The organism is Nocardiopsis akebiae, assembly GCF_018316795.1.
GTDB classification, from domain to species: Bacteria; Actinomycetota; Actinomycetes; order Streptosporangiales; family Streptosporangiaceae; genus Nocardiopsis; species Nocardiopsis dassonvillei.
In genome coordinates this window covers 2,178,506-2,235,912 of record NZ_CP074132.1, presented here as the reverse complement: position 1 = coordinate 2,235,912, position 57,407 = coordinate 2,178,506, and the positions used below count along the sequence as shown (strand labels likewise).

51 protein-coding genes (2 of these 51 running past the window's edge) are annotated in these 57,407 nt (G+C 72.9%); 22 read left to right on the top strand and 29 right to left on the bottom strand.

Going from position 1 to position 57,407, the window contains the following annotated elements; translation table 11 throughout:
• The 9 genes from KGD83_RS09670 to hisD all read right to left on the bottom strand — a co-directional run.
• A protein-coding gene (locus KGD83_RS09670; protein ID WP_212643474.1) for an ABC transporter ATP-binding protein crosses the window boundary here: on the bottom strand, positions 1-916 show its beginning. 1,100 nt of this gene lie to the left of the window's left edge; 916 of the gene's 2,016 nt are visible here — the first part of the coding sequence; it begins with the start codon at positions 914-916; the stop codon falls past the left edge of the window.
• A gap of 329 nt (positions 917-1,245) precedes the next feature.
• Positions 1,246-1,827, bottom strand: a complete 582-nt coding sequence (locus KGD83_RS09665) for a peptidoglycan-binding domain-containing protein (protein ID WP_212643473.1) — start codon at positions 1,825-1,827, stop codon at positions 1,246-1,248.
• Between the two features lie 359 nt (positions 1,828-2,186).
• Positions 2,187-2,960: an imidazole glycerol phosphate synthase subunit HisF gene (gene hisF / locus KGD83_RS09660; RefSeq protein ID WP_212643472.1), complete on the bottom strand. Its 774-nt coding sequence runs from the start codon at positions 2,958-2,960 to the stop codon at positions 2,187-2,189.
• Positions 2,957-3,718 (bottom strand): bifunctional 1-(5-phosphoribosyl)-5-((5-phosphoribosylamino)methylideneamino)imidazole-4-carboxamide isomerase/phosphoribosylanthranilate isomerase PriA, encoded by a 762-nt coding sequence (priA, locus tag KGD83_RS09655; RefSeq protein WP_212643471.1) that lies wholly within the window; start codon positions 3,716-3,718, stop codon positions 2,957-2,959. The genes hisF and priA overlap by 4 nt, the downstream gene beginning before the upstream one ends.
• Before the next feature lie 76 nt (positions 3,719-3,794).
• Positions 3,795-4,454 (bottom strand): imidazole glycerol phosphate synthase subunit HisH, encoded by a 660-nt coding sequence (hisH, locus tag KGD83_RS09650; RefSeq protein WP_212643470.1) that lies wholly within the window; start codon positions 4,452-4,454, stop codon positions 3,795-3,797.
• 17 nt (positions 4,455-4,471) lie between these two features.
• The gene (locus KGD83_RS09645; protein WP_013154204.1) at positions 4,472-4,633 is read right to left on the bottom strand and encodes a hypothetical protein; all 162 of its coding nucleotides are present in this window, start codon (positions 4,631-4,633) and stop codon (positions 4,472-4,474) included.
• Entirely contained in the window at positions 4,634-5,227 is a 594-nt protein-coding gene (gene hisB, locus KGD83_RS09640) for an imidazoleglycerol-phosphate dehydratase HisB (RefSeq protein ID WP_026338663.1), read from the bottom strand. It lies immediately after the preceding gene.
• Between the two features lie 87 nt (positions 5,228-5,314).
• Positions 5,315-6,397, bottom strand: a complete 1,083-nt coding sequence (locus tag KGD83_RS09635; RefSeq protein ID WP_212643469.1) for a histidinol-phosphate transaminase — start codon at positions 6,395-6,397, stop codon at positions 5,315-5,317.
• Positions 6,398-6,505: 108 nt separating this feature from the next.
• Positions 6,506-7,801 (bottom strand): histidinol dehydrogenase, encoded by a 1,296-nt coding sequence (gene hisD / locus KGD83_RS09630; protein WP_249352255.1) that lies wholly within the window; start codon positions 7,799-7,801, stop codon positions 6,506-6,508.
• Positions 7,802-8,051: 250 nt separating this feature from the next.
• On the opposite strand from hisD, the gene KGD83_RS09625 reads away from it, so the two are divergent.
• The 4 genes from KGD83_RS09625 (at position 8,052) to KGD83_RS09610 (ending at position 12,141) form a co-directional block, all read left to right on the top strand.
• On the top strand, positions 8,052-8,612 hold the full coding sequence (locus tag KGD83_RS09625; protein ID WP_212643468.1) for a ferritin: 561 nt from the start codon (positions 8,052-8,054) through the stop codon (positions 8,610-8,612).
• Between the two features lie 103 nt (positions 8,613-8,715).
• Positions 8,716-9,492, top strand: coding sequence for an LON peptidase substrate-binding domain-containing protein (locus KGD83_RS09620; protein ID WP_212643467.1), 777 nt, complete (start codon positions 8,716-8,718; stop codon positions 9,490-9,492).
• A gap of 220 nt (positions 9,493-9,712) precedes the next feature.
• Entirely contained in the window at positions 9,713-10,198 is a 486-nt protein-coding gene (gene ybaK / locus KGD83_RS09615) for a Cys-tRNA(Pro) deacylase (protein WP_212643466.1), read from the top strand.
• 74 nt (positions 10,199-10,272) lie between these two features.
• The gene (locus KGD83_RS09610) at positions 10,273-12,141 is read left to right on the top strand and encodes an AMP-dependent synthetase/ligase (protein ID WP_212643465.1); all 1,869 of its coding nucleotides are present in this window, start codon (positions 10,273-10,275) and stop codon (positions 12,139-12,141) included.
• A 28-nt stretch (positions 12,142-12,169) separates the two neighbouring features.
• Here the strand turns inward: KGD83_RS09610 and KGD83_RS09605 are convergent, their stop codons facing one another.
• Positions 12,170-12,877, bottom strand: coding sequence for a hypothetical protein (locus KGD83_RS09605; protein ID WP_212643464.1), 708 nt, complete (start codon positions 12,875-12,877; stop codon positions 12,170-12,172).
• A gap of 80 nt (positions 12,878-12,957) precedes the next feature.
• Here KGD83_RS09605 and KGD83_RS09600 point away from each other — a divergent pair, with 80 nt between their 5' ends.
• Positions 12,958-13,497 (top strand): DinB family protein, encoded by a 540-nt coding sequence (locus KGD83_RS09600; protein ID WP_212643463.1) that lies wholly within the window; start codon positions 12,958-12,960, stop codon positions 13,495-13,497.
• Positions 13,498-13,671: 174 nt separating this feature from the next.
• Here KGD83_RS09600 and KGD83_RS09595 read toward each other — a convergent pair whose 3' ends face one another.
• On the bottom strand, positions 13,672-14,505 hold the full coding sequence (locus KGD83_RS09595; RefSeq protein ID WP_212643462.1) for a PadR family transcriptional regulator: 834 nt from the start codon (positions 14,503-14,505) through the stop codon (positions 13,672-13,674).
• Positions 14,506-14,682: 177 nt separating this feature from the next.
• Positions 14,683-18,243 carry a DNA polymerase III subunit alpha gene (gene dnaE, locus KGD83_RS09590; protein WP_212643461.1) on the bottom strand — a complete coding sequence of 1,187 codons (3,561 nt, stop codon included), beginning with the start codon at positions 18,241-18,243 and terminating at the stop codon, positions 14,683-14,685.
• Positions 18,244-19,026: 783 nt separating this feature from the next.
• Between dnaE and KGD83_RS09585 the strand changes: the two genes are divergently transcribed.
• Entirely contained in the window at positions 19,027-20,313 is a 1,287-nt protein-coding gene (locus tag KGD83_RS09585; protein WP_212644351.1) for an HNH endonuclease signature motif containing protein, read from the top strand.
• 354 nt (positions 20,314-20,667) lie between these two features.
• On the opposite strand, the gene KGD83_RS09580 is transcribed toward KGD83_RS09585, so the two are convergent.
• Both KGD83_RS09580 and KGD83_RS09575 read right to left on the bottom strand, forming a co-directional pair.
• Entirely contained in the window at positions 20,668-21,099 is a 432-nt protein-coding gene (locus KGD83_RS09580; RefSeq protein WP_212643460.1) for an RrF2 family transcriptional regulator, read from the bottom strand.
• A gap of 27 nt (positions 21,100-21,126) precedes the next feature.
• Positions 21,127-22,743 carry an MFS transporter gene (locus KGD83_RS09575; protein ID WP_212643459.1) on the bottom strand — a complete coding sequence of 539 codons (1,617 nt, stop codon included), beginning with the start codon at positions 22,741-22,743 and terminating at the stop codon, positions 21,127-21,129.
• 457 nt (positions 22,744-23,200) lie between these two features.
• Here KGD83_RS09575 and panB point away from each other — a divergent pair, with 457 nt between their 5' ends.
• The 5 genes from panB to KGD83_RS09550 all read left to right on the top strand — a co-directional run bounded on the left by panB (position 23,201) and on the right by KGD83_RS09550 (position 27,793).
• Positions 23,201-24,070, top strand: coding sequence for a 3-methyl-2-oxobutanoate hydroxymethyltransferase (gene panB, locus KGD83_RS09570; protein ID WP_212643458.1), 870 nt, complete (start codon positions 23,201-23,203; stop codon positions 24,068-24,070).
• Between the two features lie 197 nt (positions 24,071-24,267).
• A complete protein-coding gene (locus tag KGD83_RS09565) occupies positions 24,268-25,308 on the top strand; it encodes an LLM class F420-dependent oxidoreductase (protein WP_212643457.1) in 1,041 nt (346 codons plus the stop codon).
• Positions 25,309-25,939: 631 nt separating this feature from the next.
• Positions 25,940-26,485 carry a hypothetical protein gene (locus tag KGD83_RS09560; RefSeq protein ID WP_212643456.1) on the top strand — a complete coding sequence of 182 codons (546 nt, stop codon included), beginning with the start codon at positions 25,940-25,942 and terminating at the stop codon, positions 26,483-26,485.
• A gap of 44 nt (positions 26,486-26,529) precedes the next feature.
• Positions 26,530-27,147: a hypothetical protein gene (locus KGD83_RS09555; RefSeq protein ID WP_212643455.1), complete on the top strand. Its 618-nt coding sequence runs from the start codon at positions 26,530-26,532 to the stop codon at positions 27,145-27,147.
• Between the two features lie 43 nt (positions 27,148-27,190).
• Positions 27,191-27,793 carry a hypothetical protein gene (locus KGD83_RS09550; protein WP_212643454.1) on the top strand — a complete coding sequence of 201 codons (603 nt, stop codon included), beginning with the start codon at positions 27,191-27,193 and terminating at the stop codon, positions 27,791-27,793.
• Between the two features lie 76 nt (positions 27,794-27,869).
• Here the strand turns inward: KGD83_RS09550 and npdG are convergent, their stop codons facing one another.
• Together npdG and KGD83_RS09540 are read right to left on the bottom strand one after the other, a co-directional pair.
• Entirely contained in the window at positions 27,870-28,565 is a 696-nt protein-coding gene (npdG, locus tag KGD83_RS09545; RefSeq protein WP_212643453.1) for an NADPH-dependent F420 reductase, read from the bottom strand.
• Positions 28,566-28,647: 82 nt separating this feature from the next.
• Entirely contained in the window at positions 28,648-28,839 is a 192-nt protein-coding gene (locus KGD83_RS09540; RefSeq protein WP_212643452.1) for a hypothetical protein, read from the bottom strand.
• A 144-nt stretch (positions 28,840-28,983) separates the two neighbouring features.
• On the opposite strand from KGD83_RS09540, the gene map reads away from it, so the two are divergent.
• The 7 genes from map to KGD83_RS09505 all read left to right on the top strand — a co-directional run bounded on the left by map (position 28,984) and on the right by KGD83_RS09505 (position 36,776).
• Entirely contained in the window at positions 28,984-29,835 is an 852-nt protein-coding gene (map, locus tag KGD83_RS09535; protein ID WP_212643451.1) for a type I methionyl aminopeptidase, read from the top strand.
• A gap of 90 nt (positions 29,836-29,925) precedes the next feature.
• Entirely contained in the window at positions 29,926-30,759 is an 834-nt protein-coding gene (locus tag KGD83_RS09530; RefSeq protein ID WP_212643450.1) for a M55 family metallopeptidase, read from the top strand.
• Between the two features lie 153 nt (positions 30,760-30,912).
• Entirely contained in the window at positions 30,913-32,319 is a 1,407-nt protein-coding gene (locus tag KGD83_RS09525; protein ID WP_212643449.1) for a M20/M25/M40 family metallo-hydrolase, read from the top strand.
• A gap of 167 nt (positions 32,320-32,486) precedes the next feature.
• Positions 32,487-33,464 (top strand): S66 peptidase family protein, encoded by a 978-nt coding sequence (locus KGD83_RS09520; RefSeq protein ID WP_212643448.1) that lies wholly within the window; start codon positions 32,487-32,489, stop codon positions 33,462-33,464.
• Between the two features lie 188 nt (positions 33,465-33,652).
• Positions 33,653-33,940: a helix-turn-helix domain-containing protein gene (locus tag KGD83_RS09515; RefSeq protein ID WP_019609735.1), complete on the top strand. Its 288-nt coding sequence runs from the start codon at positions 33,653-33,655 to the stop codon at positions 33,938-33,940.
• A 108-nt stretch (positions 33,941-34,048) separates the two neighbouring features.
• Entirely contained in the window at positions 34,049-36,019 is a 1,971-nt protein-coding gene (locus KGD83_RS09510) for an acyl-CoA dehydrogenase family protein (RefSeq protein WP_212643447.1), read from the top strand.
• A 136-nt stretch (positions 36,020-36,155) separates the two neighbouring features.
• On the top strand, positions 36,156-36,776 hold the full coding sequence (locus KGD83_RS09505) for a PadR family transcriptional regulator (RefSeq protein ID WP_212643446.1): 621 nt from the start codon (positions 36,156-36,158) through the stop codon (positions 36,774-36,776).
• Here the strand turns inward: KGD83_RS09505 and KGD83_RS09500 are convergent.
• The gene (locus KGD83_RS09500; protein WP_212643445.1) at positions 36,739-37,608 is read right to left on the bottom strand and encodes a VOC family protein; all 870 of its coding nucleotides are present in this window, start codon (positions 37,606-37,608) and stop codon (positions 36,739-36,741) included. The two genes, KGD83_RS09505 and KGD83_RS09500, sit on opposite strands and share 38 nt — an antisense overlap.
• Positions 37,609-37,824: 216 nt before the next feature.
• Here KGD83_RS09500 and KGD83_RS09495 point away from each other — a divergent pair, with 216 nt between their 5' ends.
• The gene (locus KGD83_RS09495; RefSeq protein WP_212643444.1) at positions 37,825-39,123 is read left to right on the top strand and encodes an MFS transporter; all 1,299 of its coding nucleotides are present in this window, start codon (positions 37,825-37,827) and stop codon (positions 39,121-39,123) included.
• Between the two features lie 171 nt (positions 39,124-39,294).
• Positions 39,295-40,629 (top strand): GH1 family beta-glucosidase, encoded by a 1,335-nt coding sequence (locus tag KGD83_RS09490; RefSeq protein WP_212643443.1) that lies wholly within the window; start codon positions 39,295-39,297, stop codon positions 40,627-40,629.
• 65 nt (positions 40,630-40,694) lie between these two features.
• Here the strand turns inward: KGD83_RS09490 and KGD83_RS09485 are convergent, their stop codons facing one another.
• The 6 genes from KGD83_RS09485 to KGD83_RS09460 all read right to left on the bottom strand — a co-directional run bounded on the left by KGD83_RS09485 (position 40,695) and on the right by KGD83_RS09460 (position 48,669).
• A complete protein-coding gene (locus tag KGD83_RS09485; RefSeq protein ID WP_212643442.1) occupies positions 40,695-41,264 on the bottom strand; it encodes a hypothetical protein in 570 nt (189 codons plus the stop codon).
• A 94-nt stretch (positions 41,265-41,358) separates the two neighbouring features.
• The gene (locus tag KGD83_RS09480; RefSeq protein WP_212643441.1) at positions 41,359-41,973 is read right to left on the bottom strand and encodes a TetR/AcrR family transcriptional regulator; all 615 of its coding nucleotides are present in this window, start codon (positions 41,971-41,973) and stop codon (positions 41,359-41,361) included.
• Between the two features lie 59 nt (positions 41,974-42,032).
• A complete protein-coding gene (locus KGD83_RS09475) occupies positions 42,033-43,205 on the bottom strand; it encodes an acyl-CoA dehydrogenase family protein (RefSeq protein ID WP_212643440.1) in 1,173 nt (390 codons plus the stop codon).
• Complete coding sequence (locus KGD83_RS09470) at positions 43,202-45,223, bottom strand: ATP-binding protein (protein ID WP_212643439.1); 2,022 nt, start codon at positions 45,221-45,223, stop codon at positions 43,202-43,204. Before KGD83_RS09470 ends, KGD83_RS09475 begins: the two co-directional genes overlap by 4 nt.
• 13 nt (positions 45,224-45,236) lie before the next feature.
• A complete protein-coding gene (locus KGD83_RS09465; RefSeq protein WP_212643438.1) occupies positions 45,237-46,835 on the bottom strand; it encodes an acyl-CoA carboxylase subunit beta in 1,599 nt (532 codons plus the stop codon).
• Between the two features lie 61 nt (positions 46,836-46,896).
• Positions 46,897-48,669 (bottom strand): acyclic terpene utilization AtuA family protein, encoded by a 1,773-nt coding sequence (locus tag KGD83_RS09460; RefSeq protein WP_212643437.1) that lies wholly within the window; start codon positions 48,667-48,669, stop codon positions 46,897-46,899.
• A gap of 149 nt (positions 48,670-48,818) precedes the next feature.
• Between KGD83_RS09460 and KGD83_RS09455 the strand changes: the two genes are divergently transcribed.
• Positions 48,819-49,421 carry a hypothetical protein gene (locus tag KGD83_RS09455; RefSeq protein WP_212643436.1) on the top strand — a complete coding sequence of 201 codons (603 nt, stop codon included), beginning with the start codon at positions 48,819-48,821 and terminating at the stop codon, positions 49,419-49,421.
• Between the two features lie 51 nt (positions 49,422-49,472).
• Positions 49,473-50,030 carry a hypothetical protein gene (locus KGD83_RS09450; protein ID WP_249352253.1) on the top strand — a complete coding sequence of 186 codons (558 nt, stop codon included), beginning with the start codon at positions 49,473-49,475 and terminating at the stop codon, positions 50,028-50,030.
• Between the two features lie 92 nt (positions 50,031-50,122).
• Here the strand turns inward: KGD83_RS09450 and KGD83_RS09445 are convergent, their stop codons facing one another.
• The 6 genes from KGD83_RS09445 to KGD83_RS09420 all read right to left on the bottom strand — a co-directional run.
• Positions 50,123-51,418: a thymidine phosphorylase gene (locus tag KGD83_RS09445; RefSeq protein WP_212643435.1), complete on the bottom strand. Its 1,296-nt coding sequence runs from the start codon at positions 51,416-51,418 to the stop codon at positions 50,123-50,125.
• A 94-nt stretch (positions 51,419-51,512) separates the two neighbouring features.
• Positions 51,513-51,941, bottom strand: a complete 429-nt coding sequence (locus KGD83_RS09440) for a cytidine deaminase (RefSeq protein ID WP_212643434.1) — start codon at positions 51,939-51,941, stop codon at positions 51,513-51,515.
• Entirely contained in the window at positions 51,920-53,182 is a 1,263-nt protein-coding gene (locus tag KGD83_RS09435) for an ABC transporter permease (protein WP_212643433.1), read from the bottom strand. The genes KGD83_RS09440 and KGD83_RS09435 overlap by 22 nt, the downstream gene beginning before the upstream one ends.
• Entirely contained in the window at positions 53,179-54,765 is a 1,587-nt protein-coding gene (locus KGD83_RS09430; protein WP_212643432.1) for an ABC transporter permease, read from the bottom strand. The genes KGD83_RS09435 and KGD83_RS09430 overlap by 4 nt, the downstream gene beginning before the upstream one ends.
• Positions 54,762-56,360, bottom strand: coding sequence for an ABC transporter ATP-binding protein (locus KGD83_RS09425; RefSeq protein ID WP_212643431.1), 1,599 nt, complete (start codon positions 56,358-56,360; stop codon positions 54,762-54,764). The genes KGD83_RS09430 and KGD83_RS09425 overlap by 4 nt, the downstream gene beginning before the upstream one ends.
• 183 nt (positions 56,361-56,543) lie before the next feature.
• Positions 56,544-57,407: the 3' portion of a BMP family lipoprotein gene (locus KGD83_RS09420; RefSeq protein ID WP_212643430.1), read on the bottom strand. Its footprint extends 192 nt past the window's final position; only the last 864 of its 1,056 coding nucleotides appear in the window; its start codon lies beyond the right edge, outside the window; the stop codon is at positions 56,544-56,546.

Genomic DNA, 57,407 nt, shown 5'->3' with positions numbered 1-57,407 from the left:
CCAGGAGCAGGACGGCGAGCACGCCGAAGTTGGGCAGGGCCTCCATGACCGGGTCGAACATCGAGCGCATCCGGCCGACCTGGATGAGCGCGTCGCGCAGGCGGTGGGCGGCGGAGGTGAAGCGCTCGGTCTCGGTGTCCTCGCGACCCAGGGTCTTGACGACGAGGGCGCCGTCGAAGGACTCGTGCGCGACGCCGCTGACCTCGGCGCGCAGCGCCTGGGCGCGCGAGGCCATGGGTGAGACGCGCCGTTGGAAGACGACGTTGGCGGCGGCCAGGACCGGGAAGACGACGAAGGCGACCAGGGCCAGGACCGGATCGGTGGTGATCATGGCGATGGCCGCGATGACCAGCATGAACACGCTGCCGACGGCCATGGGTAGCGGGGCGAGCGGCTGCCAGGCGGCCTCGACGTCGGCGTTGGCGTTGGAGAGCAGCTGTCCGGTGGGGTGGCGGTGGTGCCAGGACAGGGGCAGTTCGAGGTACTTGCGGGCGACGGCGCGGCGGTAGCGGGCCTGCATGCGGAACTGCATGAGCGCGGCGAGCATGCGGCGCATGGCGATGCCGGTGGCCTTGCCCAGTCCCACGCCCATGAGGAGCGCGGCGGCGCCGACGAGGGCGGCGGTCGTGGTGCTGCCCTGTTGGAAGGCGGGCAGGATGGTCGCGTCGGTGAGGTGGCCCAGGACCGAGGCGGAGCCGACGTTGACGGCGGCGTGCAGCATGGCGCCGATGACGGCGGCGAGGAAGACCCACGGTTCGGTGCGGGCGGCCACCCACAGCACCCGCATGCCGCGGGTGAAGACCCCGGTGTGCTCGGCGGCGTCGGTTCCCCGGCGTGTTCCCGGTCCGTCGGCGGCTCCGGGCGGTGCCGATCCCTCCTCGTTCTCCGGTTCCCTGGTGCTCGTACCCCGCGCCATACGCCCCCCGTTCTCCTCCGTGGCCGGGCAGGCCCGGCGCAGCCCGACACGCGCGCGGCGGCCCCCGGGCATGCCGGAGGGCGTGGACGTGCGCGTGTCGTGTCAACCTATCCAGCGGCACCGACAAGGTTCCACCGGATTGTTTCAGCGCGCGGCGCGACGGGGCTATTCCGTCCGGTTCGGGGCGTGGCTCGGACGGTTCCCGCCGCGGGCGGGAACGGGGGTGCGGGGCGGCCGCGCGCGGCGGCGCCCGGGCCCCGAGGGGTGGGCCCGGGCACCGCCGGGAGGGGCGCGTCCCGGTCACGGTCGCCGGGGCCGCGCGGGCCAGGTCAGCGGGCGTAGTCCTGGTAGCTGATCACGGCGTGGAAGGAGACGGGTCCGAAGATCCCGTCGACGCCGATGCCGAAGTACTCCTGGGCGGCGCGGACGGCCCGCTCGGTGGCGGGCCCGTAGACGCCGTCGGTGGCCAGGTGGGCGTTGAACTTGGCGTTGAGCTCGCGCTGGATCATGGTGACGACCGGGCCGGTGTCGCCGCGGCGGAACTGGTGCTGGCCGAAGACCAGCTCCTGGAAGTGCTCCCAGGTGTCGGGGTTGAGGTCGCCGTCGTTGTGCAGGCCGAAGGCCTCCTGGTAGGTGACCAGGGTGTCCTGGAGGTCCTGGTCGAACTCCAGGTTCAGCTCGCCGGGGTTGATCTCTCCGGAGGAGAGCAGCATCTTGGCGGCGTAGACGTCGATGCTGGAGTCGCCGAGGGTGTACTCGGGCCAGACCTGGGACTCGATGGCGGCGAGGACCTCGGGGGAGGTCTGGTCGAGGTCGTCGGCCAGGGCGGCGGGCGCGGTGGCGAGGGCGGTCGTCGCGGCGAGGGCGGCGGCCGCTAGGAGGGAGGCGGCCCGCCCGGTGGTGGTGGACATGGAGAGGTTCCTTTCCCCTGTGGTCCCTGTGGTCGGTGCTGCGCGGTGGTTCGGTGTTACACACTGTTCGATGTGTGAGACCCGCATCACGTTCACAAAATGCACGCCAATACCACTAAAAGGACACAGTTCTCTGTCCTTGTCCCGTTTTCTCAGCACATGCGACAACCGATTCGACGGTGTGCGCGTGTACCGGGCCACGGGGGCGCGGTCGGGTTCCGGCCGGAGGCGGAGCCGAGGGACACGGGGGCTCGGACCGGCAGGGCCGGACGTGCAGGGACCGGACACGCGGAGGGCCTCCGCGCGCTCGTGCGCGGAGGCCCTGTGCCCGGAGCGGGGCGGGGAGGAGCCCGCCCCGCTCAGCGGACGGGGTAGCCCGCCTCGCGCAGGCTCTTCTTGACGTCGGCGATGGTGAACTGCCCGAAGTGGAAGACCGTCGCGGCCAGCACGGCGTCCGCGCCCGCCGCCACGGCCGGGGCGAAGTGCTCCACCGCGCCCGCGCCGCCGGAGGCGATCAGCGGCACCTCCACCCGGGAGCGCACCGCCCGGATCAGCTCCAGGTCGAAGCCGGACCGGGTGCCGTCGGCGTCCATCGAGTTGAGCAGGATCTCCCCCGCCCCCAGCTCGGCGGCGCGCTCGCACCACTCCAGGGCGTCGAGCCCGGCGCCGCGGCGTCCGCCGTGCGTGGTGACCTCGAACCCGCTCGGCGTCGGCCGTCCGTCCCCGCGCACCCGGCGCACGTCGGCGGAGAGCACCAGGACCTGGCGGCCGAAGCGCTCGGCGATCTCCCCGATGAGTTCGGGGCGGGCGATGGCGGCGGTGTTGACGCCCACCTTGTCCGCGCCAGCGCGCAGCAGCCGGTCCACGTCGTCGGGGGTGCGCACCCCGCCGCCCACGGTCAGCGGGATGAACACCTGGTCGGCGGTGCGGCGCACCACGTCGTAGGTGGTCTCGCGGTCGCCGCTGGAGGCGGTGACGTCGAGGAAGGTGAGCTCGTCGGCGCCGCCCGCGTCGTAGGTGCCGGCCAGTTCGACCGGGTCGCCCGCGTCGCGCAGGTTCTCGAAGTTGACGCCCTTGACCACCCGCCCGGCGTCCACGTCCAGACAGGGGATGACGCGCACCGACACGCTCACGGCCGCACGCTCCCGGCCTCGCGCACCGTGGTCAGGGCGTCCTCCAGGGTGAAGGCGCCCTCGTACAGCGCGGTGCCCATGATGGCGCCCTCCACGCCCAGCGGCACCAGCGTGGCGATCGCCCGCAGGTCCTCCAGGCTGGAGACTCCGCCGCTGGCCACCACCGGCTTGTCGGTGCGCTCGCACACGGTGCGCAGCAGGTCCAGGTTGGGCCCCTTCAGGGTGCCGTCCTTCTGGACGTCGGTGACGACGTAACGGGCGCAGCCCTCCGACTCCAGGCGCTCCAGGGTCTGCATGAGGTCGCCGCCGTCGCGGGTCCAGCCGCGCGCGGCCAGGGTGGTGCCGCGCACGTCCAGGCCGATCGCGATCCGGTCGCCGTGCTCGGCGATGATCCTGGCGCACCACTCGGGGTTCTCCAGGGCGGCGGTACCGATGTTGACCCGCCTGCACCCGGTGGACAGGGCGGCCGCCAGCGACTCGTCGTCGCGGATGCCGCCGGACATCTCGACCTTGACGTCGAGGCGGCCCACGATGTCGCGCAGCAGGTCGCGGTTGTGGCCGCGGCCGAACGCGGCGTCCAGGTCCACCAGGTGGATCCACTCGGCGCCGGCGGACTGCCAGGCCATGGCCGCCTCGAAGGGGTCGCCGTACTGCCCGCCGGAGCCCGCCTTGCCCTGGACGAGCTGGACGGCCTGGCCGCCCGCCACGTCCACGGCGGGCAGCAGTTCGAGTACGGGGGTGGTGGTCTCGCCGGTCATGGACTCATCTCGTTCTCGTCGGTCGGAAGGTCTTGGACAGCGGTGGCGGGCCGGGCGCGGCCCCGGCGGACACCGGTCAGAGGGTGTCCACCCAGTTGGCCAGGATGCGGGCGCCCGCGTCCCCGGACTTCTCCGGGTGGAACTGGGTGGCCCACAGGGGTCCGTTCTCGACGGCGGCCACGAACGGCTCGCCGTGCTCGGCCCAGGTCACCCCGGGCGCGGGGATGCGCTCGTTGGTGGGCGTGAACTCCCACTCGCGCACGGCGTAGGAGTGCACGAAGTAGAAGCGGTCCTCGGGTCCGATCCCGGCGAAGAGCCGGGTGTCCTCGGGCGGGCGGACGGTGTTCCAGCCCATGTGCGGAACGACGGGCGCGCGCAGGCGGTCCACCGTGCCGGGCCACTCGCCGCAGCCCTCGGTGACCTCCTCCCCCGCTCCGGCGTCGGAGCCGGCGCGCTCCACACCCCGGTCGAAGAGGACCTGCATGCCCACGCAGATGCCCAGGACCGGGCGCCCCCCGGCCACGCGCCTGCCGATGATCCGGTCGCCGCCCGCGGCCCGGAGGCTGGACATGCACGCGCTGAACGCGCCCACGCCCGGGACCACGAGGCCGTCCGCGTCGAGGGCGGCGTGCGGGTCGGAGGTGACGGTGACGTCGGCTCCGGTGCGCTCCATCGCGCGCTGCGCCGAGCGCAGGTTGCCGGAGCCGTAGTCGAAGACGACCACTCGTGACGGCATGGTGCTGCCCTTCCCCTTCAGAAGTAGTCCAGGCGCAGTACGCCGGAGGCCAGCGCGAGCGCCGTGCATCCGGCCAGGACGACGGCGAGGGGCCGGTTGACCCTCCACAGGGCGTACGCGCCCCCGGCGAGGAAGCCCCCGAGCACGATGAGGGCGATCCCCCACAGGTATCCGTCCATCTACAGGGCGCCCTTGGTGGACGGGATGCCGCTGACGCGCGGGTCGTCCTCGGTGGCCGCGCGCAGGGCGCGGGCCAGCGCCTTGAACTGGCACTCGACGATGTGGTGGGCGTTGCGTCCGTAGGGCACGCGCACGTGCAGGGCGACGCGGGCCTGGGCCACGAACGACTCCAGGATGTGGCGGGTCATGGTGGTGTCGTAGTCGCGGCCGATCAGCGGAGCCATGCCCTCGGGCTCGCTGTGCACCAGGTAGGGGCGGCCGGAGACGTCGACGGTGACCTCGGCCAGGGCCTCGTCCAGGGGCACCTTGGCGTCGGCGAAGCGGCGGATGCCCCGCTTGTCGCCCAGGGCCTCGCGGAAGGCCGCGCCCAGGGCCAGGGCGGTGTCCTCCATGGTGTGGTGGGAGTCGATGTGCAGGTCGCCCTCGGTGCGCACGGTCAGGTCGAACAGGCCGTGCTTGGCGAGCTGGTCGAGCATGTGGTCGAAGAAGCCGACGCCGGTGGAGACGTCGGCTACGCCGGTGCCGTCCAGGTCGATCTCGACCAGGACCTTGGTTTCCTTGGTGGTGCGCTCGACGCGTCCGGTGCGGCTCATGGTGGTGGGACTTCCTCGCTCGGTGCGGTGGGTGCGGGGCCCGGCCGGGTCGGGCCGGGCGGCGGTCTCGGGGTCGGCGGGCACGGCTCAGCGTCCGGTGGCGCGGAGCAGGGCCCCGCGGAAGGCGGCCATCTCCTGCGGGGTTCCGACGCTGACGCGCAGCCACCCGGGCGGGCCGGTCTCGCGGATGAGGACCTGCTGGTCGAGCATGTCCTGCCAGACGCGGGTGCGGTCCTCGAACTCGCCGAACAGGACGAAGTTGGCGTCGGACTCGGCGACGGAGAAGCCCTGCCCGCGCAGCCAGGCGACCAGGGAGTCGCGTTCGGCGCGCAGGTCGGCGACGGCGGCGAGGAGTTCGTCGGCGTGGTCGAGCGCGGTGAGCGCGACCGTCTGGGTCACGGCGGACAGGTGGTAGGGCAGGCGGACCAGCTGGAGGGCGTCGACCACGGCCGGGTGGGCGGCCAGGTAGCCCACGCGCGCGCCCGCCAGGGCGAAGGCCTTGGACATGGTGCGCGAGACGAGGAGCCTGGGGTGGTCGGGCAGCAGGCTCAGCGCGCTGGGCGTGCCCTCGCGGCGGAACTCGGCGTAGGCCTCGTCCACGACCACGACGCCGGGGGCCGCCGCGAGGACGCGCTCAGTGTCGGCGAGGTCCAGGGCGGTGCCGGTGGGGTTGTTGGGCGAGGTGAGGAAGACGACGCTGGGCTGGTGCTCGGCGATGGCGGCCAGGGCGGCGTCCACGTCGACGCGGAAGTCGGCTCCGCGCGGCACGGACACCCAGGCGGTGCCGGTGCCCCGGGAGATGATCGGGTGCATGGAGTAGGACGGCTCGAAGCCCATGGCGGCCCGGCCGGGGCCGCCGAAGGCCTGGAGGATCTGCTGGAGGACCTCGTTGGAGCCGTTGGCCGCCCACACCTGGTCGGCGGTCAGGCCGTGGCCGAGGTAGGCGGCCAGGCCCTCGCGCAGGCGGACCGCGTCCCGGTCGGGGTAGCGGTTGAGGCCCAGGGCGGTGTCGGCGACCGCCTCGGCCAGCGCCTTGGCCAGACGCGCCGAGGGCGGGTGCGGGTTCTCGTTGGTGTTGAGCACCACGGGCACGTCCAGCTGCGGCGCGCCGTAGGGCGAGCGGCCGCGCAGGTCGTCGCGCAGGGGCAGGTCGTTCAGGGTGAAGCTCACGATTGCACGCTCATGGTCGGTCGGAGGCGGGCGGGGCGTGCGGGTCGCGGCCGGTGCGGCCGCGGGGCCCGCGCGCCCGGGTTCCCGCCGGGCGGGTGGTCTTCGGGCTCAGGCCTGGTCCGTGCGCGCGGCGACGGCCTCGCCGTGCGCGGGCAGGTCCTCGGCGTTGGCCAGGGCGATGACGTGGTGGGCGACGTCGGTCAGCGCCTCGCGGTCGTACTCGACCACGTGCACGCCGCGCAGGAAGGTCTGCACGCTCAGGCCGCCGCTGTGGCAGGCGCAGCCGCCGGTGGGCAGCACGTGGTTGGACCCGGCCGCGTAGTCGCCCAGGGAGACCGGCGAGAAGTCGCCGACGAAGATCGCGCCCGCGTTGCGCACGCGCGCGGCCCACGCGGCGGCGTCGGCGGTCATGACCTCCAGGTGCTCGGCGGCGTAGGCGTTGACGACGGCGAGGCCGTGGTCGAGGTCGTCGACCAGGACGATGCCGGACTGCGGGCCGGACAGGGCCTCGCGGACGCGGTCGCCGTGCTTGGTGGCGGCCACGCGTGCGGCGAGGCGGTCGGTGACCGCCTCGGCGAGCGCCTCGTCCGGGGTGACCAGGACGGAGGCGGCGACGACGTCGTGCTCGGCCTGGCTGACCAGGTCGGCGGCGACGTAGTCGGGGTTGGCGGTGGCGTCGGCGAGGATCGCGATCTCGGTGGGACCGGCCTCGGCGTCGATGCCGATGACGCCCTTGAGCAGGCGCTTGGCCGCGGCCACCCAGATGTTGCCGGGGCCGGTGACCATGTCGGCGCGCTCGCAGGGGCCCGCGCCGTAGGCGAACATGGCCACGGCCTGGGCGCCGCCGACGGCGTAGACCTCGTCGACTCCGAGCAGGGCGCAGGCGGCGAGGATGGTCGGGTGGGGCAGTCCGCCGAAGGCGCTCTGGGGCGGTGAGGTGACCGCCAGGGAGCGCACCCCAGCCTCCTGGGCGGGGACGACGTTCATGACGACGCTGGAGGGGTAGACGGCCCGGCCGCCCGGCACGTAGAGGCCGACGCGGTCGACCGGGATCCACTTCTCGGTGACGGTGCCCCCGGGCACGACACGGGTGCTGTGGTCGGTGCGGCGCTGGTCGCGGTGGACCGCGCGGGCGCGGCGGATGGACTCCTCCAGCGCGGCGCGCACGGCGGGGTCGAGGCCGTCCAGGGCGGCCTCGATCGCGTCCTTGGGCACGCGGATGTCGGTCAGTCTGACGCCGTCGAAGCGCTCGGTGAGTTCGACCAGGGCCTCGACACCGCGATGGCGCACGTCCTCGCACAGGGGGCGTACGCGCTCGGCGGCGGCCGCCACGTCCAGTTCCGCGCGCGGAAGGGCCTGACGCGGGTCGCCTTGGGTGCCTCGGAGGTCGATTCGACTGATCACGGTCCCAGTCTAGGGGGAAGCGCCCATTCGGTGGGCGGCACCGTCCGGATGATGGACGCCACACGCGCGCCACCGGCGGGTACGCGTCGGCGCGGGAGGGGGTCGGCGGGATGGAACGCGTTACGCCGGAATAAGTGCGCCCTAAGTTTGGGACACCTAACCTTATTAAGCTTCAGAAAGGCTTGCCTAAGAAATTCGAGTCACACCGATAAACGTCGCGAAATGATTTTCCATGCGTTATCGTGTACTCATGACTTCGAACAAGAGCAGCGATATCGGCCTTTCCAAGTTCCACCGGCTCCTCGTCGACCAGGTTCGGCACGAGTTCACGGCCTCGCACCAGTACGTGGCCATCGCCGCCTGGTTCGACGACCACGACCTGCCCCAGCTGGCGCGGGTCTTCTACGAGCAGTCCCTGGAGGAGCGCGACCACGCGATGATGATCGTGCGGTTCCTCCTGGACACCGACGTCCAGTTCTCCCTTCCGGGCGTGGACGAGATCGAGACCGATTTCGCCGCGCCCCGGGACCTGGTCGCCCTGGCCCTTCGCCAGGAGCGCGAGGTGACCGACCAGTTCCAGCGCCTGGCCAAGGTCGCCCGGGACGAGGACGACTACACCGGCGAGCAGTTCCTCCAGTGGTTCATCCAGGAGCAGACCGAGGAGGTCGCCAAGATGTCGACCCTCCTCAACGTTGTGGACCGCGCCAACGGCAACCTGTTCCACGTGGAGGACTTCGTCGCCCGGGACATGCCCAGCGAGGACGGCGGCAGCCAGGACGCGCCCGGCACCGCCGGCCCGTCGGTCTCCTGACTCCGCGCCCCGGGCGCCCTCGTACCGCGGGGGCCGGGACCGGCCGGGGACGCGCCGCCGGTTTCGGCGCCCGCGTTCCCGGCATGAGGGGCATACTGGAAGCATGCCCTTGGCCCTGCCGATCTTCCCGTTGAACACCGTGCTGTTCCCCGGTATGACCGTTCCCCTGCACGTCTTCGAGCGGCGCTACCGACGCCTGGTCGCGGAGCTGCTCGGGCCCACCTTCGCCCAGGGGGACGAGATCGGACGCGGCCGGGGCCCGCTCCGGTTCGGCGTGGTGTGGATCGAACTGGGCCAGGAGGTGGCCTCCGAGTCCGGCCAGGGCGCCGGCGGCGCCGACACCGGGACCCCCACCACCGGGGGGCCGGGCACGGCGCTGCCCCGGATCAGCGCGACAGGGTGCACCGCCCTGGTGCGCGACGTGCGCACCTACGAGGACGGCCGCTACGACCTGGTCGTCGAGGGCGGCGCGCGATTCTCCATAACCGACCTGTCGCAGGTGGACGCCTCCTCCCCCGAGGAGTACTCGACCGCGTCGGTGGCCTTCCTGCCCGAGCCGACCGGCCCGGACGTGGAGGAGCACTCCGAGCGGGTGCGCGACCTGTTCGGGACCTACTCCCAGCGCCTGGCCTCGATCGGGATGTCGCCGGACGCCTCACCCGAACTGCCCAAGGACCCCATCGCGCTGTCCTACGCGGTTGCCGCGGCCGCGGTCCTGGACCAGGCGGAGAAGCAGCGGCTGCTGGAGGCCGAGGACGCCGCGACCCGGCTGGCCGTGACCGCCCGGTTCCTGCGCCGGGAGAACCGCATCGTGGCCGCTCCCACGCTGCCCAACCTGCCCGCGGGCCCCTTCCTCAACAACGGCGTGTCGTTCAACTAGGGGACCGCGCGGCGCGTTCGCCGGTCCCTTTCCGGGTCGAAGGTCCCGATACCGGTGTCCAGTGGAGGAAACACCGGGTTTCCCCGCATGCCTGCGCGCGGCCCGCCCCGTGTTGGCCTAGCCTGCTGTGCGAACCGGTGCGGCGTGCCCGGGGCCCGACCCGGGCTGTTGCGACGCACGCACCAGCGCGTTCGCGCGCGGAGAAGGAACCAGGTACTCAATGAGCGCAAAAGCCACACCCGCGACCGTGGCCGCCGGACGGACCAAGACCACGTACACGCTGCACCCCTACGAGGTGGACGGCTCCTCGGACGGGCACTCCTACGGCACCGACGCGGCCGACGCGCTCGGCGTCCCCCACGAGCACGTCTTCAAGACGCTGATCGCCGAGGTGGACGGACAGCTCACCGTCGGGGTGGTGCCCGTCAGCACCACGCTCGACCTCAAGGCGCTGGCCGCCGCGGTCGGCGGCAAGAGGGCAGCCATGGCCGACGCCGCACTGGCGGAGAAGGCCACCGGCTACGTGCGCGGCGGGATCAGCCCTCTGGGCCAGCGCAAGCGCCTGCGCACCGTGATCGACGCGTCAGTGACCGAACTGCCCACGGTCTACGTCTCGGCAGGGCGGCGGGGCCTGCAGATGGAGCTCAAGCCCCGTGACCTGATCACGCTCACCGAGGCGGTCACCGCGCCGATCGGCTCCTCCTGACCCCCGACGGGAACCGTTTCCGAGGACGTGCACGGGCTGTTGCCGGGTCACCTACCCAGGGGTAGTTTCGTGACATGAGTAACATTTCATCCCCCTTTTCCTCCGTTCCCGGTATGTTCCTCTCCCGCGTCGCCGAGTCGCCCGACTCCGAGGCGTTCAGCTACCCCCTTCCCGGCGCCTCCGGCACCCCGGAGAAGTGGGAGACCCTCACCTGGTCCCAGACCCGCGACCGGGTGCGCGACATCGCGCTGGGCCTGCACGACCTGGGCGTGACCCCCCAGGCCCGGTGCGCGATCGCCTCCAGCACGCGCGTGGAGTGGATCCTCGCCGACCTGGCCGTGCTGTGCGCGGGCGGCGCATCCACCACCGTCTACCCCTCCTCCACCCCGCCCGACTGCGCCTACATCGTCTCCGACTCGGGCAGCATGGTGGCCTTCGCCGAGAACGACGAGCAGGTCGCCAAGCTGGTCGACCAGCGCGCGCGGATGCCGGGGCTGTCGCGGGTGATCGCCTTCGAGGGCGCTGCCGGGGGCGACGACGACTGGGTGATGTCCCTGGAGGAGTTGGCCGCACGGGGCGCCGGACTCCACGCCCAGGACCCCGACCTGTTCGAGACGCTGGTCGCGGCGGTCGCACCCGACCACCTGGCCACGCTGATCTACACCTCCGGCACCACGGGCAGACCCAAGGGCGTGCGCCTGGACCACGCGAACTGGCTCTACGAGTCCCAGGCCATGGCGGACCTGGACACCGAACTGCGCGCGCAGGGCTGGGACCTGATGGGCCCAGACGACGTCCAGTACCTGTGGCTGCCGCTGTCGCACGTGTTCGGCAAACTCATGCAGGTCAGCCAGCTGCGGATCGGCTTCCGGACCGCCGTGGACGGCCGCCCCGAGCGGATCGTGGACAACCTGGCCGTCGTGCGGCCCACCTTCATGGCCGCCGCCCCGCGCATCTTCGAGAAGGTGTACAACCGCGTGGTCATGCAGGCCAAGGAGGGCGGCGCGGCCAGGTACCGGATCTTCCGGTGGGCCGCGGGGGTGGGCGACCGGGTCGCCCGGATGCGGGAGGAGGGCCGCGAGCCCACCGGCCTGCTCGCCGCGCAGTACCGGGTCGCCGACAGGCTCGTGTTCGCCAGGCTGCGGGCGCGCTTCGGGGAGCGGCTGAAGTTCTTCATCTCCGGCAGCGCTCCGCTGTCCCCCGAGATCGGCCGGTTCTTCTACGGCGCCGGGATCGTCATCCTGGAGGGCTACGGACTGACCGAGACCAGCGCCGGGACGTTCGTCAACCGGCCCGGCGACGTGCGGTTCGGCACGGTCGGGCTGCCCATGCCCGGCACCGAGGTGCGCATCGCCGAGGACGGCGAGGTCCTCATCCGGGGCGGCGGCGTGATGCGCGGCTACCACAACCTCTCCGGCGCCACGGAGGAGGTGCTCACTCCGGAGGGCTGGTTCGCCACCGGAGACATCGGCGCCCTGGAGAACGGCCGCCTGCGCATCACCGACCGCAAGAAGGAGCTGATCAAGACCTCCGGCGGCAAGTACGTGGCGCCCCAGAGCATCGAGAGCCGCTTCAAGGCGCTGTGCCCCTACGTCAGCAACCTGGTCGTGCACGGCGACCGGCGCCCCTACTGCGTGGCGCTGGTGGCCCTGGACCCCGAGTCGATCGACGCGTGGGCGCAGGAGCACGGACTGGGCCACCTCAACTACACGGGCCTGACGCGGGAGCCCAGGGTCCGGGAGATGGTGCAGGAGGCCGTGGACGAGCTCAACCGGGGCCTGCCCCGGCACGAGACCGTGAAGAGGTTCGCGATCCTGCCGAGCGACCTGACGGTCGAGGAGGGCGAGATGACGCCCAGCCTGAAGATGCGGCGGCGCGCGGTCGAGGACAAGTACCGCGACCTGCTCGACGGCATGTACGAGGAGACCGTCCGCCGGCTCTGAGGACGGGACCGGAGGCATGGAGCGCGGGTCAGCCGCGGGAGTCCTCCGGTCCCGCCTGGTCGTGCTCGGCCGGGATCGGCTCGTCGGGGAGCGGGTGGGCCGCCGGGCCCGCGTCCGGGCCGGGACCGGTCGGCGCCGCGGACTCGGCCCGCGTTTCCGCTTCCGGCTCCCGCCGCACGAGCGCGTGCCGGGGCACGCCGGGCAGGTCACGGCGCAAGAAGCTGATCGCGTCGAGCAGCCCGTACTGGAGGACGAACACCAGGGGCCAGATCAGCAGGAAGGCGGTCGCGTCGAGCTGGAGCCCGGTCTGCACGGTGGCGCCGGGCTCGGCCGCCTCGACGGCGGCGTGCGCCGGACCGTCCAGGGCCGCACCGACGCGCCAGGTGAGCACCGCCCCGCCCAGCGAACCGAGGAAGCCCGCGACCAGGCAGACCATGCGCAGGTCCTGGAAGCGGCGGCGCGACAGCGGGAACTGGGCCATGTAGGCGGTGTAGCCCGTGACCAGTCCGGTGAGGGCGGTGATGAGGGCGAACCAGCCCTCACCCGCGAACACGTCCTCGGTGGTTCCGGTGAAGACCTCGCCCCCGCCCAGCGCGGTGCCCTCCGCGCGCGGTGCGAGGCCCCACCACAACGGTCCCAGGACCGCGCCCAGCAGGAGCAGGGCTCCCAGGACGCACGCCCCCACGACCAGTCGGCGTGTCGGCGCCGACGTCTCCCCCGGGTTGCGATCCGCCATCTCCCCCACTCTCCCGCGCCCCGTCCCGGCCTGCGGAAAACCAGTGGATACGGGGCATAGCCGGAACGGAGAATACCGGCATGAGTGACAAGAACAGCCCCCTCGCCGTCCCCGGTCTCCAGCGTGTCGAGCCGCCCAAGGCCGCCGACGAGCGCACCATGCTCACCAGTTGGCTGGACTGGCACCGCGCCACGGTCCACGCCAAGTGCGCCGGGCTGTCCCCCGAACACGCCGCCGCCACTCCCCTGCCGACGTCCCCGCTGATGAGCGTGGGCGCCGTCGTCTCCCACCTGCGCTGGGTGGAGCACGCCTGGTTCGAGGTGATCCTGCTGGGGCTGCCCGACGAGGGCTACGCCACTCCGGAGGACCCCGACGCCGAGTGGCGCCGGGGCGGGGAAATACCCCTGGACCGGCTGCTGGAGGAGTACGAGGCCCAGTGCGCCCGCTCCCGGGAGATCACCGCCCGGCTGGAACTGGGTTCGGGCTCGCGGCGCGCGCACAGCGGTGAGGGGCACACCACGCTGCGGTGGGTGCTGGTGCACATGGTAGAGGAGACCGCCCGCCACAACGGCCACCTGGACGTCCTGCGCGAGCTCGCCGACGGGACGACGGGCGAGTAGTCCGACCGACGTGTACGGGCCGCGCGTCCGGTCGGATGACGGCACTGGCCGACAGGGGGTGCCGACCGACGGGGGCACCGCCCCCAAGGGGGCGCTGACACGGCGGGGGCCCGGGGACGTGTTCACGTCCCCGGGCCCGCGCGTCGTCGCCGTCACCGGTCGGCACCCGGTGCCTCAGTCCTCGTCGTCCCCCGGAGCGGAGGCGCTGTCGGCCGCCTCCTCCTCGGCGAGGATGAGGTAGAGGCCCCGCCGGGTCTCGGCCAGGAGCCGTTTGGCCCGCTCCAACTGGTCGGCGCTGCCCGCCTGGGCGACCTGCGCCGCGGCCGCGGTGAGCTGGTGGGCCAGGGCCGCGACCTCCTCGTACCGGGACCGGCTGTCGGCGTAGGCGTCGGCGACCGCCTCCCAGGGCGGGGTGAGGTCGGCGCCGTGCTCCTCCAAGTGGGCGATGCCCTCCTCGGTGAGACGGTAGGGGCGCCGCCGCCCCTCGCCCTCCTGCTGGACGACCAGGCCCTCGTCCTCCAACTGCTGGAGCATGGGGTAGACCGAGCCCGGGCTGGGCCGCCACACGCCGCCGCTGCGCTCGCGGCCCTCGCGGATGATCTCGTAGCCGCTGCGCGGCTCCTCCGCGAGCAGCAGCAGGATGCCGGTGCGCACGTCACCCCGCTTGGCGCGGTGTCCGCCCCGGCGCCGGCCGCCGGGGCCGGCTCCCGGGCCGAACCCCCCGCCCGGCCCGAAACCGCCGGGGCCGAAGCCGCCGAACGGGTGGTCGGGGGCGAAGGGCCCTCCTCCCCAGGGCGGCCGTCCCGGCCCCACCGGGTGCTCGGGGGGCGGAGGCGGGCCGGGCGGGCCGAACGCGAACCGTCCGCCGCCGCGCCGCGGGCCGCCGTGGCCGGGGTGTTCGGGGTGTCCGTGTCGCTCCTCCTCCGGCTGGCGGCCCCAGGGAAGGCGCGAACGGCGCGGTCCGCGCGCCTCCCAGGACCAGGGTCCGGGAATAGCCATGGCACTCATGATGTCGTCCTCCTTGAGATCGTACGATACAGAGCGACTATCATGCCCTGTTGCGATAGCTCAAAGATATATCGCTAACTTCGTCCTGGCAAGAGCGGGCACGAAAAAAGGTCCCCGCGCGCCCGAGGGCGCGCGGGGACCGTGGGGTCCGGGGACGTTGGGGTCCGGAGACGGTGGTCAGTAGTCGACCGCGAAGGCCCCCAGCAGGCTCTTGACCTCACCGTTGAACTCCGGGGAGATCCGCACCGAGTAGCGGTCCACGGCGTAGACCCGCGACCGGACCGGGTTGTCCACCCGGATCCGCACGGGGGTGTCCCCCTTGTGCGTGGCCAGCACCTGGCGCAGGTCGCCGACCAGCTCGGGGGTGAGGCGCTCCTCCGCGACCGTCAGCAGCACCGGGGGCTCCCCCTCGGTGACGTGCGAGATGTCCAGGATCGACATCTCCGAGGCGAACATCGACCACGTGCCGTCGCGGTCGTTGAGCCTGCCCTTGACGGTGACCGCGGTGTCCTCCAACAGGGCCTGCACGTACAGCGGATAGGTCTTGGGGAAGAACAGCACCTCCATCGAGGCGTCCAGGTCCTCGACCGTGGCGATCGCCCACTGGTTGCCCGCCTTGTTGGTGCGCTTGTCCACCTTGGAGATCAGGCCGGAGATGCGCACCTCACCGCGTTCGCGGGCCATCTCACCGGCCACGATCTGGGCGATGGAGGTGTCGCGCGAGCGGGCCAGCACCCGCTCGGCACCGGCCAGCGGGTGGCTGGAGACGTACAGGCCCAGCATCTCCCGCTCGAAGGCCAGCTTGGTCTTGCGGTCCCACTCCTCCTCGCCCCAGTTGATGTTGAGGCCGATGGGGGTGGAGTCGCCGTCGTCGCCGCCGCCGAACAGGTCGAACTGACCGTGCGCCTCCTGCTTCTTGGAGCTGATCATGCCGTCCACCGCCGTCTCGTGGTGGCGGTACAGCTCGCGGCGGGGCTGGCCGAGCGAGTCGAAGCCGCCCGCCTTGATCAGCGACTCGATGACGCGCTTGTTGCAGGCCGCCAGCTCGATCTTGGACAGGAAGTCGGTGAAGGAGCTGAACTTGCCCTTCTCCGTACGGGTCTTGATGATCGAGTTGACGACGTTGGCGCCGACGTTGCGGACCGCGCCCATGCCGAAGCGGATGTCCTTGCCCACGGGGGTGAAGCGCAGACCCGACTCGTTGACGTCGGGGGGCAGCACCTTGATGCCCTGGGTCCGGCACTCGGCCAGGTAGACCGCCATCTTGTCCTTGTCGTCGCTGACCGAGGTCAGCAGCGCGGCCATGTAGGCGGCGGGGTGGTTGGCCTTGAGGTAGGCGGTCCAGTAGGAGACCAGGGCGTACCCGGCGGCGTGCGACTTGTTGAACGCGTACCCGGCGAAGGGCAGCATGACGTCCCACAGCGCCTGCGTGGCCTCCTTGGAGAAGCCGCGGGCCTCGGCCCCGGGGAAGAACTTGGCCTCCTCCTCCTCCAGGGCCTCCTTCTTCTTCTTGCCCATCGCGCGGCGCATCAGGTCGGCGCCGCCCAGGGTGTACCCGGCCAGCTGCTGCGCGATGGCCATGATCTGCTCCTGGTAGACGAGCAGGTGGAAGGTCTCGCCCAGGATCGGCTCCAGAGCGTCCTTCAGCTCCGGGTGGATCGGGGTGACCTCCTGGCGGCCGTTCGAGCGGTCGGCGTAGTCGTTGTGCGCGTTCGCGGCCATCGGACCGGGCCGGTACAGCGACAGAACGGCCGCGATGTCGCCGAACTTCTTGGGCTCCATGCGCTTGAGCAGGTTGCGCATCGCGCCGCCGTCCAGCTGGAACACGCCCAGGGTGTCTCCCCGCGAGAGGAGCTGGTAGGTCTTCCTGTCGTCCAGGGGGAGCTTGCCGAGGTCGATGTCGATCCCCTCGGCCTCCTTGATGGACTTGACCGCGTCGTCCATGATCGTGAGGTTGCGCAGGCCCAGGAAGTCCATCTTGAGCAGGCCCATGTCCTCGCACTGAGGATAGGGAAAGCCCGTGATGATGGCGCCGTCGGTGTCGCGCTTGTGCAGCGGGATGACGTCGAGCAGGGGTTCCTTGGAGAGGATGACCCCCGCGGCGTGCACGCCCGTGCCGCGGGTCAGGCCCTCGATACCGCGCGCGGTCTCCATCACCTTGGCGACCTGCGCGTCGTTGTCGATGAGGCCGCGCAGCTCGGTGGTCTCGCCGTAGCGCTCGTGCTCGGTGTTGGTCACCGCCTCCAGCGGGATCTCCTTGCCGCCGACCGCGGCGGGGAAGGCCTTGGTGATCTGGTCGCCCACCGAGTAGGGCATGCCCAGGATGCGCGTGGAGTCCTTGACCGCGGCCTTGGCCTTGATGGTGCCGAAGGTCAGGATCTGCGCGACGCGCTCGGCGCCGTACAGGCGGGTGACGTACTCGATCATCTCCCCGCGCCGACGCTCGTCGAAGTCCAGGTCGACATCGGGCATGGTGACGCGTTCGGGGTTGAGGAACCGCTCGAACAGCAGCCCGTGCTCCAGCGGGTCCAGGTCGGTGATGCCCAGGACGTAGGCGATCATCGACCCCGCAGCCGAACCGCGCCCCGGGCCCAGCGCGATGCCGTTCTTGCGCGCGTACTGGCAGATGTCGGCGACCACGAGGAAGTAGGCGGGGAAGCCCATCTCGTTGATGATGCCGAGCTCGAAGTCGACCCGTTGCCGGATCTCGCCGTTGATCCCGTCCGGGTAGCGGGTGGGCAGGAGCCGCTCGACCTCCTTGGCCAGCCAGGAGGCCTGGGTCTCCCCCTCCGGCACGGGGAAGACCGGCATCAGGTCGCGGTGGGCGAAAACCGCGTCGTAGGCGCCCGGGTCGACTCGCTCGGCCACCAGCAGGGTGTTCCTGCACCCCTGCTCCCACTCCTCGAAGTTGAGGATGCCGCGCATCTCCTCCGCGGTCTTGAGGTAGTAGCCCGACCCGTTGAACCGGAAGCGGGTGGGGTCGTCAAGGTTCTTGCCCACGCCCACCGCCAGCAGGGCGTCGTGCGCCGAGGCCTGGGACTCGTAAACGTAGTGGGAGTCGTTGGTCACCAGCGGCGGGATGTCCAGTTCGCGGCCGACCCTGAGCAGGCCGTCGCGGACCTCCTTCTCGATGGGCACGCCGTGGTCCATCAGCTCCAGGAAGACGTTCTCCTTGCCGAAGATGTCCTGGAGCCCGGCCGCGTAGGCGACGGCCTCCTTCTCCTGGCCCAGCCGCAGCCGGGTCTGCACGCCGCCAGACGGGCAGCCGGTGGAGACGATGATGCCCTCGCTGTACTCCGACATCAGCTCCAGATCCATGCGGGGCTTCATGTAGTAGCCCTCCATGGACGCCAGCGAGGACATCCGGAACAGGTTGCGCAGGCCCTTCTCGTTCTGCGCCAGCATGGTCATGTGCAGGTAGCGGCCGCCGCCGGAGATGTCCTTGCCACCCTCTGCCGAGGCGTCGTCGGAGCCGCTGGACCGCCCCCAGAAGACCCGCTTCTTGTGGAAGCGCGACTCGGGTGCGACGTAGGCCTCGATGCCGATGATCGGGGTGACGCCGGTTCCCTTGGACTGCTGGTAGAACTCGTATGCCCCGAACATGTTGCCGTGGTCGGTCATCGCGACCGCGGGCATGCCCAGCCGCGCCGCCTCCTTGAAGAGGGGCTTGAGTTTGGCGGCCCCGTCGAGCATCGAGTACTCGGTGTGGACGTGCAGATGGGCGAAGGAGTCGGCCATGGCTCGGGTGCCCCCAGGAGGGTCGGTGGACAGGTGGTGACTCCTGAGCCTACGACTTTCCCGCGACACTCGCAGACCCCTTGTGGACAACGTGTCCCGTCCGCCTGCGGGAGCCCCCGCCCGCTCCCCACACGCCCTTCCACGTTTTCCACAGGCGGGGGTTGGAGGCGGTCCGGGGCGGGAGCGGAGTGGTTTCCTGGAAACAGGGGGGATCCCACCCGGTGAGCGTTTCGGCGTGCCCTGAAACATCCCGCGTCCCGTGCCCCGCGCCCCATGCCCCGCAGTTCGCAGACCAGCAGGGATAAATGAGCGAGGGGCAGGAAGAGTCCGTCCACAGGTTTCTCCCCTACCCGTTTCTTGGCGGGGGTTTTGGCGGCAACGAAAGCGCGCCAGCTACCGCGAAAGGGCACGGACGGCGGGGAACGGCCGGGGCCGGGTAGGGGCGTGGGCGACCGACGAAAAGCGGCATCAAAGGCAGGAGCGACCACCGGAGGGCGACCAACGCCCGGGGTGTAGGGGTGGTCGGGCTCTGCTGCGTCGGCACCAACGGCAAGCGGACCCTCCGGCCTCGGGCAACGACCCCGGCACCTGCGGTTGGGGCGGGCGACGGCACCACCAATGCCAAGGCGCCATTCTAGGTGCTCGTTTTCGGGCGCCTTTCGGTTCGCCTGAAATGTGGTCTGCCAATCGAGAGTAGCTCCGGGAAATAAAGGCGTCGAATTCGACGTTGTGAACAGTGGAGGAAAGGGCGGGTGCTGGCCTATAATAAGAAGTATGGAGATGATGATCGCAGCGCCCGAGGCGGCCCCCGGGGGATGCTCCCCGGCCGTGGCCGCGCTGGCCGGTGCGCGCGAGATCATCGACCGGGCGTTGAACACCGAAGTCCCGCCCGGGGCGGACGAGGCGGCCGCTGAGGAGATCGCGGCGCTGTGGGCCCAACTGGACCAGATCCGCTACCAGGCTCTGGCGCGGATGGCGCGTTTGTACGCACGCGGTGCGGTGGCCCGCTACAGCGGCTACTCCACGTTGGACAAGTGGTTGGTGCACCACGCCGCGCTGCCCACCGCCCAGGCCAAGGATTTGGCCCGTCTGGCCCAGCACGTGCACGAGGAGACGCTGCCCGCCACCGCCCAGGCCGTGGCTGAGGGCCGGGTGGTGTTGGGTGAGGCGGTGGTGATCGCCAAGGCCACCGACAAAGCCGTCCAGACCCGTGACGAGGACCATTTCCCCGACCAGGCGCAGTACCGGCAGGGGTTCGAGTCGGCGCTGGTGGCGGCGAAGGCGGAGCGGCCCGCGTTGTCGGTCAACCAGCTCCAGTCGGTGGCCCGTCAGGTCGCCTACCGTTTGGATCCGCACCGTTTGGACCGCGACCACGAGGCGGCTCATGCCGCACGCGGCCTGACGGTCCATGACACGTTCCAGGGCAGCTACCAGTTGCAGGCCTGGGGCGGGTCCGGGGACGCGTTGATCGTGCGCGCGGCCATCGACACCTTCACCACCCCACCCAGCCAGGACGACACCCGGTCCCGGTCCCAGCGTGAGCACGACGCCCTCATCGCCGCGCTGCGTTTCGCCACCACCCACACCGGATGCACCAACACTCCCGCCCCGCTGGCGCAGATCCGCATCGTCGTACCCGTACAGACCTACCTGGACACTGAGGGTCAGGAAAAGCCCGCGCTGGACGAGCACGGCCGGGTGATCCCGGTCGGGCTGGTGCACGAGTTGGCCGCCGACTCCGAGGTGGTGCGGATACTCACCGCCCCACCCACCGGCCAGGTGCTGGACGTGGGGCCCGGCCGACGCCTGGCCTCAGCCCGGCAGCGCACCGCCGCCTTCCACGGGCACACCACCTGCGCCCACCCGGGCGGGTGTGAGGTGCCGGTGGCGTTGTGCCAGGCCGACCACGTGCGGTCGTTCTCCCGGGGCGGGCGCACGGTGGTGGCGAACCTGCAACCGTTGTGCGGGCCGCACAACCGGGCCAAGTACCAACGCGAACTACGCACACACCAGCAGAGGAAACGGCACCATCCGCCCGACAGGATTCCGGTTCCACCGCCCCGGGAATGACCCCCGGGTCGTGCCGGTCCCCGGCATGTCCGTGTCCGGCACGCCCGCGCCCGACAGGCGGCCCGGGACCCGCGCCCGACCCGCCAGGGGCACCACACGCCGCGCCCGGTGTGCAGGCGGGCCTCCGGGGCGATGAGGGTTCCGGCCACGGCAGGGGCCGTGGCCGGACGGTGGCGGCTGACTCGGTGGAGGGCATGCGACTTCGCTTCGGAGAGGGTGCCCCGGGAGCAAGAATGGTATTTGAAATGCATATTGAATCCGCCCTCACGGCCCCCTCCTCCGGGGTCGTTCCCACGCGGAGGGGCCAGGTGGGGATGGCCACGGGCGGACCGCGGCCGAAGCGTCCCTGGGGCCCTACGGGCGCAGCAGGGTCAGCACGTCGCGCGTGGGCGGGGACACCAGCGATTCCACGGTGACGCCGTCGAGCGAGGTGTAGAACGCCTCGTGCGCCTCGCGCAGGGCGCCGCGCAGGCGGCAGGCGGCGCGCAGCGGGCAGGGCGGGGCGTCCTCGCACCCCGTGAGTTCCCCCGCCCCCTCCAGTTCGCGCACGATCGACCCGACCGAGGCCCGCCGCCCGCTCCCGGTCAGGAGCAGCCCGCCGTTGCGGCCGCGCCGCGCCTCCACCAGTCCCATGTCGGACAGCCGCGCAACGGCCTTGGCCATGTGCGTGTAGGGCACGGAGAGCATCGAGGCGACGGCCCTGGTGGTGAGGAGTTCGCCCTCGTCCGCGACCGCGAGCCGCATGACCAGGCGCAGGGAGACGTCGGTGAAGGCGGTCAGGCGCATGTGTTCAACGTAGGGGCCCGGCCCCGGTCACCGCTCCCCCCGGCCGGGGACGGGCTCGGTCCCCGCGGAGGAACCGCCGTCGTCTCCGGCCTCCAGGGGCCGGTGGCGCCCGGTCTCGCGCGGCATCCAGATCAGGATCACGACCAGCCCGACCACCCCGAAGCACAGCGACACCGTCGCCGCCGTGTGCAGCCCCGTCATGAACGCCTCCTTGGCGGGGTCCACCAGGGCCCTCCCCTGCTCCCCCAGGCTCCGGGCCAGCGCCAGGGTGCCCTCGATCGACTCCCCCGCCGACCGCAGCCGCTGGTCCGTCACACCCGACGAGCCCCCGTCGGCGACCTCCTCCAGGGCGGGGGTGATCCCCGCCCGGTACCGGAAGGAGATGACCGCGCCCAGGATCGCGACGCCCATCGCCGTGGCCACCTGCCGGACCGTGTTCTGCACGGCGGAGGCGGCTCCGGCCCTGCCCGGCGGCACCGACGACATGATCGCGTCGGTGGCGGGGGTCAGGACCACGGCCATGGCACCGGCCTGGAGGAAGAAGAAGCCGACGATCAGCGGCAGCGGCGTGTCCGATTCGAGCTGGGTGAAGAAGAGGAAACTGGAGCACACGCCCAGCACACCGACCGCGGCGACCACGCGCGGCCCCGCCCAGCGCACGAGCGTAGGGCTGAGCGGCGCCATGATCATCTGGCCCAGTGCGGCCGGCAGCACCAGCAGGCCCGCGATGAACGGGGAGAACTCGCGGACGCTCTGCCAGTAGAAACTCAGGAAGAAGATGATCCCGGACATGCTGAAGAACAGCACCATGATGGTGGCCACGGAGACGCTGAACCGGGGGTCGCGGAAGAAGCGCACGTCCAAGGAGGGGTTGGGCGCGCGCGACTCGTGCACCAGGAAGAGCACCAGCACCACGACCCCGCCGATGAGCGCGCCGTACACGTCCCAGTCCGCCAGGGAGGCCCGCTCGCCCGCGGTGATGATGCCGTAGATGAGCAGCACCAGGCCGGGGACGGACAGCAGCACCCCGAGCACGTCCAGCCTTCCGGGGTCGGCGTCGCGCGACTCGGGGATCAGGAAGAACACCAGTGCCAGGCCCAGCGCCACGAAGGGCACGTTGACGAGGAAGATCGACCCCCACCAGAAGTTCTCCAGCAGCAGCCCGCCCGCCGAGGGGCCGATGGCCATCGCCAGTCCGACCGCGCCCGCCCAGATCCCGATGGCGCGTGCGCGCTGTTCGGGCGTGAAGACGTTCGCGATGATCGACAGGGTCTGCGGCGTCACCATGGACGCGCCGAACCCCATGACCGCGCGGGCCAGGATGAGCTGTTCGGGGGTCTGGGAGTAGGCCGACAGCGCCGAGGCCGCGCCGAACACCGTCAGCCCCACCACGATCATGCGGCGGCGCCCCCACCGGTCGCCGAGCACGCCGAAGGTGAACAGCAGGCCCGCGAAGACCAGGGTGTAGGAGTTGATCGCCCAGGCCAGCTGCGACTGGCTGGCGCCCAGGCCCCGCTCGGGGTCGGACAGCACACGCAGCGCCACGTTGAGGATCGTGTTGTCGGCCACGATCACCAGCAGGCAGATGATCAGGACCGCCAGCCCGCCCCACCTGCGCCGGTACGCCGTCTGCGCGTCCACCAACCCACCTCCACCGCCGGGTCCCACCGAAACTCACGCCGATCGGACCGTACCCGCGAACCGCGCCGACCACCTGCTTCGGGGAGCCGCGAACGGTGTGTCGGACGTGTTCGAGCCGGTTCCGGTGGGAAGGCGTCGGCCGCGTCCCGGGCGGTTCCGGCGGGGGCGCGGGCCGCTCTCCGGCGGAGGGCACCAGCACTCCCGTCGGGAAACATCCTGCCATCGGACCGGGTTGTATCCGGTGCGGAGAGGCGCGGAGCGGGCATGCGATGATGCTTGCGTGCGGTGGCCGCGCCCGGTCGTCCGCGTACGCCGGTTCCCGCCTCCTCCCGCACCCGCCCGGTCCCCCGCGGACCGCCCGCGGCCCCCTCGGCCGCCCAGCGCACGAGCGCGACAACACCATTCGTCCACATGTCCGGAGACACCCGCGAGGTGCTTCGAGACAACGGAGGGATAGCACATGAGCACCACAGGAAAGCCCCTCGCCCCGACCGGGGCGCCGACAGGAGACACCCTGTACGGCGGGGTCACCAGCCGACGCGTCACCATCCGCGACCTGGCCGCCGCCAAGGGGCGCGGCGAGCGCTGGCCGATGCTGACCGCCTACGACGCGCTCACCGCGCGGGTCTTCGACGAGGCCGGGATCCCGGTCCTGCTGGTCGGCGACTCGGCGGCCAACGTCGTCTACGGCTACGACACCACCGTCCCGGTGACGGTGGACGAGCTCCTCCCGCTGACCGCGGCGGTGTCCCGCTCCACCCGGCGGGCGCTCGTCGTGGCGGACCTGCCGTTCGGCTCCTACCAGGCCTCTCCCCAGCAGGCGCTGGAGGCGGCCTCGCGGTTCATGAAGGAGGGCGGGGCCCAAGCGGTGAAGCTGGAGGGCGGCCACGCGGTGGCGCCCCAGGTGGAGCTGCTGGTCTCGGCGGGTGTGCCGGTGATGGCGCACGTGGGCCTGACCCCCCAGTCGGTGAACACCCTGGGCGGCTACCGGGTTCAGGGTCGCGGGGAGGCCGCGGCCGGACTGCTCAAGGACGCCAAGGAGCTGGAGCGGGCGGGCGCGTTCGCGGTCGTGCTGGAGTGCGTGCCCGCCGAGCTGGCCGCGCAGGTGACCGAGCAGCTGTCCGTCCCGACCGTGGGCATCGGCGCCGGTCCGTCCACGGACGCCCAGGTGCTGGTGTGGCAGGACATGGCCGGGCTGAGCCCAAAGGTGGCCAAGTTCGTCAAGACCTACGCCAACCTGCACGAGACGCTGCGCGAGGCGGCCTCGGCCTACGCCGACGAGGTCGTCAACGGGGCGTTCCCCGAGGAACGCCACTCCTACGCCGGCTGAGGGGCGGGGTGAGCCCTTTCCTCTCCGCGCGCCGGTGAGCACCGCCGGTCGGGTCCGCCCCGGCCGGCGGTGCGGCCCCTCGGTCCGCGAACCGGGCGACAGACCGAACCGGACTCGGGAGTGAACCGTACTCGGGAGTAGAGTCGCACCGTACCCAGCGCCGACGGGCCGGGGGTCCGGCCCTCCCGGGAGGACAGATGCGCGTCTCGATGCCGCTCCAGTACGCGGGCGACCCCAAGGCCTCCGTCGACCAGGTGGTCGAACTGGAGAAGGCCGGTCTGGACACCGTGTGGGTCGCCGAGGCCTACGGGTTCGACAGCCCCACCCTGATGGGCTACATCGCCGCCCGCACCGAGACCGTGGCGATCGGCTCGGCGATCCTGCCGCTGTACACGCGCACCCCCGCGCTCATCGCGATGACCGCCGCCGGGCTGGACGACCTGTCCGGCGGTCGGGCCGTCCTCGGCCTGGGCGCCAGCGGCCCGCAGGTCGTCGAGGGCTTCCACGGCGTCCCCTACGTCAAGCCGCTCGCCCGCACCCGCGAGACCATCGAGATCTGCCGCAAGGTCTGGGCGCGCGAGGACCGCCTCACCCACGACGGCACCGTCTTCCAGCTGCCGCTGCCCCCGGAGAAGGGGACCGGCCTCGGCAGGCCGCTCAAGATCATCAACCACCCCGTGCGCCCCCGGATCCCCGTCTACGTGGCCTCCCTGGGCGTGAAGAACGTGGCGCTGACCGCCGAGATCGCCGACGGCTGGCTCCCGCACCTGTTCATCCCCGAGAAGGCGGACAAGGTGTGGGGCGAGGCGCTGGCCGAGGGGAGGGCCGGGCGCGACCCGTCGCTGGGTGAACTGGAGGTCTCCGCGGGCGGCCTGCTCGCCATCGGCGAGGGCGAGGACACCAAGAGGCTGCTGGACCTCGTGCGGCCGATGATCGCCCTGTACGTCGGCGGCATGGGGGCCAAGGGGAAGAACTTCTACAACACGGTGGCCCGCCGCTACGGCTACGAGGAGGCAGCCGAGAGGATCCAGGACCTGTACCTGGCGGGGAGGAGGGACGAGGCCGCGGCCGCCGTGCCCGAGGAGTTCGTGGAGCTGACCAACATGGTCGGCCCGGAGTCCTACGTGCGCGAGCGCGTGGAGGCCTTCCGCGCCGCAGGGGTGACCCAGCTCAACGTGACCCCCGTGGGCGAGGATCCGGCCGCCCTGGTCGGCAAGGTCAAGGAGTGGGTGTCCTGACCCCGTCCGGGCGCTTGGCGGCGGCCCCGCACTCCCTTGCGGGTGCGGGGCCGCCGCCGTTCGCCCCGAGCGCCCCGGTTCCGGAGCGTCACGGAAAACCACGGGAACACATGCTCCGCCTCGCGTTCCCACATGGCCTCCGGGAGAGCCGGAGACGGGAAGGGCGCACGGGGAGAACGCGGAACCCCGTGTACGCCGTCCGCTGTCACGGGCTCCTCCCCTCCGCGCCGCGTGCGTTTCCCACTCCGCGCCTCCGAGGGCGAACACCCGGAGTGACGTCCCTCGAATCATCGAACGCAAGTCCGTGATTCACGCCACACAGGAAATCCCCGTCCCGGCCCGCACCCCCGCGGGGTTTCGCTCCGCACGCAGGCGCTGCCGCCCCGGAGCCCGGCCTTCACCCCAGGCAGGGCGCACGGTGCCCGCGCAGCCGACACGGGGCGCGGCAAACAACCCACCATCGGAGGAAATCCGATAAGAGTCGGCGGCCGTCCGGTATCCGCCGAAGGAAATTTTCCTCAGCGCCCGAAGAACCACCACACAGCCGCTCACGTACTCCGCGTGACCGGTCCGCCCCGAACGGTTTTGTTAACCTGCGTTAAGCGACACCCCCCGACACGACGGAGAAGGCATGACCTCACCGCACCGGCGGCCACGCACCGCCCCCCTCGTCGCCGCGACCGCAGCCGCAGCCCTGGCCGCGTCGGTCACGGCGTCACCCGCCGCCGCGAGCGGGCGGCACTGCATCAGCGACACCGGCAGCGGCCAGGAGCGCTGCTTCGCCTCCTTCGAGGAGGCGGTCACGGCCGCGGAGGAGGAGACCGGCCGGACCCTGGAGGAACAGGAACGCGCCCTGGAGGGAGGCGGCGCCTCCCTCAGGGCGGCCGGCTCCGGCGTCATCATCGGCACCTACTTCGAGCACGAGAACTTCGGCGGGGCCACGTTCACCCTGTACGGCGACGGCCTGTGCACCGGAGGCGACGACACCGAGTTCTGGTTCACCTTCCCCGCCGAATGGCAGAACCTGGTCTCCTCGGCCCAGCCCTGGGCGAGCTGCGCCCTGTGGCTGCACTCGGGACCGGACGGAACCGGCGACCGCGACGGCCCCTACCGCGAGAACACGAACTACGTGGGCGACCACATGAACGACCGCGCCGTCTCCACCACCCTGGGCTGACCGGCGACCCCACCCCCCTTGCCCCCGCTCGAAGGGAGAACGACATGCGACGCACGTCCACCGTGCTCTGCGCGGCCGCCGTCGCCGTGGCGGGCGCGGTCGCCGCGCCCCCGACCGCCGCCCGCGCCGACCACGAGGGCGCTCCCAGCGTGCGCGAACTGCTGGAGTTGTGCGACGTGCGGACCGACGTCTGCGAGTTCCACCCCAGTGGCGAGCCCGAACTCTTCGCCGCCCCGAGCCGCGTGGTGGGCTCGGAGGTGTTCAACTGCACCTCCGGCCGCCAGGACATGGCGGTGATCTGGTCCGACACCACGTCCCAGAGCAACAGCGTCGGCCTGACCCTGACCACCGAGGCCGGGTTCGGCGAGGTCTTCTCGGTGTCCTACGAGCAGTCGTTCGAGCACACCTGGACCACCTCACACACCGAGACGCAGACCACCTACGTCAACACCGCCCCCGGTGAGGTGGGCTGGGTCGAGCGGCAGCCGAGGATGCAGCGCGTGCACGGCACCTACGAACTGCACTTCCCCGACCGCGAGTGGGGCCACTACGTCTGGTACGCCCCCTTCACGGCGGAGGGGCCCGTCCCCGGCTCCCCCGACGACGTCGTCACGCAGAACGTGCGTCCGATGACCGACGCCGAGCGGGCCGCGTGCCCGTGACCCCGGCCCCCACGAAAGCCCACCCCCACGAGAGGCGGAAGCGATGAGAACCCTCGCAGCGGGCGCCGCGGCGGGCCTGGCGGCCGTGCTGGCGCTCACCCCCGCACCTGCCGCGGCCGACCACGAGCAGAACCCGACGGTCCGCGAGCTGCTGGAGCGGTGCGGTGAGGGCACCGACGTGTGCGAGTTCCACCCGTCCGGCCAGCCGGAGTACTACCAGAACACCTCCGAGCCGGTCGGCTCACCGGTCTACAACTGCACCGACCACGAGCAGACGTCCATGGTGGAGTGGTCCAAGACCACGGGCGAGACCAACAGCGTGAACCTGTCCATGACGGCGACGTTCGGGGCGGTCTTCAAGCAGAGCTTCAGCGTCTCCTACGGCCACGAGTGGAGCTCGTCGCACACCCAGAGCCAGCGCACACAGGTCGTCGCCCAGCCGGGCGAGGTGGCCCGCGTGTACTACGGGCCGCGGATGCAGCGCGTCCACGGCACCTACGAACTGCACTTCCCCGACCGCGAGTGGGGCCACTACGTCTGGTACGCCCCCTTCACCGCCGAAGGACCGGCCGAGGACCAGGGAAGCACGGTCACCCAGTCCACGCGGTCCATGACGGACGAGGAGCGCGCGGCCTACTGCGGCTGAGCGCGTCCGGCGCAGCGGCGCCGGTCCCCGAGGCGGGGACCGGCGCCGTACGCGTGCGCGGGCGGGGGGCTCCGGGCTACAGCCCGGTGATCCGGATGCCCGCGTGGGTCTTGTAGCGGCGGTTCACCGCGATGAGGTTGGCGGTCAGGGCCTCGACCTGGTGGGCGTTGCGCAGGCGGCCGCCGAAGACGCCGCGCACCCCCGGGATCCGCTCGGCCAGGGCGCGCACCACGTCGGTGGCCTCGCGGTCCTCGCCCAGCACCAGCACGTCGAGGTCCACCTCCTCGACCTCGGGGTCCAGCAGCACCACGGCGGACACGTGGTGGAAGGCGGCCGTGACACGGCTGTCGGGAAGTACCTCGGCGGCCTGCTGGGCGGCGCTGCCCTCCGCGACGTCGAGGGCGAAGGGGCCCTTCTTGTCGAAGCCGAGGGGGTTGACGCAGTCCACGACGATCTTGCCCGCCAGCGGAGCGGCCAGCCGCTCCAGCAGCTCGCGGTGGCCGTCCCAGGGCACCGCGACGATGACGACGTCGCCCGCGGCGGCGGCCGCGGCGTTGTCCAGGCCGCGCACGTCGATCGGGGCGGCCTCGGCCTCCACCAGTTCCCGGGCGGCCTTCTCGGCGCGCTCGGCGCTGCGCGAGCCGAGGTGGACGGTGTGCCCGGCCAGGGCGAGGCGGCGGGCGAGGCCCCGGCCCTGGTCCCCGGTCCCGCCCAGGACGGCGACGGACAGCCCGGAGATGTCCGCGCCCGCGGGTGTGCTCTGTTCAGTCATGCGCCGATCCTGTCAGAGGCGTCGCCCGGGGGCGTCCCCGGCACGGCGCGGCGCGGTGGTCCGGAGCGCGTGCGGGCGCGGATCACCGGTCCTCCTCGTCGGCCTCGTCCCAGGCCTCGTTGCGCCGGGCGGCGATGGCCAGCGCGCTGGCGGCGGTGGCCTCGTCCGGGTAGGGGCCCAGGCGCTCCTTGTTGGGGCATCCGGGGCCGTGCTCCACCCGGTTGTGCCTGAGGCAGTACCACCACTTGTCGTCCAGCTGAGTGTCCTCGCTCACCGTGACTCGCTTTCTACGGGACGCCGCCCCGACGGGAACGTGCTTCTGTGGGCACCTACCCAGGCCCGGGCTTCCCCTACACCCGCGGGTGGAGGGACCTCTTCCAGGACCGCGTGGCCGACCCACGAACTACAATCAGTGTCCATGACTACTCCGCTGGTTCCTGGGCGAATCTCGCCACAACGTTCGGTTCCCTCCCACATCGTCCGCCCGGAGTACGTCGGACGGAAGCATCCCGTGGAGGGGGTCCTGGGCGACGTGCAGACCCCCGAGACCATCGAGCGGATGCGCGTGGTGGGACGGCTGGCGGCCCAGGCCCTGGAGGAGGTCGGCCGCAACGTCCGGCCCGGGGTGACCACCGACGAGCTGGACCGGATCGGCCACGAGTTCCTGATGGACCACGGGGCCTACCCCAGTCCGCTGGGCTACAAGGGTTACCCCAAGTCGCTGTGCTCCTCGCTCAACGAGGTGATCTGCCACGGCATCCCCGACGACACCGTGGTCTCCGACGGCGACATCGTCAACATCGACATCACCGCCTACCGGGACGGCGTGCACGGCGACACCAACGCCACCTTCCTGGCCGGGAACGTCTCGGAGGAGCACCGGCTGCTGGTCGAGCGCACCCGCGAGGCCATGATGCGCGGGATCAAGGCGTGTCGGCCGGGCCGCCAGATCAACGTGATCGGGCGGGTCATCGAGTCCTACGCCAAGCGCTTCGGCTACGGCGTGGTCCGCGACTTCACCGGGCACGGCGTGGGGCCGGAGTTCCACTCGGGCCTGGTGGTGCCGCACTACGACGACCCGCGCGCGGACACCGTCATGGAGCCGGGGATGACCTTCACGATCGAGCCGATGATCACGCTCGGCGGCGTGGAGTACGACATGTGGGACGACGGCTGGACCGCCGTGACGGCCGACCGCAGGTGGACCGCCCAGTTCGAGCACACCCTGGTCATCACCGAGTCGGGGGCGGAGATCCTCACCCTGCCGTGACCGCCGCCGCGGTCCCCGCCCGTGCGCTCCGGGCGGGGCGCGGCGTCCGAACGTGGCCACGGGAGGGGGCCGGGGCGTAGGGTCGTGCGGGTGAAGATCCTCATCTCCGCCGACATGGAGGGCGCCACGGGCGTCACCTGGCCCGCCGACGTCGAGCCCGGCACCGAGCAGTGGCAGCGCTGCCGCGCCATGTTCACCAGCGACGTCAACGCCGCCGTCGAGGGCCTGCTGGAGGGCGGCGCCACCGAGGTGCTGGTCAACGAGGCGCACGCGACCATGCGCAACCTCCTGCTGGAGGAGCTCAACACCGACGCCACGATGATCACCGGACGGCACAAGGAGCTGTCCATGGTGGAGGGCGTGCAGTCCGGCGACTGCGACGGCGTGGTTTTCCTCGGCTACCACTGCGGCGCCGGTGACGAGGGCGTGCTCGCGCACACCTATCTGCCCAACGCGGTGACCGGCGTGTGGCTGGACGGCGAACCGGCCAGCGAGGGCCGTCTCAACGCCGCCGTGGTCGCCGAGTACGGCACCCCGGTCATCCTGGTCACGGGGGACGACCGCGCCTGCGAGGACGCCGCGACCTACGCCCCGTTCGCGCGGACGGTCGCGGTCAAGGAGCACGTCAGCCGGTACGCCGCCCGCTGCCGTCCCCCGGCCGCGACCGCGCGGGACATCCGGGCCGGAGCGCGCGCCGCCATGACGCTGGCCGGGCGCCTGGACCCGGTCGCGCCCGGGCCCCGGGCCGTGGAGGTGGAGGTGGACTCCGCGCAGCTGGCCCAGGCCGCCGCCGTCGTCCCCGGCGTCACGCGCACGGGGGTCCGGCGCGTCCGGTACGTCTCCCCGGACGCCTACGAGATGATCCGCTGCTTCAAGGCGGTCACCACGCTGATCTCCAACGCCATGGAGGAGCGCTACGGCTGAGGTCGGGGCGGGGGCCGCGGGGACCGCCGTCCGCGAATGCCGGAGCGGGGCGGACGGGGCTGGTAGAACTGTGCCGGGGAGCACCACTTCGTCACCACTGGTCACTAAGGTCCTCCCCCGTTACTGACACCTCAGCGAGAGCGAGGCGCGCTCGTGGGCCACATCGCCACTTCCTTCCCAGAGAGAACCGAAGGCTTCCCGGAAGGGGCCGACGGCCTCGCGGCGGCCGGGGATGACGCCGTCCACCTGGCCAGGGGACTCGTCCGCCGCGACTCCACCAACCACGGGGGCGGTCAGGGCGACGAGCGCGAGGCCGCCGAGTACGTCGCCGAGGCCCTGGGCGACGCCGGACTGGACCCGCTGCTGCTGGAGTCGGCGCCCCGGCGGGCGAACGTGGTCGTGCGCGTTCCCGGCACCGACCCCTCGGCCCCGGCACTGCTGGTGCACGGCCACCTGGACGTGGTGCCCGCCGACGCGGCCGACTGGACGCTGCCCCCCTTCGCCGGTGAGGTGGCCGACTGCCCCGTCACCGGCGTGTCCGCGTTGTGGGGGCGCGGCGCGGTGGACATGAAGAACACCATCGCCACGGTCACCGCCGTGGTGCGCCACTGGGCTCGCCACGGGCTGCGGCCCCGGCGCGACGTCGTGCTGGCCTTCGTCGCCGACGAGGAGGACAGCGCCGCCTACGGCGCCGACTACCTGGTCCGCGAGCACGCCGAGCTGTTCGAGGGCTGCACCACCGCGATCGGTGAGGGCGGCGGGGAGACCATCCACGCCCGCACCGCCTCCGGGGAGCCGGTGCGCCTGTATCCGGTGGGCGCGGCCGAGCGCGGCAGCGCCTGGCTGAGCCTGCGCGCCCAGGGCACGGCCGGGCACGGTTCCCGGCCGCCGCGCGACAACGCGATCGGCGCCCTGGCCGCGGCCCTGGCCCGGATCGACGGCTACGAGTGGCCGCTGCACCTGACCCCCGTCACACGGGCGGCGATCGACGCGATCGCCGCCGCCCTGGAGGTGGAGCGCTCCCCCGGTGACACGGCGACCGCGGAGGCGGTGGACGCCCTGGTCGCCAGTCTGGGGACGGCCGCGCCGCTGATCGGCCCGACCACGCGCAACAGCGCGACGCCCACGATGTTCTCGGCCGGGTACAAGGTGAACGTGGTGCCCGGGGAGGCCACGGCGGGTGTGGACGGCCGGGTGCTGCCCGGCGCGGAGGAGCAGTTCGCCGCGGTCATGGAGGAGCTCACCGGCGACCGCGTGGCCTGGGAGTACGCGCACGGTTCGCCGCCGGTGTCCGCGCCCGTGGACTCCCCCGCGTTCGCGGAGCTGCGCGAGGCCCTGCTGATGCACGATCCCGGGGCCCACGTGGTGCCGGTGTGCCTGTCGGGGGGCACCGACGCCAAGGTGTTCTCCCGGCTGGGCATCGACTGCTACGGCTTCTCGCCCCTGGCCCAGCCCGAGGGCCTGGACTACTCGGGTCTGCTGCACGGCGTGGACGAGCGGGTGCCGCTGGAGGGGCTGCGCTTCGGGGTGCGCGCGCTGGACACGTTCCTGCGCGCCTGAACGGCGAAACCCCTGGTCGGCTGGGAGGCTGGGACCGGGGAGGGCGGGACTCCGCAAGCCGCGGCCTCGAAGGGTCCGGTCGCGGAGTGTCCGAGCAGCAGTGGTGGGGAGAGGCGTCGCGTCCGGTGGCGCGCGAACGAGGGAGAGGGCCCGAGGTGGGAGAGGCGATGACCGAGGTGGCGGACGCGGCGGTGCGGGTCGCGGACGCGCGGGGTGTGCGCGCGCTGGTCCGTCCGCCGCGCCTGCGGGAGGGCGACCGGGTGCGCCTGGTCGCCCCGTGCAGCCCGGTTCCCGCGGAGCGGCTGGAGGCCGCGGTGGGGACGCTGCGCGGCTGGGGGCTGGAGGTGGGGCTGGCCCCGCACGTGCGCGAACGCCATCCGCGGCTGCCCTACCTGGCCGGGGCGGACGCCACGCGGGCCGCCGACCTCCAGGAGGCCTGGTGCGACCCGGACGTGGACGCGGTGCTGTGCGTGCGCGGCGGCGACGGGGCGCACCGGACGGTGGACCTGCTGGACTTCGACGCGATGCGCCGGGCCGAGCCCAAGGCGCTGGTCGGGTTCAGCGACGTCACCGCGCTGCACGAGGCGTTCGCGGTGGAGCTGGGCGTGGCCACGGTGCACGGGCCCGTGGTCGGCACGGGGTACTTCGTGGGTGATCCGGTGGCCCAGGAGGAGCTGCGCGCCACCCTGTTCGAGCCCGAGCGGCGGACCGTGCTGACCTCGCCGGGCGCGCACGCGCTGGTGCCGGGGCGGGCCGAGGGGGTGACGTTCGGCGGGAACCTGAGCCTGCTCAACGACGGTCTGGCCACGCCGCACAGCCGTCTGTCGGCCTCCGGCGGCATCCTGCTGCTGGAGGACGTCGGCGAGGACGTGGCCCGGCTCGACCGGATGCTCACGCACCTGCTGCGCACGGGGTGGGCGGACGGGCTGGCCGGGGTGGCCCTGGGCTCGTGGACGGACTGCCCGCCGGGGCCGGAGGTGGTCGCCGAGCTGATGCGCGACCGGTTGGAGCCGCTGGGGGTGCCTGTGCTGTGGGGGCTGGGATTCGGGCACTGCGCGGCCCAGCTGACGGTCCCGCTGGGGGTGCCCGCCCTGCTCGACGCGGACGGGGGCCGTCTGGAGCTGGCCGTCCCGGGGCTGGCCTGAGCCGTGTTCCTCGGATCATTCCGGTCCCGCCCCGGCGGCCTCCGACCCGTCCGTCCGGCGGGCCCGGCCGGTGGTGGGCGAGGGGACGCCTCGGCGTCGGGCCCCGGGCCGTCCGCGGCCGTTCGCGCACGGGACGGCATCACCGGTATTGATATACCGATCCGGCGCCGTGGCGTTAGACTCGTCGTATGGTGCGTGAACCGCTGACCGCAGACCAGATCGAGCGCGGGCGCCTCCTGGGCGCCCTGCTCCGCCGGGCCCGCGCGGAGCGCACGATGGTCGACGTCGCGCGCGAGGCCCAGATCTCGGTCGAGACCCTGCGCAAGATCGAGGGCGGGCGCATCCCCACCCCCACGTTCTTCACGGTCGCGGCGATCGCCGCCGCGCTCGGTCTGTCCCTGGACGAACTCCTGCGCCGGGTGGACGCCGACGCGACCGCCGCCCGGGACCCCGCGACCGCCTCCCTGGCCGTCTGACTTCCCACCGGCCCCTAACGTTGGTCGTGTACCCGCGGGTACGGTTCCGTGCTCGGCCGGTGGCGGGCACGGACCGGGCCGCGTCAGCCAGGACCACAGGGGGAGCACATGAACGAACAGGCGCTGAGGGTGGACGAGGCCGAGCTGCGCGGCCTCCTCGACGGCCGCTGGGCCCACGTGCGCGAACACATGCGCGACGCCCTGCGGGGAGACCTGTACGCCCCCGTGTACGGGCTGTCGATGGAGGAGCACCGCGCCCGCACGCTCACCCAGATCAGGGGCCTGGCCAAGACCGACCTGCCCGCGTACGGCTTCCCCGCCTCGGTGGGCGGCCGCGACGACGTCGGCGCGTCCGTGGTCGGCTTCGAGATGCTGGTCAACGACCTGTCGCTCATGGTGAAGATGGGCGTGCAGTGGGGGCTGTTCGGCGGGGCGATCAGCGCCCTGGGCACCGAGGCCCACCACGCCGAGTACCTGCCCGGCGCGATGTCGATGGAGCTGCCCGGCTGCTTCGCGATGACCGAGACCGGCCACGGCTCGGACGTGCAGGGCCTGCGCACCACGGCCGTCTACGACCCCGGCACCGAGGAGTTCGTGGTCCACACCCCCGACGAGGCGGCGCGCAAGGACTACATCGGCAACGCCGCCCGCGACGGCCGCCTGGCGGTGGTGTTCGCCCAGCTGAGCACCGGCGGCGAGGAGCACGGCGTGCACGCCCTGGTGGTCCCGATCCGGGACGGGCGGGGCAGGCCGATGCCGGGCGTGCGCATCGGCGACTGCGGGCCCAAGGCCGGGCTCAACGGCGTGGACAACGGGCGGCTGGAGTTCGACCACGTCCGGGTGCCGCGCACCAACCTGCTCAACCGGTACGGGGACGTGGCCGCCGACGGCACCTACTCCAGCCCCATCGAGAGCAAGGGCCGGCGCTTCTTCACCATGCTCGGAACGCTGGTCCGGGGCCGGATCAGCGTGGCGGGCGGCGCGGGGAGCGCGGCCAAGGCCGCGCTGACCATCGCGGTGCGCTACGGCGACACCCGCCGCCAGTTCACCCGGCCCGACGGCGAGGGGCGGCCCGAGCGGGAGGTGCGCCTCCTGGACTACCTGGCGCACCAGCGCAAGCTGCTGCCCGCCCTGGCCCGCACCTACGCGCTGCACTTCGCGCAGGAGGAGCTGGTCACCCGGCTGCACGAGCTGTCCCGCTCCCCCGAGCGCGACGAGTACGCCCAGCGCGAGCTGGAGTCGCGGGCGGCCGGGCTCAAGGCGGTGGCCACCTGGCACGCCAGCCAGACCATCCAGACCTGCCGCGAGGCGTGCGGCGGTGCCGGGTACCTGTCCGAGAACCGGATTCCGCAGCTCAAGGCCGACTCCGACATCTTCACCACGTTCGAGGGCGACAACACGGTCCTGCTCCAGCAGCTCACCAAGGGCCTGCTGACCAACTTCAAGGACTCCTTCGGGGACCTGGACCAGCTGGGGCTGGCCCGGTTCATGGCGGGCAAGGTCTTCGAGACGGTCATCGAGCGCACCGCCGCGATCCCGCTGATCGAGCGGCTCGTCGCGGCCGCCCCGGGACGCGGCGAGGAGGCCAGCCTGTACAACCGGGGTTGGCAGCTGGAGCTGCTGGAGGACCGCGAGAAGCACGTCGTCGAGGGCCTGGCCGCGCGGCTGCGCAGGTCCGGCAGGAACGGCGAGGACGCCTTCGACGTGTTCAACCGCGCCCAGGACCACGTGCTCGCCGCGGGCCGCGCGCACATGGACCGGGTGGTGCTGGAGGCGTTCGTGGCGGGGATCGACCGCTGCGGGGACACCGCGACCGCCAAGCTGCTCAACCGGCTGTGCGACCTGTACGTGATGTCGGTGGTCGAGGAGGACCGCGCCTGGTTCCTGGAGCACGAGCGGCTCTCCACCTCTCGGGCCAAGGCGGTCACCCAGGCGGTCAACGACCTGTGCCGGGGCCTGCGCCCCTACGCCGTGCAGCTGGTGAACGCGTTCGGCCTGCGCGACGAGTGGCTGGCCGCGCCGATCGCGCTGGGCGGCGAGCACGCCCGCCAGGGCGACCCGGTCCCCGGGCGCGGCTGAGCCCCCGACCCTCCCCCTGCCGAGGCCCGTCGGGGCACGGGGAGGGGGCAGCGCAGGGCACGGGGATAGGCTGGTCGGATTCGAAGGGCGCGGGCCGCCGAAGGGTGCGGACGGGCTGGTGGGATGAGGGGTGTGGATGTCGGCCATCCGGCTGCTGGTCCTGGGGGCGGTCCGCCTGCGCGGGCGGGCGCACGGCTACCAGGTGCGGGCCGACCTGGAGTCCTGGGGCGCGCACGAGTGGTCCAACGCCAAGCCGGGGTCGATCTACCACGCGCTCAAGCAGATGGCCCGGCAGGGCCTGCTGCACGCCCACGAGACCGCGCCCTCCACCGCCGGAGGGCCGCCCCGGACCGAGTACGAGGTCACCGGTGAGGGCACCCGGGAGTACTTCGCCCTGCTGCGCCGGGCCGTGTCCTCGCACGACGCGCACACGGACGTGCTCTCGGCCGGTCTGGGCTTCATCGTGGACCTGCCCCGGCGGGAGGCACTTGATCTGCTCAGGCGGCGGGTCGCGGGCCTGGTGGAGTGGCGCGGGGGCGTGGTCGCCCACTACGCCCCGGAGGAGGGCCCCGGGCAGACGGGCCACATCGGCGAGATCATGGACATGTGGGTGCACGCCGCGGAGTCGGACGCGGCGTGGACGCGCTCGCTGATCCGGCGCATCGAGGGCGGCGCCTACTCCTTCGCCGGTGAGGGGGGCGATCCCTACGAGGGCGTCCTCACCGGCGGGGAGCCGGAGGCGTCCCCCTCCGGCTGAGGGGCCCCCGGCCCCCGTCCGCCTCCGGGGTTCGCGCGCCGAGCCAGCGCCGCAGCGCGGAGGCGCTGCGCAGCTCCCCCTCGACCCTGCTCAGCTCATCGCCGGTGAGGGGGATCGCGCCCAGCCGCTCCCGCCACTCCTGGACGCCCTCCTCCTCGCCGAGGGCGACCGCGAGTTCGACGAGCATGGCCAGTGCCAGCGCCCGCTCCACCGGAGGCGCCTGGTCCCCGTGCCGTTTCAGCCCCGAGCGGATCCGCCGGAAGGCGGCGAGGTCGTCGGTCTTGAGGTCGCGCAGGATCCGGGCGCCGTCCAGGACGCGGGCGAGCCCGTCGAGGTCCTTGGAGCCGCCGTACTCCAGCCTCTCGGGCTCGCCGCGCTGGATGAAGATGAGCGAGTTGCCCGAGGGGTCCACGAGGGTGAAGCGGCTGGCGCCCGGCCGGTGGCGCGTGATGCGGGGCAGCCCCTTGGCCGGGACCCTGCCGTAGGAACGGCGCATGGCCCGGGTGAGGGCGGCGTGGTAGGGCGCGACGGCGTCGACCATGACCATGCAGCCGCCGCTGTTCTCCAGTGCGGGGTCCAGGCCCTGCGAGGCGCGGCCGTAGTGCAGTTCGAACCCGCTCCAGCGGAAGGCCAGGTAGAGGTAGGGCCTGGTCTGCTCGTAGGTGACCTCGAAGCCGAGCGCCCGGTAGAACTCCAGGGTCTCCTCGGCGGAGGCGCACGGCAGCAGCGGAACGGTCGTCTCGTTGGCCCGTACGGCGGCCGCCTCCGACCGGCCCCGCCACGCGCCGCCTTCCGTGCCGCCGTCCCCCCGCGCGGTGTCCGTTCCGGCCACGCGCACCTCCTATTAGTCAAGTTTGATTACTTTGCGAGGGTAGTCCTGCCGAAGTCCACTGGTCAAACTTGATTACAGCCTGGGGCGCCGGGACCGACTCCCGCGCGGGCGCCCCCGGGGGCTCGCCGACGGGCCGCGAACCGACCCCGCCGCAGGCCTTTCCCCGGCGGGGCGGTCCTCCTAACATGAGAGACATTCATATTAGGTAGGTCACACGTGCGCCCACCCCCCGCGCAGCCCTCCTCGCCCTCCCCCTCGTCCGACCCGCGAACGCCCGCCGCGCTCGCCGAGCCCACCCGGCCCGTGCGCCGCCGGTGGGTGGCCGGGATCAGCCTGGCCAACCTCGGCATGTGGATGGCCTTCTTCGGTCCGCTCCAGGTCCTGCTGCCCGAGCAGGTCGGCCTGCTCGCGCCCGGCGCCAAGGAGACCGCCCTGGCCTGGGTGACCGGGGCGGGCGCGGCCTGCTCCACCCTGGGCACCCCGCTGGCCGGGGCCCTGTCCGACCGGACCACCGGCCGGTTCGGGCGCCGGCGCCCCTGGATCCTGGCCGGTGCGCTCCTGGGCGGCCTGGGCCTGGTGGTGCTCGGCCGACAGGACGGCGTCCTCGGCGTCCTGGTGGGGTGGTCCTTCGTCCAAGCCGCGCTGTCCTGCCTGAACGCGACCCTGCTCGCGGCCGTGCCCGACCACGTGCCGGTCCGCCAACGCGGCGTGGTCTCGGGGTGGATCGGCGTACCGCAGTCGGCGGGCGTGGTGCTGGCGGTGCTGCTGGTGACCGTGGTGGTCACGGGGATCGCCCCCGGCTACGCCCTCCTCGGCGCGCTGACCGTCCTTTGCGTCCTGCCGTTCGCGCTGCTGGCCCCCGACCCGCCGCTGCCCCGGGAGGCGCGCCCCTCCTGGGGCGGGTTCGCGCGCGGGCTGTGGGTGTCCCCTCGCCGCCACCCCGACTTCGGCTGGGCGTGGCTGACCCGTTTCCTCATGCAGACGGGCAACGCCATGTTCACCCTCTACCTGCTCTACTTCCTCACCGACGCGGTGGGCTACGAGGAGCTGTTCCCCGGCTCCCCGGCCGCGGACGGGCTGCTGGTGCTGATCGCCGTCTACACCTCGGCGGTCGTGGCCACGACCGTGCTGGCCGGTCTGGTCTCGGACCGCGTCGGCCGCCGCAGGGGGATGGTGTGCCTGTCCGGAACGGTCTCGGCGGTGCCCGCGTTCCTGGTCGCCGCGTTTCCGACGTGGCCGATGAGTCTGGTGTGCGCGGTGGTCCTGGGGGTCGGCTTCGGCGTCTACCTGTCCGTGGACAACGCCCTGGTCACCGAGGTCCTGCCGAGCGCCGACGGGCGGGCCAAGGACCTGGGGATCGTCAACATCGCCAGCGCCGGACCACAGGTCATCGCCCCCGCCCTCGCCGGTCCGATCGTGGTCCACCTGGGCGGCTACCCGGTCCTGTACACCATGTGCGGGCTGCTCAGCCTGCTGGGCGGGGTGCTGGTGTGGCGGATCCGGGGTGTGGCGTGAGTTCCCGCCGGTTCCACACGTCCCGCCCGCCCCGGAACCTTCCAAGCACGGTGGGTCCGCGCACCGGGCCCGGGCAGCGCGCCAGGGCACCGAAACCGGTCCCGCGCCTTCCGTCCCACGCGCATCCGCCCCGTTCACCCCGTCAGCCGCAGCGAAAGGCAGGTACCGTCCATGTCGTCACCGTTCCTGTGGGGAGTGGCCTCGTCCGCCTTCCAGATCGAGGGCGCCCTCGACGCGGACGGGCGCGGCCCGTCGGTGTGGGACGTCTTCGCCGAGCGTCCGGGCGCGGTCCGCGACGGGCACAGCCCCGCCCCGGCCTGTGACCACTACCACCGGTGGGCCGAGGACGTGGACCTGCTCGACCGGCTCGGGGTGAACGCCTACCGGTTCTCGCTCGCCTGGCCCCGGGTCGTGCCGACCGGGCGCGGCGCGGTGAACGGGGCCGGTCTGGACTTCTACGACCGCCTGGTGGACGCCCTGCTGGCCCGGGGGATCACCCCGGTGCCGACGCTGTTCCACTGGGACCTGCCCCAGGCGCTGGAGGAGGCGGGCGGCTGGAGCGAACGCGACACGGCGCACGCGTTCGCCGAGTACGCCGCGGCGGCGGCCGACCGCATCGGCGACCGGGTGAACCGGTGGATCACCCTGAACGAGCCCCTGGTGCACACCGCCTACGGGCACGCGCTCGGCGTCCACGCCCCGGGGCGGACCCTGGCGGTGCCCGAGGTGATGCGGGTGGCACACCACATGCTGCTCGCGCACGGGCTGGCCGCCGGGGAGCTGCGCTCGCGCGGTCTGGAGGCCCTGCTCACCAACAACTACTCCCCCGTCGGCCCCGCCACCGGCTCCGAGGCCGACGCCGCCGCCGCGCACGCCTACGACACCCTGCACAACCGGCTGTTCACCGACCCCGTGCTGACCGGCGCCTACCCCGACCTGTCGGCCTTCGGCGTCGCGGAGGTCCCCGGCGTGCGCGAGGGCGATCTGAAGGCGGTCGCGGGCAGCGCGGACGGCCTCGGGGTCAACTACTACAACCCCACCGTGGCCACAGCGCCCGACGAGGGGTCGGGGCTGCCGTTCGGGTTCGGCGAGGTCGCCGGGGCGCCGGTGACGGCGTTCGGGTGGCCGGTGGTGCCCGAGGGGCTGGGCCGGATGATCGACCTGCTGCGCGAGCGCCACGGCGGGGCGCTGCCGCCGCTGTACGTCACCGAGAACGGCTGCTCCTACGAGGACCGGGTCTCCCCCGGCGGGCGGATCGCCGACCCCGAGCGGATCGCCTACCTGGAGGGGCACGTGGCCGCCGTGGAGGCCGCGCGGGAGCGGGGCGCGGACGTGCGCGGGTACTTCGTGTGGACGCTCACCGACAACTTCGAGTGGGCCGAGGGCTACCACCAGCGCTTCGGGCTGGTGCACGTGGACCACGCCACCCAGGAGCGCACTCCCAAGGACTCCTTCGCCTGGTACCGGGACCTCGTCGCCGCCAGGACCGCGTCAGCCGGTGCGTGAGGGACCGCCGCGGCGCACGGCGGCACCGGGGCCGGGCGCACGCGGGATCCGGGGCGCGGCCGGGGTCAGTCCGCGACGGCGTCCAGGGTGCCGCTGTCTTGGCGTTCGGGGGCCTCCTCGCCGCGCTGGCGGGCGGGCTCCCACCACCACCAGTGCGACTCGGGCACCCAGGAGGGGACCTCCTCGTCGTTGACCGGCCGCGCCCGGCCCGCCACCGCGGTGAGGGCCTCGTCGATGCGCGGGAGGGCCTCCAGGTCGCCCGGGCGCAGGAAGGCCTCCCAGGGCACGAACTCCTCGCCGAGCAGCTCCAGCATGGACCGCCGCCAGCAGGCGGGGCGGTAGGCCTCGTGCTCGCCGTTCTCGGCCGCGGTCTGGGTGCGGACCACGTACAGGCCGAGGCGGTCCGGGTTGCTGCCGCCCACCAGCAGCTCGGCCAGGGTGGCGCTGAACTCCCGGCCGCCGGGGGACCTGCGCTGCGCGGGCGTGGTCGCCCGGTACAGGGCGAAGAGGGCGGCGAAGGCGTTGTCCATCAGGGCGTCGCGGTCCCTGCGGCGCGAAGCGCTCTCGGCGAAGGCGTCCAACGCCCGCCTGGCCAGGTCCGGAAGGTCCCTGCCCGCATCCGCGCTCACCTTCACACCGCCTTGTCCGGTCCGGGGATGACGTTCGTCGCGGGCCCGTGGTCCCGCCGTTTCGATGATAAGCACGCTCCGTGCCGCCGAGGTAGCCGGTTCACGGTGCCGGGGTCCGCAGTTGCCCGTCCAGGGTGCGCGCCCACTGGCGCACGATCCGGCGCCGCCGGGGCCCGTCGTCGGTGAGCAGGTTGGCCAGTCCCAGGCCGCGTGCCAGGTCGAGGGTGGCCTGGACGGTCTCGCGGACCCCGGGGACCGACTCGTCCACGCCCAGCAGCTCCACGGCCGCCCGGTGGATCTCCCGGCCCATCCGCTCCTCCATCGGGATGATCCGCTCGCGCAGGACGGGGTCGCTGGCGGCGGCCGACCACAGTTGGAGGGCGGCGCGGAAGTCGGCTCCGGTGAAGGCGTCCACGACCATCTGTACGACCGCCTCGGTGCGGCCGCCGCCCTCGGGGACGGCGGCCGCGCCGCGCCGCAGCTCCGCGCCGCGGCTGTCGAGCATGTGCCGCAGCACGGCCAGGAACAGGTCCTCGCGGGTGGGGAAGTGGTGCTGGGCGGCGCCGCGCGACACCCCGGCCCGCCGCGCGACCGCGCCCACGGTGGCGCCGGCCGCGCCCTCCTCGGCCAGGCAGGCCACGGCGGCCTCCAGCAGCCGGGCGCGGGTGGCCCGGCTGCGTTCCTGGCGCGGCTCGCGGTCGGCCCCGGTGTCCACGTCGCTGCTTCCCCCCGTCCCCGAGTCCCTGAGGCGGCCCGTGTCCGCGCGCCGACCGCTCAGTACGACCTGGGCAGTCCGAGGGACTGCTGTGCCACGTAGTTGAGCACCATCTCCCGGCTCACCGGCGCGATGCGCGCCAGGCGGGCGGCGGCGATCGCCGATCCCAGCCCGTACTCGCTGGCCAGGCCGTTGCCGCCCAGGGTCTGCACGGCCTGGTCGACCGCGCGCACGCACGCCTCCGCGGCGGCGTACTTGGCCATGTTGGCCGCCTCCCCCGCCCCCGCGTCGTCGCCGGAATCGTAGCGGAGCGCCGCGTGCTGGGTCATCAGGCGGGCCTGCTCCAGCTCGATCTTGACCCGGGCCAGCGGGTGGGCCAGCCCCTGGTGGGCGCCGATGGGGGTGTCGCGCCAGACGGTGCGCTCCCTGGCGTAGGCAACCGCCTTGTCCAGGGCGTGGCGGGCGCTGCCCGAGGCCAGGGACGCGGCCATGATCCGCTCGGGGTTGAGTCCGGCGAAGAGCTGGAGGAGTCCGGCCCCGGGGTCGCCGACCAGGGCGTCGGCGGGCAGGCGCACGTCGTCCAGGAACAGCTGGTACTGGTGGTCCGGGCTGACCAGGTCCATCTCGATCCGGCGGGCCTCGAACCCCGGGGCGTCGGTGGGCACCGCGAACAGCGCGGCGGACAGGCGCCCGGTGTCCTCGTCCTGGACGCGTCCGACGACCATGACGGCGTCGGCCACGTCCACGCCCGAGATGAAGGTCTTGCGGCCGTTGAGCACCCAGCCCCCGCCGTCGCGCCGGGCGGTGGTGGTGATGCGGTGGGAGTTGGATCCGGCGTCGGGCTCGGTGATGGCGAAGGCCATGATGGTCTCGCCCGTGGCCAGGCCGGGCAGCCAGCGCCCGCGCTGCCCGGGGGTGCCGAAGCGGGACAGGACGGTGCCGCAGATGGCCGGGGAGACCACCATCATCAGGGTGGGGCACCCGGCCGCGCTGAGTTCCTCCAGGACGGCGGCCAGGTCGCCGATGCCGCCGCCCCCGCCGCCGTACTCCTCGGGGATGTTGACCCCGAGGTAGCCGAGTCCGCCCGCCTCGCGCCACAGTTCGGTGAGGTAGGAGCCCTCCTTGGCGCGGGCCCGGTAGTACTCGGACCCGTACCCCGCGGCGAACGCGGACACCGCGGCGCGCAGGTCGACGCGTTCGGCGGGTTCGTTGAAGGTCATGGCACCGGTCACGGGGTGGCCCCTTCGTAGTCGAGGACGGCGAGGGGCGCCCCGGCGGGCACCCTCTGCCCCGCCGCGACCGGGATCTCCCGGACGGCGCCGGCGGCGGGGGCGGTGACGCGGTGCTCCGTCTTCATGGCTTCCATTCGCAGCAGGGTCTGTCCGGGCTCGACCCGCTCGCCCACGGCGACCTCCACGGCGGTGACCGTGCCGGGCATGGGCGCGGGCAGGGCGCCGGGGTCGACCGCGGCCTCGGGTTCGGGCAGGGGATCGACGGGGGTGAGGGCGACCGACCCCAGGGGTGAGTCGACGTGGACGTCGCCGCCCGCGGCGGGGCGGTGGACGTCGAAGGCGCGGCGCAGGCCGTCCGCCTCCAGGACCACCAGGTCGGGCGCGGCCGAGAGCACGCGGACCCCGGCCTGTTCGGGCAGGTAGGACCCTCTCAGGGTGCGGTAGGCGGTGGTGGTCCGCCTCGCCTCGTCGCCGTCGACGTCGTGCTGGCGGACGAAGGGCTGAGAGGGCAGGGCGCGCCAGTTGGCGGGCACTCCGGCGGGGGCGGCGGCGCCGGCGCGGGCGGCCTCGGCGGCGGACAGGGACGCGGCCAGCGCGGCGAGGCGTTCGGCGGCGGGGTCGGCCAGGGGTTGGACGAGGGCGCTGAGGCGGTCGCCGTCCAGGTAGCCGGTGTGCAGCCCCTCGGGGCGGGCCTCGGCCCCGGCGAACGCGGGGTGGCGCAGCGCCCGCACGAGCAGGTCGCGGTTGGTGCCCACCCCGTGCACGCGCGCGGCGGCCAGGGCCGCGGCCAGGCGGCGCAGCGCGTCACGGCGGTCGCGCCCGTGGGCGACCACCTTGGCGAGCAGGGGGTCGAAGTCTGCGCCGACGGTGTCGCCGGGTTCGACCCCGCTGTCCAGGCGCACCCCGAAGGCGGGCGGCGCGGCGAAGCGGGTGTCGGCGGGGACGTCGAAGGCGTGCAGGACGCCGGTGCGGGGCCGCCAGCCGTCGCGGGGGTCCTCGGCGTACAGGCGGGCCTCGACGGCGTGGCCGCGCGGCGCGGGCGGGCCTCCCCCGGGCAGGGCTTCGCCCTCGGCGACGCGGATCTGCCACTCGACCAGGTCCAGGCCGGTGACGCACTCGGTGACGGGGTGTTCGACCTGGAGCCGCGTGTTCATCTCCAGGAAGACCGGTTCGCCGAAGCCCTCCTCCCCCACGGGGACGAGGAACTCGGCCGTCCCGGCGCCGGTGTAGCCGATGGCGCGGGCCAGGCGGCGTGCGGCCCCGTGCAGGCGTTCGCGCAGGTCGTCGGGCAGGCCGGGGGCGGGCGTCTCCTCAATGACCTTCTGGTGGCGGCGCTGGACGGAGCAGTCGCGCTCGCCCAGGGCCCACACGGTGCCGTGGGTGTCGGCCAGGACCTGTACCTCGACGTGGCGGCCGTGGGGGACGTAGGGCTCGCAGAACACCTCCGGGTCGCCGAAGGCCGAGGCCGCCTCGGCGCGGGCTGCGGCGGCTTCGGCGGGCAGGTCGGCCAGGTCGCGGACCACGCGCATGCCGCGTCCGCCTCCGCCGGAGACGGCCTTGACCAGCACGGGCAGGTGTTCGGGGCGCACCTGCCCGGGGTCGAGGGCGTCGGCGACGGGCACCCCGGCGTCCCGGGCGATGCGTTTGGCGCGGGTCTTGGCGCCCATGCTCTCGACGGCCTCGGCCGGGGGGCCGATCCAGGTCAGCCCGGCAGCGGTGACGGCGCGGGCCAGGGCGGGGTTCTCGGACAGGAAGCCGTAGCCGGGGTGGACGGCGTCGGCTCCGCAGGCGCGGGCGGCGGCCACCACGGCGTCGGGGTCGAGGTAGGCGTCCACGGGGCCGCCCCCCTCGGGCGGGGGCAGGCGCACGGCGGTGTCGGCCTCGGCCACGTGCGCGGCGCCCTCCTCGCCGGGGGCGTGCACGGCGACGGTGGAGATGTCCAGGGAGCGGCAGGTGCGCATGATCCGGCGGGCGATCTCGCCCCGGTTGGCGACCAGGATGCGGGTGACGGGGTTCATGGCTGCTCCTCACTCACATCCGGAAGACGCCGAAGCGGTCGGTGCCCCGGACGGGGGCGTTGTGGGCGTAGGACAGGCACAGGCCCAGGACGGTGCGGGTGTCGCGGGGGTCGATGACGCCGTCGTCGTAGACCCGCCCGGACAGGAACAGGGGCAGCGACTCCGCCTCGATCTGGCGCTCCACCATCTCCCGCAGGGCGGCGTCCTGGTCCTCGTCGTAGGGCTGCCCCTTCCCGGCCGCGGACTGGCGGGCGACGATGGACAGCACCTCGGCGAGCTGGCGGGGACCCATGACGGCGGAGCGGGCGCTGGGCCAGGCGAACAGGAAGCGCGGGTCGTAGGCCCGCCCGCACATCCCGTAGTGGCCCGCCCCGTAGGAGGCTCCCACGAGCACCGAGAAGTGGGGGACGGTGCTGTTGGAGACGGCGTTGATCATCATCGAGCCGTGCTTGATGATGCCGCCCTGCTCGTACTCGCGGCCGACCATGTAGCCGGTGGTGTTGTGCAGGAACACCAGCGGCGTGTGCGAGCGGTTGGCGAGCTGGATGAACTGGGCGGCCTTCTGGGCCTCGGCGCTGAAGAGCACGCCGTGGTCGTTGGCGAGCACGCCCACGGGGTAGCCGTGCAGGTCGGCCCAGCCGGTGACCAGGCCGCCGCCGTAGGAGGGCTTGAACTCGTCGAACACAGAGCCGTCCACGAGGCGGGCGATGATCTCGCGCGGGTCGACGGGCACGCGCAGGTCGGGCGGCATGATCCCGATCAGGTCCTCGGCAGGGTACAGGGGTTCGGGCGCCGACGGGCGCGGGGCGGGCCCCGCCTTCCGGTGGCCCAGGCGTGCCACGACGCGCCGTCCGAGACGGATCGCGTCGCGCTCGTCCTCGGCCAGGTGGTCGGCCAGGCCGGAGACCTCGGCGTGCATTCGGGCCCCGCCCAGCGACTCGTCGTCGCTCTCCTCGCCCGTGGCCGCCCGTACCAGCGGCGGGCCGCCCAGGAACACCTTGGAGCGCTCGCGCACCATGACCACGTGGTCGCTCATGCCGGGGACGTAGGCGCCCCCGGCGGTGGAGTTGCCGAAGACCAGCGCGACGGTGGGGACTCCGGCGGCGGACAGGCGGGTCAGGTCGCGGAAGGCACGGCCGCCCGGGATGAAGATCTCCTTCTGGGTGGGCAGGTCGGCGCCGCCGGACTCCACCAGGCTGATCAGCGGCATCCGGTTGCGTTCGGCGATCTCGGCGGCCCGGGCGGTCTTCCTCAGGGTCCACGGGTTGCTGGAGCCGCCGCGCACTGTGGGGTCGTTGGCCACCAGCACGCACTCCACGCCGGAGACCGCGCCCACTCCGGTGACGAGACTGGCGCCGACGTGGAAGTCGCTGCCCCAGGCGGCGAGCGGCGACAGCTCCAGGAAGGGGCTGCCCTCGTCCAGCAGGAGTTCGATCCTCTCGCGGGCCAGCAGGCCGCCCCGGGCGCGGTGGCGCTCCACGTAGCGCCGTCCTCCCCCGGCCAGGGCCTTGGCGTGCTCGGCGTCGATCTCGGCGAGCTCGGCCAGCATCGCCTCGCGGGCCTCGGCGAAGGCGGGCGAGGCGGTGTCGACCCCGGTCCTGAGCACGCTCACGGTCGTCGCACCTCCGTCGGCACGGCATCGGGGGCGGGGGCATTCCCGGTCCTCAGCGGGCTCACGGCCGTTCCACCTCCGCCAACACGACCTCGGGAACGGGGACACGGCGGGCCCGCAGCCACTCGCCCAGCCCCTTGGCCTGGGGGTCCACGCCCTCTCGGCGCGCGGTGCCGGGGGCGAGCAGGCCCTCGATCCAGAAGTTGGCGGCGCGCAGGTTGGGCAGCAGGTGCCGGGTGACGCGCAGTCCGGCGGTCTCCGGCAGGAGTTCGCGCAGCAGGTCGGCGGTCAGGGTGGTGGCCAGCCACCGCCAGGCGCTCTCGCCGCGCACCCACACGCCCAGGTTGGCGTCGGCGCCCTTGTCGCCGCTGCGCGCGCCCAGGACGAGGCCGAGCGGGACCGGGCGCGCGGGGCCCCGGGGCAGGGGTTCGGGCAGCGGTGGCTCGGCGACCTCGGCCAGGGGACGGGTGCGGGGCGCGGGCGCGACGGGCACCCGCGCGCCGTCGGGCAGGATCGCGGTGTGCGCGACCTCGGCGGCGGGCACGAGCGCGTGCGTGGCGGCGACCCCGTCGGGGCGGGCGTCGCGCGGCGGCGCGGTGAGGTGGAACCCGGCGTAGCTGCCCAGGGCCAGTTCCACGGCGGCCGCGCCGAAGGAGCGGCCCACGACCGCGGGGTCGTGGTCGCGGGCCACCACGCGCAGGCGGGCGGTGGCCGCGTCCTGGGTGTCGCCGTGGGGGTCCCGGGCGGGCACGAGGGTGAAGCGCAGGTCGTCGGGCGCGCGGTCGGCGAGGGCGGCGCGCATCTGGCGTTCGGCCTGGGCGGCCTTTGCCTCGGCGTCCAGGCCGGTGACCAGGAACTCGACCTCGTTGCGAAAGCCCGTGAGACTGGTCAGGCCGACCTTCAGGTCGGGGGGCGGCTCCTCGCCGCGGGTTCCGCTGAGCAGGACGCGGTCGGGCCCCTGCCCGGTGAGGCGCACGGTGTCCAGGCGGGCGGTGACGTCGGGGCCGGGGTAGCGGGCTCCGGCGACCTCGTAGACGAGCTGGGCGGTGACGGTCCCGGTGGTGACGGCACCGCCGCTGCCGGGGTGCTTGGTGATCACGGCGCTGCCGTCGGCGTGGATCTCGGCGAGGGGGAAGCCGGGCCGGTCCAGGTCGCGGCCCTCGCGCAGTAGTCCCGCGGCCAGGGCGTAGTTGCCGCCGGTGGCCTGGGTGCCGCACTCGATGACGTGCCCGGCGACTGTGGCCCCGGCCAGGGCGTCCAGGTCCCCGGGGGTCCAGCCGAAGTGGGCGGCGGCCGGGCCCACGGCCAGGGAGGCGTCGGTGACGCGGCCGGTGACGACGATGTCGGCGCCCGCCTCCAGGCAGGCGGCGATGCCGAAGGCGCCCAGGTAGGCGTTGGCGGTCAGGGGGGAACCGAGGTCGAGTTCCTCGGCGCGGTCGATGAGGTCGTCGCCGGTGACGCAGGCGATGCGGGGTTCGAGGCCGAGCCCGTCGGCGAGTTCGGTGAGCCGGTCGGCGAGGCCGCGCGGGTTGAGGCCGCCCGCGTTGGTGACCACCCTGGTGCCGCGTTCCATGACCAGCGCCAGGGTCTCGCGCATCTGGTCCAGGAAGGTCCGGGCGTAGCCGCGGCCGGGGTCGCCGAGCTGGTCGCGGCCGAGGACGGCCATGGTGAGCTCGGCCAGGTAGTCACCGGTGAGGACGTCCACGCGCCCCTCGGTGAGCATCTCGTGGACGGCGGCGAAGCGGTCCCCGTAGAAACCGGAGGCGTTCGCGACCAGCAGCGGGGGCGCCGGGGTGGCAGCAGCGGTCATGGACACGAGGGTGACACCGGCCACACGGAAAAACAAGCACGTGTGCTTGTTTTTCCGGACGGGCGGTCGGGCCGGAGCGGACACGGTGGGCGGGCGCGGTATGGCCGGAACCGGCCACGGGGCGTGCGTTACTCCCCCTCGGAGCGGGGGGAGGCGCGCGGTAGTTTGGCGCCGTGAACACCTCGCGAGAAGACACCAACCCCGCCGACGACGCCGCGTCCCCCGAGGCGACGGCGGAGGCGGCGGAGACGACGGAGGCGGCGCCGACGGCGCGGGCGTCGGCGGAGGAGGCCCCGGAGGCCGGAACCGCCGGGAGGAACGGGAGCACCGGGGTCGCCGACGCCGCCGGTCCGCCTCAGGAGGCCGGGGCGCGGGAGGCGCGTCGGGAGAGCGACGCCAGCGGCGCCTTCATCGCGGGCGCGCCGGTCCGCACCCCCAGCGGCCTGTTCGCCGCCGAGACCTTCAGCGTCATCGCCCTGATGCTGTTCGCCCTCACTGCGCTGAACACCCGGCTCTTCGAGCTCTTCGGCTTCTTCTTCGTGGGCCGGGTCCCCACCGACACCAGCGCCGGGGAGGCGAGCGCGCTCGCGGCCGAGGTGATGGTCGCGGGCGGGCTGAGCGCGCTGACCGTGCTCGCCGGGGCCCTGTCGCTGCTGCGGGGAGGCGCGGCCACGCGGGCGTGGAGCCGCTGGGGCGCCGCCGCGGCCGTGATCGTGGGCACGCTGCTGGTCGTGGTCTCGGTGCTGACCTTCGCCACCCTGCCGTCCGGGTCCTGAACAGGGGTTTTGTAGAAACTCCCTTGGTACTTCGGCGGGTAGGTTGACCGCGTGAGTACATCAGCGGAAGGCAACGACCCGACCGACCCCACCCGGGGGCCCGCACGGGGCCCCGGCCGCGAGCCGGAGCCCGGGGCCGATCCGGCCACCGGGACCGGGGTCCCCGCGCATGAGCCCGCCATGGTGGAGGAGCCCCTGCTGGAGCCGGACTCCGGGGCGGCCGCCCTGGAGCGCACCGACCGGCCCAGCGGCCCTCTGGGCGCGGAGACCTTCGCCCTGACCGCGCTGTTCCTGCTCGCCGTGACGGTGCTTTCGAGCCAGCTGGTCCAGCTCTTCACCACGGTGGTGCTCATCGGCGACCAGCCGGTGCCCGTGGACCAGGTGTCGCAGTTCTCGGTGCAACTGCTCATCGGCGGCGGCCTGGCCGCTCTGACGGCGATCCTGGCCGGGCTCGCGCTGGCCCTGGCGAGTTTCAGGACCCGGCCCTGGGCGCGGTGGCTGGCCACCGCCGTGCTGATCGTGAGCCTGCTGATGGTGCTGCTGGCGGTCGTGGCCTACGTCATGATGCCGGCGGGCAGCGCGCCGCAGCCCATGCCGATGCCGAACTGACCCGCGCGGGGCTGAGGGGCCCCGTCCAGCCGTGGGGCGGCGACCGGGGGCCCGGTCGCCGCCCCACGGCCGTGAAGCAGCCGGCCCCGGGTTCAGGCGATCCGGTCGATCACCAGCGGCCGGGCCCCGTACCCGGCCCCGCACTGCGGCTCGATGTCGAAGGCCCCCTCCAGCGCCTCGGCCGCCCGCCCGAACCGCTCCGCCTCGTCGGTGTGCAGGGTGAACAGCGGCTCCCCCGCCACGACGCTCTCCCCCGGCTTGGCGTGCAGGGTCACCCCCGCGCCGAAGGACACCGCGTCCTCCTTGCGCGCCCGGCCCGCGCCCAGCCGCCACGCCGCCAGCCCCACCTGGTAGGCGTCCAGCCGGGTCACCGTCCCCGAGGCCGGAGCGAGCACCACCCGGCGCTCGGCGGCCACCGGCAGCGGCGCGTCCGGATCCCCGCCCTGCGCCCGTACGAGCCGCTTCCACGACTCCAGCGCGCTGCCGTCCCGCAGCGCCTCGGCCGGGTCCTTGACCCCGCCCTCACCGGGGACGAGCCCGGCCGCGGCCAGCATCTCCCGGGCCAGCGCCACGGTCAGCTCCACCACGTCCGCCGGCCCGCCGCCCGACAGCACCTCCACGGACTCGGCCACCTCCAGGGCGTTGCCCACCTGCCTGCCCAGCGGAACCGACATGTCGGTGAGCAGCGCGACCGTGCGCACCCCGTGGTCGTTGCCGATGTCGACCATCGTGCGGGCCAGCTCGCGCGCGGAGTCGGCGTCCTTCATGAACGCCCCCGACCCCACCTTGACGTCCAGGACCAGCGCGCCGGTGCCCTCGGCGAGCTTCTTGCTCATGATGGACGCGGCGATCAGCGGGATCGACTCGACCGTGCCGGTCACGTCGCGCAGCGCGTAGAGCTTGCGGTCGGCCGGAGCCAGCCCCGACCCGGCCGCGCAGATCACCCCGCCCGTGGAGTCCAGCACCTCCCGCATCTCGCCGGTGGACAGCGAGGCCCGCCACCCCGAAATCGACTCCAGCTTGTCCAGGGTTCCGCCGGTGTGTCCGAGCCCGCGCCCCGACAACTGCGGCACGGCCGCGCCGCAGGCCGCGACGGTGGGGGTGAGCGGCAGGGTGATCTTGTCGCCCACCCCGCCCGTGGAGTGCTTGTCGGTGGTGGGCCGCGCCAGGTCGGAGAAGTCCAGGCGTTCACCCGAGGCCAGCATCGCCTCGGTCCAGCGGCTCACCTCGGCCCGGTTCATCCCGCGCAGGAAGATCGCCATGGCCAGCGCCGACATCTGTTCCTCGGCCACCTCACCGCGGGTGTAGGCGTCGATCACCCAGTCGATCTGGCCGGGGGTCAGCTCTCCCCCGTCGCGCTTGGCTCGGATGATCTCGATGACGTCCATGTCGTCTCCTCTCGACTGGCGGAACAAAAAGGGGCCTCCCCGGACTCCGCCGCGCGGCGGAGTCCGGGGAGGCCGAACTGACGCAGAAGCAAGGTCACGCGAGGCTGTGCGGGCCGAAGGCCTGCGGCAGCACCCGGTCCATGGTCCAGACCCCCTCGGGGGTGTCCACGAGCAGCTGAGGCCCCCCGTGTTCGAACAGGAGCTGGCGGCAGCGCCCGCACGGCATGAGCGGTTCGCCCCGCCCGTCCACGCAGCTGAAGGCCGTCAGACGGCCCCCGCCGGAGGCGTGCAGGGCGCTGACCAGGCCGCACTCGGCGCACAGGGCCAGCCCGTAGGAGGCGTTCTCCACGTTGCAGCCGCTGACGACGCGGCCGTCGTCGACCAGCGCCGCCGCGCCCACCGGGTAGCGGGAGTAGGGCGCGTAGGCGCGGCCCATGGCCTCGCGGGCGGCGGCCCGCAGGGCCTCCCAGTCCACGCTCGCCGGGTCCAGTGGTGCGTCGGTCATGACCGGCTCGCCCTCCACTGCTTGCCGACCCCGGCCGGTGGCCGGAGCCGTTGCGAGGCCAGCGAGAGCACCAGCAGGGTGGCGATGTGCGGGCTGTAGGTGGCCAGCTCGCGCGGCAGCGAGTCGGTGGAGAAGTACCACGCGAACAGCAGCACCGCCGTGAGCGCGCCGAAGGCGGCCAGGCCCTTGCGGTCCCGGCGCACCTGCCACACGGCCACGCCCACCAGCGCCACGGCCAGGAGCAGCAGCAGGGCGTGCACCGCCGCGCCGCCGCCGCGCACCTGGAGGGCGTCGGTGTAGCCGAAGAGGCCCGCGCCCATGGCCAGGCCGCCCGGGCGCCAGTTGCCGAAGATCATCGCGGCAAGGCCGATGTAGCCGCGCCCGCCGGTCTGGCCCTCCTGGTAGATCTGCGAGGCGACCACGGACAGGAACACGCCGCCCATGCCCGCCAGGCCGCCGGAGACGATCACCGCCACGTACTTGAGGCTGTACACCGGCACGCCCAGGGACTCGGCGGCGTCGGGGTTCTCGCCCACCGAGCGCAGCCGCAGTCCGAACGTGGTCCGCCACAGCACCAGGTAGGTCAGCGGGATCATCAGGATCGCGACGACCGTCAGCGCGGGCATGTTCGTGGTCGCGCCGAGCACCAGCGAGGCCAAGTCGCTGACCAGGAAGATCCCGCTGTCGGCGACCGGCCTGAGCACCTGCGCCACGAGGGGCAGGTCCCACACCGGGAACGAGGGCGTCGGGGGCGACTGGGCCGCGCCCGCGCCCTGCACGTCGGAGTAGACCAGGATCGACAGGTAGCGCATGGCGCCGAGCATGAGGATGTTGATCGCCACGCCGGAGACGATGTGGTCCACCGCGAAGGTCACCGTGGCCACGGCGTGCAGGAGCCCGCCCGCCATACCGGCGAGCACGCCCGCCAGCAGTCCGATCCACGGGTTGCCCGTGGACCAGGCGAAGTAGGCGCCGAACCAGGTGCCCAGGATCATCATGCCTTCGAGGCCGATGTTGATGATGCCCGCGCGTTCGGCCCACAGACCGCCCAGCGCGGCCAGCCCGATGGGCACCGCGAAGGTGATGGTGGTGCTGATGGTGCCCGCGTCGGTGAGCATGTCGTGCCCGGTGATGACCCGCAGTCCCGCCAGGGACACCAGCACCGCACCGAACAGGGTGAGGAAGCGCCAGCGCGCCCATCCCCGGGGCCGGGCGGCGGGCTTGGCCACCGGCTCCATCACGTTGATCTCCTGGCTCACTTGGCCTCCCCTCCGCGCCTGTCCTCGGGTTCGGGGGCGGTGCCCGCGTCGGTGGACCCCTCCGCGGGGGCCGGGGACGCCTCGTCCGCCGACACCTTCACCGTCTCCGGTGCGGGCGACTCGGCGGTGGTGCCGAGCTGCCTGCCGATCTGCTGCTGCTGGTAGCGGCGGCCCCAGCGGTGCACGACCTCGTAGACCACGACCACGGTGAGGACGATGGTGGCCTGCGAGATGACCGCGATCTCCTGCGGGATGCCGTCGAAGGGCAGGATGCCCGACGCCTGGTTCAGGAAGGCCCAGAACAGGGCGGCGAAGACGATGCCCACGGGGTGGTTGCGGCCCAGCAGGGCGATGGCGATGCCGATGAAGCCGATGCCGGTCGGGAAGTCCAGGGCGTAGTAGTGCGAGCTGCCCAGCAGCTGGGGCAGGCCCACCAGACCGGCGACCATGCCCGAGAAGAGCATGGACAGGAACACCATCTTCTTGACGTTCACGCCACTGGCCTCGGCCGCCGTCTGCGACTGGCCGGTGGCCCTCAGTTCGAAGCCGAAGCGGGTGCGGTTGAGCATCACCCAGTAGCCGATGCCGACGGCCACGGCCAGGAACACGAAACCGAAGATCCGCTCGTCCGAGCCGAGGAAGCCCGCCGGGACGCCGGGCACCCAGGAGGACTCGGGCATCGGCGGGGTGCCGATGTTGTTGGTGCTGATCTCCACCGCGAGGCGCTCGGTGCTGAGCAGGTAGGCGGTGACGCCGGTGGCGATGGAGTTGAGCATGATCGTGGAGATCACCTCGGACACGCCGCGGGTCACCTTGAGGTACCCGGCGATGCCCGCCCACACGCCGCCCACGGCCACGGCCGTGATGACGATGACGATCTGGCTGAGCACCGGCGGCAGCACGATGTAGCCGCCCACGGCGGCCGACAGCAGCGCGGCGAGCCGGTACTGGCCGTCCACGCCGATGTTGAACAGCTTCATCTTGAAGCCGATCGCCACCGCGACGGCGGCCAGGTAGTACGTGGTGCCGTCGTTGATGATGCGCACCAGGCTGTCGGGCCGGGTGCCGTACTCCAGCATCCGCTCGAACGTGGCCAGCGGCGGGATGCCGCTGAAGAAGAGCACGGCCGCGGTGACCGCGGTCGCGATGACCCCGGCGGCCAGGACCGCGGCGAAGGACAGCGCCAGCATGGCCGACAGCCGGTGGAACAGCAGGAAGGCCGCGGCGGAGCCGACCAGCGCGCCCAGCGCTGCGGCCACCGGCTCGATCAGGGACAGGTCCAGGAACCACGCGCTCAGCAGACCGGTGGCCACCGACAGCACGAGGGCGGTGGGCACCACCAGCGTGTTGTGCAGGGCGGTGCCCTCCTCGCGGGCGCCGTCCGCGCCCGCACGGCGCTCGCGCGGCACCATGGGCCCGGACCAGGCCACGAAGGCGAAGGCCGCGACCACGCCGATGATCAGCGCCGCCCACCACAGCAGCGCCCTGTCCAGGGCGAAGGTCAGTGCCACGCCCAGGGCGATCGCGACGCCCGCGACCGCGGGTGCGGGCAGGGTCATCGCGGGACGGGGGATCCTACTCATGCGCCGCCCTCGCTTCCGTGTCGGTCGGCACCGCTGTCGCCTTCCGTGCTCTGGTCGGCCCGGTGCAGTCCGGCGCCGGTCATGGCCGAGCCCAGCTGTTCGGGTGTGACGGTGGTCGGGTCGGCCTGCGCGACCAGTCGGCCGCGCAGGATGACGTGGAGGGTGTCGGACATGCCGATCAGCTCGTCCAGGTCGGCGGAGACCAGCAGCACGGCCAGGCCCGCGGCCCGGGCGTCGCGCAGCTGTTCCCAGATGGCGGCCTGGGCGCCCACGTCCACACCCCGGGTGGGGTGGGCGGCGACCAGGAAGCGCGGGGAGCCGCTCATCTCGCGGCCGATGATGAACTTCTGCTGGTTGCCGCCGGACAGGGCGTCGGCGATGACGTCGATGCCCGGGGTGCGCACGTCGTACTCGGCGACGATGCGCTCGGAGTCGGCGCGCGCGCCGGTCCGGTTGATCCAGGGGCCGCGGACGCTGGGCTCCTTGGTCTGGTGGCCCAGGATGCGGTTCTCCCACAGGGGGGACTCCAGCAGCACGCCGTGCCGGTGGCGGTCCTCGGGGATGTAGCCCACGCCCGCCTCGCGGATCCTGAGGGTGGGCCAGCCGGTGATGTCCTGTTCCTCCAGCCGGATGCTCCCGGCGGCCAGCGGGCGCATGCCCATGATGGCCTCGATGAGCTCGGACTGGCCGTTGCCCTCGACACCGGCGATGCCGACGATCTCGCCCCGGCGGATGTCGGCGCTCACCCCGTCCACGACGGCGCGGCCGTCGGCGGAGTGCACGGTGACCCCGTCCAGGGACAGCACGACGTGGTCGGTGACGGTGGACTCGCGCAGCTCGGGCACGGGCAGCTCGCCGCCGACCATGAGCGTGGCCAGGTCCCGGGCGGTGGTGGTGCCCGGGTCCGCGGTGGCCACGGTGGTGCCGCGGCGGATCACGGTGATCTCGTCGGCGACGGAGAGCACCTCGTCCAGTTTGTGGGAGATGAAGATGACGGTCAGGCCCTCGCGCTTGAGCTCGCGCAGGTTGTCGAAGAGCTCGTCGACCTCCTGCGGGACCAGGACGGCGGTGGGCTCGTCGAGGATGATGGTCCGCGCGCCGCGGTAGAGGACCTTGAGGATCTCCACGCGCTGGCGGTCGCCCACGCCCAGTTCCTCCATGAGGCGGTCGGGGTCGACGCCCAGGCCGTACTGGGCGGACAGCTCGCGGATGCGCGCGCGGGCGCGGTTGCCGATGCCGTGGCGGCGCTCGGCGCCCAGGACCACGTTCTCCAGCACGCTGAGGTTGTCGGCGAGCATGAAGTGCTGGTGCACCATGCCGATGCCGTTGCGGATGGCGTCGGAGGGCGAGCCGAAGCGCACCTCGCGGCCCTGGACGTAGATGTGTCCCTCGTCCGGCCGGTGCATGCCGTACAGGGTCTTCATCAGCGTGGACTTGCCCGCACCGTTCTCGCCGACGATGGCGTGCACGGTACCGGGAGCCACGGTGATGTCGATGTCGTGGTTGGCCACGACGCCGGGAAAACGCTTGGTGATCCCGCGCAGCTCAACGGCGGGGGGCGCCAGGGCCCCCTCGCCCGATGGCGTGCTGCTCATCTGTCTCCTCGTGGAATGTGCGGTGCGGCGCCGCGGAACCGGCCGGGTCGCGGCCGCTGCCGGACGCCCCGCCGCCGAACGGCAACCGGGGCGGCACCGACCGGGGATCTACCCCGGTCGCTGCCGCCCGTGGATGCTGGCCGCCGCGGGCGACCCCGCGACGACGGTCGCGCGTGGCGCGGTCTACGGCGCGGTCGGGACCTCGATCTCGCCGTCGATGATCTGCTGCTTGATCTCGTCCAGCTGCTCCTGGATCGGGCTGATCGCCTCCTCGTTGGAGGTGGTGTAGTCCACGCCGCCGTCGGCGAGCTCGAAGCGCTGGATGCCGCCCTCGACCTCTCCCCCGGTGGCGGCGGAGATCAGCTCGAACACGGCCACGTCCACCTGCTTGATGGCGGAGGTGAGCACGTGCGGCTTCTGGTCCTCGGCGGCGTTCTCGTACTGGTCGCTGTCCACGCCGATGAAGGTGAAGTCGTTGGCCACGGCCGACTCCAGGACGCCGTTGCCCGACGCGCCGGCGGCGTGGTAGATGACGTCCGCGCCGCGGTCGTACTGGGCCTGGGCGGTCTCACGGCCCTTGGCGGGGTCGCTGAAGCCGCTGAAGTCCGGCGGCTGGCTCAGGTAGTCGACCTCGACGGTGATGTCCTCGTTGACGTGCTCCACGCCCGCGGCGTAACCGGCCTCGAACTTGTGGATCAGCGGGGTCTCGACGCCGCCGATGAAGCCGACGTGGTCCTCCTCGGTGGTCAGCGCAGCGGCGGCGCCGGCCAGGAAGGAGGCCTGCTCCTCGGCGAAGACCAGGCTGGTGACGTTGTCGACGTCGTCGATCTCGGAGTCCACGATGGCGAAGTGGACGTCCGGGTACTCCGGCGCGACCGCGCGCACGGCGCCGTCGTAGGCGAACCCGACGGCGATGACGACGTCGTAGCCCTCCTCGGCCATGGTGGCCAGGCGGTCCTCCTTGGCGGACTCGGCCTCGCCGTCGCTGGGCTCGAAGTCGTTGGTCTCGACGCCGAGCTCCTCGGCCGCCCGCTCCAGTCCCCGGTA

Coding starts and splice junctions, on each gene's coding strand:
- KGD83_RS09665 (WP_212643473.1), bottom strand. CDS start 1,827: ATGTCCACCACCACCGGGCGGGCCGCCTCCCTCCTAGCGGCCGCCGCC.
- priA (WP_212643471.1), bottom strand. CDS start 3,718: ATGACCGGCGAGACCACCACCCCCGTACTCGAACTGCTGCCCGCCGTG.
- hisH (WP_212643470.1), bottom strand. CDS start 4,454: ATGCCGTCACGAGTGGTCGTCTTCGACTACGGCTCCGGCAACCTGCGC.
- KGD83_RS09645 (WP_013154204.1), bottom strand. CDS start 4,633: ATGGACGGATACCTGTGGGGGATCGCCCTCATCGTGCTCGGGGGCTTC.
- hisB (WP_026338663.1), bottom strand. CDS start 5,227: ATGAGCCGCACCGGACGCGTCGAGCGCACCACCAAGGAAACCAAGGTC.
- KGD83_RS09625 (WP_212643468.1), top strand. CDS start 8,052: ATGACTTCGAACAAGAGCAGCGATATCGGCCTTTCCAAGTTCCACCGG.
- KGD83_RS09620 (WP_212643467.1), top strand. CDS start 8,716: ATGCCCTTGGCCCTGCCGATCTTCCCGTTGAACACCGTGCTGTTCCCC.
- ybaK (WP_212643466.1), top strand. CDS start 9,713: ATGAGCGCAAAAGCCACACCCGCGACCGTGGCCGCCGGACGGACCAAG.
- KGD83_RS09610 (WP_212643465.1), top strand. CDS start 10,273: ATGAGTAACATTTCATCCCCCTTTTCCTCCGTTCCCGGTATGTTCCTC.
- KGD83_RS09605 (WP_212643464.1), bottom strand. CDS start 12,877: ATGGCGGATCGCAACCCGGGGGAGACGTCGGCGCCGACACGCCGACTG.
- KGD83_RS09600 (WP_212643463.1), top strand. CDS start 12,958: ATGAGTGACAAGAACAGCCCCCTCGCCGTCCCCGGTCTCCAGCGTGTC.
- KGD83_RS09595 (WP_212643462.1), bottom strand. CDS start 14,505: ATGAGTGCCATGGCTATTCCCGGACCCTGGTCCTGGGAGGCGCGCGGA.
- dnaE (WP_212643461.1), bottom strand. CDS start 18,243: ATGGCCGACTCCTTCGCCCATCTGCACGTCCACACCGAGTACTCGATG.
- KGD83_RS09585 (WP_212644351.1), top strand. CDS start 19,027: ATGATCGCAGCGCCCGAGGCGGCCCCCGGGGGATGCTCCCCGGCCGTG.
- KGD83_RS09580 (WP_212643460.1), bottom strand. CDS start 21,099: ATGCGCCTGACCGCCTTCACCGACGTCTCCCTGCGCCTGGTCATGCGG.
- panB (WP_212643458.1), top strand. CDS start 23,201: ATGAGCACCACAGGAAAGCCCCTCGCCCCGACCGGGGCGCCGACAGGA.
- KGD83_RS09565 (WP_212643457.1), top strand. CDS start 24,268: ATGCGCGTCTCGATGCCGCTCCAGTACGCGGGCGACCCCAAGGCCTCC.
- KGD83_RS09560 (WP_212643456.1), top strand. CDS start 25,940: ATGACCTCACCGCACCGGCGGCCACGCACCGCCCCCCTCGTCGCCGCG.
- KGD83_RS09555 (WP_212643455.1), top strand. CDS start 26,530: ATGCGACGCACGTCCACCGTGCTCTGCGCGGCCGCCGTCGCCGTGGCG.
- KGD83_RS09550 (WP_212643454.1), top strand. CDS start 27,191: ATGAGAACCCTCGCAGCGGGCGCCGCGGCGGGCCTGGCGGCCGTGCTG.
- npdG (WP_212643453.1), bottom strand. CDS start 28,565: ATGACTGAACAGAGCACACCCGCGGGCGCGGACATCTCCGGGCTGTCC.
- map (WP_212643451.1), top strand. CDS start 28,984: ATGACTACTCCGCTGGTTCCTGGGCGAATCTCGCCACAACGTTCGGTT.
- KGD83_RS09520 (WP_212643448.1), top strand. CDS start 32,487: ATGACCGAGGTGGCGGACGCGGCGGTGCGGGTCGCGGACGCGCGGGGT.
- KGD83_RS09515 (WP_019609735.1), top strand. CDS start 33,653: ATGGTGCGTGAACCGCTGACCGCAGACCAGATCGAGCGCGGGCGCCTC.
- KGD83_RS09510 (WP_212643447.1), top strand. CDS start 34,049: ATGAACGAACAGGCGCTGAGGGTGGACGAGGCCGAGCTGCGCGGCCTC.
- KGD83_RS09505 (WP_212643446.1), top strand. CDS start 36,156: ATGTCGGCCATCCGGCTGCTGGTCCTGGGGGCGGTCCGCCTGCGCGGG.
- KGD83_RS09490 (WP_212643443.1), top strand. CDS start 39,295: ATGTCGTCACCGTTCCTGTGGGGAGTGGCCTCGTCCGCCTTCCAGATC.
- KGD83_RS09470 (WP_212643439.1), bottom strand. CDS start 45,223: ATGAACCCCGTCACCCGCATCCTGGTCGCCAACCGGGGCGAGATCGCC.
- KGD83_RS09445 (WP_212643435.1), bottom strand. CDS start 51,418: ATGGACGTCATCGAGATCATCCGAGCCAAGCGCGACGGGGGAGAGCTG.
- KGD83_RS09430 (WP_212643432.1), bottom strand. CDS start 54,765: ATGAGTAGGATCCCCCGTCCCGCGATGACCCTGCCCGCACCCGCGGTC.
- KGD83_RS09425 (WP_212643431.1), bottom strand. CDS start 56,360: ATGAGCAGCACGCCATCGGGCGAGGGGGCCCTGGCGCCCCCCGCCGTT.